The 57,671-nt window shown below is 42.6% G+C and carries 28 protein-coding genes and 1 pseudogene (1 of these 29 running past the window's edge); 8 read left to right on the top strand and 21 right to left on the bottom strand.

Annotation, left to right across the window (positions count from 1 at the left end; translation table 11 throughout):
- The 5 genes and pseudogenes from DWZ47_RS01680 to DWZ47_RS01660 form a co-directional block, all read right to left on the bottom strand.
- Positions 1-1,314 carry the 5' portion of a cellulase family glycosylhydrolase gene (locus tag DWZ47_RS01680; protein ID WP_117512237.1) on the bottom strand. 396 nt of this gene lie to the left of the window's left edge, so the window shows 1,314 of its 1,710 coding nt (coding positions 1-1,314); it begins with the start codon at positions 1,312-1,314; its stop codon lies beyond the left edge, outside the window.
- Between the two features lie 10 nt (positions 1,315-1,324).
- Positions 1,325-3,124, bottom strand: a complete 1,800-nt coding sequence (locus DWZ47_RS01675) for a hypothetical protein (protein ID WP_229097354.1) — start codon at positions 3,122-3,124, stop codon at positions 1,325-1,327.
- Positions 3,125-3,136: 12 nt separating this feature from the next.
- Positions 3,137-4,870 (bottom strand): RagB/SusD family nutrient uptake outer membrane protein, encoded by a 1,734-nt coding sequence (locus tag DWZ47_RS01670; protein WP_117512160.1) that lies wholly within the window; start codon positions 4,868-4,870, stop codon positions 3,137-3,139.
- 29 nt (positions 4,871-4,899) lie between these two features.
- The gene (locus DWZ47_RS01665; RefSeq protein WP_374938661.1) at positions 4,900-7,992 is read right to left on the bottom strand and encodes a SusC/RagA family TonB-linked outer membrane protein; all 3,093 of its coding nucleotides are present in this window, start codon (positions 7,990-7,992) and stop codon (positions 4,900-4,902) included.
- 241 nt (positions 7,993-8,233) lie between these two features.
- Positions 8,234-9,799 (bottom strand): annotated as a pseudogene (locus tag DWZ47_RS01660) (glycoside hydrolase family 43 protein).
- Between the two features lie 238 nt (positions 9,800-10,037).
- Here DWZ47_RS01660 and DWZ47_RS01655 point away from each other — a divergent pair.
- Positions 10,038-12,398 (top strand): glycoside hydrolase family 3 protein, encoded by a 2,361-nt coding sequence (locus DWZ47_RS01655; RefSeq protein WP_117512158.1) that lies wholly within the window; start codon positions 10,038-10,040, stop codon positions 12,396-12,398.
- A 180-nt stretch (positions 12,399-12,578) separates the two neighbouring features.
- Here the strand turns inward: DWZ47_RS01655 and DWZ47_RS01650 are convergent, their stop codons facing one another.
- Positions 12,579-12,923, bottom strand: a complete 345-nt coding sequence (locus tag DWZ47_RS01650; protein WP_117512157.1) for a hypothetical protein — start codon at positions 12,921-12,923, stop codon at positions 12,579-12,581.
- Positions 12,924-13,687: 764 nt separating this feature from the next.
- On the opposite strand from DWZ47_RS01650, the gene DWZ47_RS01645 reads away from it, so the two are divergent.
- Positions 13,688-14,350, top strand: a complete 663-nt coding sequence (locus DWZ47_RS01645) for an HU family DNA-binding protein (protein WP_117512156.1) — start codon at positions 13,688-13,690, stop codon at positions 14,348-14,350.
- A gap of 104 nt (positions 14,351-14,454) precedes the next feature.
- Here DWZ47_RS01645 and DWZ47_RS01640 read toward each other — a convergent pair whose 3' ends face one another.
- The 14 genes from DWZ47_RS01640 to DWZ47_RS01570 all read right to left on the bottom strand — a co-directional run bounded on the left by DWZ47_RS01640 (position 14,455) and on the right by DWZ47_RS01570 (position 45,144).
- A complete protein-coding gene (locus DWZ47_RS01640; protein WP_117512155.1) occupies positions 14,455-16,797 on the bottom strand; it encodes a hypothetical protein in 2,343 nt (780 codons plus the stop codon).
- 94 nt (positions 16,798-16,891) lie between these two features.
- Entirely contained in the window at positions 16,892-18,859 is a 1,968-nt protein-coding gene (locus tag DWZ47_RS01635; RefSeq protein ID WP_004323994.1) for a hypothetical protein, read from the bottom strand.
- Between the two features lie 19 nt (positions 18,860-18,878).
- Positions 18,879-20,147, bottom strand: a complete 1,269-nt coding sequence (locus DWZ47_RS01630) for a DUF4861 domain-containing protein (RefSeq protein ID WP_117512154.1) — start codon at positions 20,145-20,147, stop codon at positions 18,879-18,881.
- Between the two features lie 60 nt (positions 20,148-20,207).
- Positions 20,208-24,317 (bottom strand): hypothetical protein, encoded by a 4,110-nt coding sequence (locus tag DWZ47_RS01625; protein ID WP_117512153.1) that lies wholly within the window; start codon positions 24,315-24,317, stop codon positions 20,208-20,210.
- 12 nt (positions 24,318-24,329) lie between these two features.
- Entirely contained in the window at positions 24,330-25,502 is a 1,173-nt protein-coding gene (locus DWZ47_RS01620) for a glycoside hydrolase family 105 protein (RefSeq protein ID WP_004302643.1), read from the bottom strand.
- Positions 25,503-25,541: 39 nt separating this feature from the next.
- Positions 25,542-26,591 carry a formylglycine-generating enzyme family protein gene (locus DWZ47_RS01615; protein WP_229036826.1) on the bottom strand — a complete coding sequence of 350 codons (1,050 nt, stop codon included), beginning with the start codon at positions 26,589-26,591 and terminating at the stop codon, positions 25,542-25,544.
- A 27-nt stretch (positions 26,592-26,618) separates the two neighbouring features.
- On the bottom strand, positions 26,619-28,148 hold the full coding sequence (locus DWZ47_RS01610) for a RagB/SusD family nutrient uptake outer membrane protein (protein WP_004323997.1): 1,530 nt from the start codon (positions 28,146-28,148) through the stop codon (positions 26,619-26,621).
- Positions 28,149-28,160: 12 nt separating this feature from the next.
- The gene (locus tag DWZ47_RS01605) at positions 28,161-31,361 is read right to left on the bottom strand and encodes a SusC/RagA family TonB-linked outer membrane protein (protein ID WP_117512152.1); all 3,201 of its coding nucleotides are present in this window, start codon (positions 31,359-31,361) and stop codon (positions 28,161-28,163) included.
- Positions 31,362-31,517: 156 nt separating this feature from the next.
- Positions 31,518-35,585: a two-component regulator propeller domain-containing protein gene (locus DWZ47_RS01600; protein WP_117512151.1), complete on the bottom strand. Its 4,068-nt coding sequence runs from the start codon at positions 35,583-35,585 to the stop codon at positions 31,518-31,520.
- A 221-nt stretch (positions 35,586-35,806) separates the two neighbouring features.
- Positions 35,807-37,393, bottom strand: a complete 1,587-nt coding sequence (locus DWZ47_RS01590) for a glycoside hydrolase family 30 protein (protein WP_117512150.1) — start codon at positions 37,391-37,393, stop codon at positions 35,807-35,809.
- A 30-nt stretch (positions 37,394-37,423) separates the two neighbouring features.
- On the bottom strand, positions 37,424-39,049 hold the full coding sequence (locus DWZ47_RS01585) for a glycoside hydrolase (protein WP_117512236.1): 1,626 nt from the start codon (positions 39,047-39,049) through the stop codon (positions 37,424-37,426).
- A 10-nt stretch (positions 39,050-39,059) separates the two neighbouring features.
- Positions 39,060-40,667, bottom strand: coding sequence for a RagB/SusD family nutrient uptake outer membrane protein (locus tag DWZ47_RS01580; protein ID WP_117512149.1), 1,608 nt, complete (start codon positions 40,665-40,667; stop codon positions 39,060-39,062).
- 22 nt (positions 40,668-40,689) lie between these two features.
- Positions 40,690-43,719: a SusC/RagA family TonB-linked outer membrane protein gene (locus DWZ47_RS01575; RefSeq protein WP_117512148.1), complete on the bottom strand. Its 3,030-nt coding sequence runs from the start codon at positions 43,717-43,719 to the stop codon at positions 40,690-40,692.
- Positions 43,720-43,740: 21 nt separating this feature from the next.
- Entirely contained in the window at positions 43,741-45,144 is a 1,404-nt protein-coding gene (locus DWZ47_RS01570; RefSeq protein WP_117512147.1) for a hypothetical protein, read from the bottom strand.
- Between the two features lie 219 nt (positions 45,145-45,363).
- On the opposite strand from DWZ47_RS01570, the gene DWZ47_RS01565 reads away from it, so the two are divergent.
- A complete protein-coding gene (locus tag DWZ47_RS01565; protein WP_117512146.1) occupies positions 45,364-49,482 on the top strand; it encodes a hybrid sensor histidine kinase/response regulator transcription factor in 4,119 nt (1,372 codons plus the stop codon).
- Between the two features lie 211 nt (positions 49,483-49,693).
- Here the strand turns inward: DWZ47_RS01565 and DWZ47_RS01560 are convergent, their stop codons facing one another.
- Positions 49,694-50,656 (bottom strand): glycosyl hydrolase family 18 protein, encoded by a 963-nt coding sequence (locus DWZ47_RS01560; RefSeq protein WP_117512145.1) that lies wholly within the window; start codon positions 50,654-50,656, stop codon positions 49,694-49,696.
- Between the two features lie 251 nt (positions 50,657-50,907).
- On the opposite strand from DWZ47_RS01560, the gene DWZ47_RS01555 reads away from it, so the two are divergent.
- The 5 genes from DWZ47_RS01555 (at position 50,908) to DWZ47_RS01535 (ending at position 57,379) form a co-directional block, all read left to right on the top strand.
- Positions 50,908-52,500 carry a sulfatase gene (locus DWZ47_RS01555; RefSeq protein WP_117512144.1) on the top strand — a complete coding sequence of 531 codons (1,593 nt, stop codon included), beginning with the start codon at positions 50,908-50,910 and terminating at the stop codon, positions 52,498-52,500.
- A gap of 284 nt (positions 52,501-52,784) precedes the next feature.
- Positions 52,785-53,654: a helix-turn-helix domain-containing protein gene (locus DWZ47_RS01550; protein ID WP_117512143.1), complete on the top strand. Its 870-nt coding sequence runs from the start codon at positions 52,785-52,787 to the stop codon at positions 53,652-53,654.
- A gap of 211 nt (positions 53,655-53,865) precedes the next feature.
- Complete coding sequence (locus tag DWZ47_RS01545) at positions 53,866-54,570, top strand: succinate dehydrogenase/fumarate reductase cytochrome b subunit (protein ID WP_004324017.1); 705 nt, start codon at positions 53,866-53,868, stop codon at positions 54,568-54,570.
- 37 nt (positions 54,571-54,607) lie between these two features.
- A complete protein-coding gene (locus DWZ47_RS01540) occupies positions 54,608-56,587 on the top strand; it encodes a fumarate reductase/succinate dehydrogenase flavoprotein subunit (protein WP_004298483.1) in 1,980 nt (659 codons plus the stop codon).
- A 36-nt stretch (positions 56,588-56,623) separates the two neighbouring features.
- Positions 56,624-57,379: a succinate dehydrogenase/fumarate reductase iron-sulfur subunit gene (locus DWZ47_RS01535; RefSeq protein WP_004298485.1), complete on the top strand. Its 756-nt coding sequence runs from the start codon at positions 56,624-56,626 to the stop codon at positions 57,377-57,379.
- The last annotated feature ends 292 nt before the right edge of the window (positions 57,380-57,671 follow it).

Here is a 57,671-nt window from a genome sequence, read left to right as displayed (position 1 = left end):
CTCCATTCCGCAGAATTGCCACGAACTGTAATAATGCACTTCAACAATCATACGCCCTTCCGTCGGGTCTTCGGGTAACCGGTCCATCCATTGGATAGTCTTGTCAATATCCGTAGCAGGTCCCTGTACTATGAGATTACGATACACATTTTTCCCTCCCGTAGCGCGAACAGCATCTACAAATGTCTGTTCATACTGTAGCAGTACTGCCATATCATCGGCATCCTCAACATTCGGTTCGTTGCAGCCAGCAAAAATCAGACGCTCGTCACAATTTCTAAAGAAAGTGGCAATCTGCTGCCACAAAGCCCGTTGCTTTTGGTCTACAGCTTTATTATAGCCGTTTGGAATATCATTCTCCAACCACCCACCATCCCAATGGATATTAAGAATAACATACAGTTCGTTATCCACACAATAGTCTACTACTTCTTTCACACGGTTGAGCCACGACGCCTGTATCTCATAGCTTCCATCACTTGCCAGATAATCATTCCAAGCACAAGGAATGCGTACCGCACTAAATCCAAGTTCCTTTATTTTGGTAATCATGGCTTTGGTAGTAGCCGGATTTCCCCAAGCGGTTTCTCCACCGGTAGCTTCCAGCGAATTACCCAGATTCCATCCAATCGCAATTTCTTTCATCAATTCCATCGCATTCTTCTCCACGCCTGTCATATCTGCTTCCGGTATCGAAGAAACATTTTGAATCACGGTAACCGATTCTATAAGGTCATTCAGCATGAATGTGATGACGGCTGTACGAACTTCATTACCAACGTTGGGATCGGCGGTAAATGTCTCCACCTTTTCAGTCAGAGCACGTGAGGAGTTATGATGAAGCCATCCGGCATCGATCGTTATCTCATAATCTCCGGATGCCTGCATCTTAATAGAAAAGTTTTCTCCTTCACCGGCAACTGTCACTTCGTGTGTTTCCCCCACTAAAAGGTCACTAGCAAGCTGATTCACCTGTACCACCTCATTCATTTCACTTCCTGTCACCTTAATCGTAGTCGAACGGGATTCCGTATCAGGATTAGCAGTTACACTAACCAAATACTTGCCAGTCTTTTTTGAGTCCGATTCCTGCCGGGTGATGCTGCACCACTCCGGCGAATCCGACACTACTTCATAAGACACATTTGATTGTATATAGAGTAAAGTCTCGCTTCCACTCTTACCGAAAGTCAGTTCTTGCTTTGAGACTGTGATGAAAGGAGTTCCCGCTACTTCATCTTCTGTACAGGAAATAAGCAAAACACCTGCCAAACAGAAAATATAATAAGTCCAAAGGCTACAAATCTTATTCATACTCATTCAATTACAAGATTCTTAAAGTATCTATAGTAACGTTCACTTTATCCGGTTCTGCAATGTCACTGAACATATCAATGATATCAATCACAAATACGATTACACCGTTATATGCCGCTTCTGGTTTAATGTTGATAGTATAAGTACCGTTGCCTTTCACTTTTACATCACTCGTGCCCGAATAACTAGGCCACCAACCACTTGCCGTACACATCAGACCTGCATTATATTCCTTGGTGGCCGCATCGCCACTCAGTCCGCTAATAGTGAAAGTCAGTTCCATTGAATAGTCGAACACAATGCTTGCCGGATCAACCGGAGATGCAGACGCTGTCTGACCATATTGATTGTACAGTTCGATACGGAAATTATTCTTATCGTTCTCCAGATGTCCCCACACCAATTTATTGTTGTCAACAGTAATAGTGGTTGCCTCCGGTTCTGTGCTTCCCCCGGCATTGGGCACAAAATGATAAGCCTGGTATTCATCCTTTTCAGAGCTGCGTGCACCAAGCCACATACCCATCACCGATCCTCCTACACTCTCAATACTTAAGATACGGAGTTGGTTGTTAGCATCAGCTCCAAACATAATATCACCACCTCCGATGTGATAGGCAGGCAAAGGTGAGCTGAAGGTGTAAACACCTTTTTTATCCAAACTGTAGGTTCCATCCGAAGAAGTACCATCGGGCAAAATAAGGGAATATGTCATCGTACTTGAATTCAAAGTCAAAGCAAGTTTCTCCAATCCGCTGACCGGAGCTGCCCAATCAGGATAGTTACCGGCCGTAAAGTTATTCATCAGGCTACCATCCAGATTTGCCCAGTCGAACGGAACATCAGGCGACATCGTCCATTTGATCTCGGTGGTCACGACTTCTGATACCATGTCTTCCCATCCGTCAGGCAATGCCGGTTCCGGATCGGGTTTATCTTCAGGCACATAATTGTCGGCATATTCTTTCGAAACAAAGTTCCATATCAACCACCAGGGTCCTTCACTATTGTCACGCATCACCCCGATTCTCAGATGATTTTCATCCAGTTCGAGCAACTTCAGATTCCGGTTCCAATTCGTACTTCTGTCCGACCATGAAGGCGTGTGCAACAGTTCACAGTCAGTAAACGTGATGGTATGATCGTCCACATTGAGCATAAATGTACCTACGGTTGTGCTCTGTGAAGAAGAATTATAAACTGTCACATTCGCTCCGCCAGTCAGACCGAAAGTCATCGTACTCTCCCAGATGGCATCATCTCCCGAATGACCGACGCCCGGATCCCAGTTGGCACTCCAGTTGTTCCACTCTACGGTCGTGCTCGGATCAGCATAAGTCACTTCACCCGCAGCAAAGCCATACGAGCCGTTATCGAAAATCCAAACCTTCTCATTGTTGACTCCTCCCGACAAATAAGTCCATAAAGCATCATTCACAAATTCAGCACAGAAGCTGTCGATGGAAAACTTTGCCGCGGGACCATACACAATTCCGGCTCGTGTCTGTACACCGAACTTCACGCTATACTCTCCCTCAAACGGCATCTGCAACTTAACTTCCGCACTCTGACTCCGTCCTTGCGGATGTTCCCAACATACCTGATAATTTGAAGGCATCAGACTTTTCAGATAAACAATATTCGGATTCACCGCATCATGCGTGATCGAAAAAGCAATTCCTTCAGCCAGATCATCCGAAACGATATCTTGGCTTCCCAATTCATAAGTTTCGGGAGTACATGCCGACAACAATGTGACAAGCGTTGCCAGCAATGCTATATATAACTTTGATACAATCTTATTCATAACTTCCATTTTTTAATACCAACCTACGTTCTGTTTCAAAACGCCATTCGAAAGTGTAATCTGATTATTCGGAATCTGAGAAAAACCTCGCTTACCGGTAATATTCGAAGCTGTAATGCTTACATCCTCAGGATTTCCCCCGCTGACAACCGACGTAGTGCCTGCAATCTGCGAAGCGGCATAATCCACACCCTGACGCAGCAGATCCCAGTAACGCTGTCCCTCAAAAGCAAACTCCAGCATACGCTCCTTTATTATATTTTCTTTTGTGACCGCAACTTCCCGATAATCACCTGAAACCGACAAGTTTCCCTTACCATCATTCACCGTATAAGCACGCTGGCGTACCTGATTGAGATATGCCTGTGCATTCGGACTTCCTAATTCAGCAGCCATCAACAACACATCAGCATAGCGCATCACAATGAAATCCTGATATTGTGAAATCTGGAAATCGCCTTTGCCTAAACCGGAAACTTCATCAACAAGCGACCATGCACCGGACTTTTCATCTTTGACCCATTTCGACATCGGAGTATATTTCTTTACCGTATATCCGGTGTATTCACGTTGGTCAGCATATGATTTTGCATATTCCGAATCATCGGCGATACCTTCACTATCCAGATTGATGATAGAAGCTTCACGACGTGCATCACCTGCACCATAGACAGTCCACATTTTGGGATTGACCGTACATCCCCCCCATCCTTTTCCGTAAGGAGCATGATTCAAATAACTACGTATTCCCATATAGACCAGCCAGCGGTTTCCATCATTATTTCCGTCATAATCTTGAGTATAATTAAATTTCTGTGCCAATACCACCTCCTTATTACCTTTTCCGGCATAGGTTATAGTCTGTGTATAATCACCTGTCGCCGCATTTCGGCTCCATGAAGTGGAAGCAGCCGGCCACAAGTTTTTGAATTCTTCAACTAGCCCGTAACCTTCAGTTTCCGCTACAGAGATAAAATCTTCCAATCCCTGCAATACCGAAGCTTTGGTGACACCTTCTACCTGCGGTTCTTTGCCGTAATAGCCTGTATAAAACAAGTAAACGCGAGCTAACAGCGCTTCAGCAGCAAACTTGGTTATATGACCGTCGTTCGAAGCAGCTGCACTTTTAGGGTATGCACCTGTCGGAATATTATCCGCAGCAAACTTAAGATCGCTGAAGATAAGATTGTACACCTCTTCCGGGTTGGCCTGTGCACGGTTCTCGTTCACAGGTTCAGTGAATAAGGGAATATTTTCCCAAAGGCGGACCATATCGAAATAACACAAGGCACGTAAGGCACGACATTCACCCATATAAGTATTTCTCGTCTGGTCACTTGTCCAAGATATCTGACCTTCATGCGCCAGAAGTTCATTGCATCGATACACTGCCGCATAATAGTTGGTCCACTCCGTTTCCAGCAAGTTCATATCGGAAGGAGATTGCGTGGCATCGAAGCGATCTATCACCTGATAGTTACGGGCGTCAGTATTTCCCATACCGGCAAAGCACTCGTCCGCCATGATTTGCGAAGCAAAATAAAAAGCACATGCCTGACTCGACGTAGTACACTGCCAGCCATCATAACACCCTATCAATGCTCGCCACGCATCACTCTCAGTCCGGTAGAAGTTACCGGTAGTAGATTCTCTCTTTGATTCCACATCCAGAAAGCCTGCCGTACATCCCGTAAGTGACATCACGGCTAGTCCTATTCCCACTATATATAATTTCATATTATGCATATTCTCTGTTTTTTTTAAGGTTATATAAATTAGAACTTCAGATTGACACCAGCGAGGAATGTACGCGGACGAGGATAATACCCCAGGTCGATACCCGATACCCAGTCGGAGGTTCCGTAACCAATTTCAGGATCCATGCCATCATATTTGGTGAAAGTAAACGCATTCTGTACCTGAATATACAAACGGGCCTGACTGATAGCTTTGAGTTTAATCAGCTTGGCAAAGTCGTAACCCAAGGTAATGTTACTAATACGCAGGTAATCACCATCTTGCAGATAAAGATCAGAGAACTGCCAGTTGATATTAGTATCCGTCACACGAGGCATCCGGTTAGAGGTTCCTTCTCCAGTCCAGCGGTTCAGGATGGCAGTCGTATAGTTAGCCTTACTATTGGCATGATTACGGTACGATTGTACAATCTGATTGCCAGCGGCTCCATAAGCAACCAATGAGAAATCAAAGTTCTTGTAGTTAAATCCGACATTGAATCCGTAGGTAAAATCGGGAGTGCCATTGCCCAAATCCACCTTATCATTATCGTCGATAATTCCATCCTGATTCTGGTCTACGTAGATAACGTCACCCGCTTGTGCGTCGGCCTGCAGGATGCCATGCTTCCCATCGGCATTCCAGTTAGCAATCTGTTCTTTATTCTGAAAGATACCGGCAGTTTCGTATCCCCAGAAGTAACCGATAGCATGACCATTCTGTGCACGGTAGAACTCCGGTGTATTATCATACAACATATTGATTTTGCCGTGAATGATACCATCTTCAGTAGGAATATTCCCTACCTTATTCTTGTTATATGCACCGTTCACACCAATATTATAATTGAAATCTTTACCTGCTTGGTCATTCCAGGTTAAAGCCAGTTCAAAACCTGTATTCTTCACATCGCCGCCGTTGATAAAAGGTGCACCCGTTCCTGCCGTAGCCAGAATAGGAGCTTCCACCAGCCAATCTTTAGTTGTCTTGATATAGAAATCGGCGGTCAGACTCAAACGGCTTTTTAAAAAACGTGCATCAATACCTATATTGGTCTGTTCCGAGGTTTCCCAAGTTACGTTCTCATTGGCCAGACGGCTAGGATATGCCCCCCAGTAACCGGACTGTGCCGGAGCACCATCGGTTGTTCCGAAGATGTAATGGGTATTGGAAGAGGTGATAGGAGCCGTATACTGGTAATTATCAATGTTCTGATTGCCGACTTGCCCCCAACTTGCACGCAACTTCAGATAATCAAGCCAATTCTGAGTATTCTGCATGAACTTTTCATTTGAGAGGGTCCATCCCGCAGATATAGATGGAAATACACCATAACGGTTGCCACGTGCAAACTTCGATGAGCCATCAGCACGCAAGGTAGCATTCAGCATATAGGTTTCCTTCCAGTTCCATCCGAAACGTCCAAAGTAAGAAACAGAGCGACTTTCATCATGCGGATATCCATCGACAGACATCCCGTCATCGGCGCTCGAAGCTGTACCATTACCTACATAGGCATGATCCCAATCGTCAAAGCCTTCTCTCAATGCTCCGGTTTTGGCCTGCAGATAAGTACCAGAATAGCGATATACTTCCATTCCGACTAAAGCATTGAATGCATGTTTGCCGCATGTCCAGTCATAAGCAGCCGTATTAGTCCAGGTCATTCCTAAAGAATGATTCATATTTTGGGTGGCTGATGTACGGGTCGTATTATAAGTATAAATTGAGAATTGATAAAGCGGATTGAAACTACGGTATTCCGAAGAACCGTACACTGCTCCGAATACGCTTCTCAACTTCAAGTTCCTGACTGGTTGCAGTTCGGCATATACATTGCCGGAGAATGTTGCCGTCTTGTTCTCGTTGTTGCTGTTGGTCATCATTGAACCATAAGGATTGCCGTCACCGTTATACCAATCGGAGTTCGATGTATCGTTATAAGAAGAATCATAAGCATTGTTATCGCTATAGATTGGAGCAAGCGGCGAAGTGGCAAATGCACCGCGCAAAGTATTGTTATATTGGTCGGATACTGAAATGCCATTGTTCATTTTGTAGACGAAGCTGACCTGCTCGCCCACTTTCAGCAAATCCGAATCCTTGAATATCTTATGCTCGGAATTGATGCGGAAGTTGTAACGTTCATAGTTCGAAACGTCCTTACCGCCCACTACCCCTTCCTGACTCATATACCCCAACGATAAGGCATAAGTGGAAGTCTGCGAACCTCCGGTGATACCCAATGTATAACTCTGCGTTCTGGCATTATCTTTAAACATCGAGTCTATCCAGTCCGTGTCGTGTACATTCCCATTAGCATCATAAATACTCCGAAATGAACTCCAATCATAAGGCGCATTTCCGGAATTAACTGCCTGCTCGTCCATAATGGTCATGTATTCCTTCGCGTTCAGCATATTTATCTTACGTGCCACAGTCTGCACACCGTAATAGGCATCAAAGGAAATTTGCGCCTTTCCTTCCTTGCCCGATTTTGTGGTAATCAACACTACACCATTGGCTGCCTGCGCACCATAAATAGCTGCCGAAGCTGCATCCTTTAATATATCAATACTTTCTATATCAGCAGGATTCAAAGTGGAAATATCGCCGCCCACACCATCAATAAGATACAGCGGACTGGAATTTCCGACAGTACCCAGACCACGAATACTGACTTTCATGTCCGAACCCGGCTGACCGGAAGTGGAAGAGATGTTCACTCCAGGTGTCTGTCCTTGCATACCTTGCAAAGGGCTATTGGTGTTCATCTTGGCAAGACTCTCACCCTTCACCTGTACCGTTGCACCGGTTACCAGTTTCTTTTTCTGCACACCATAACCCACCACCACTACTTCATCAAGGATTTCGGTATCTTCCTTTAATATTACATTGAGCGATTTCTGACCCGTCACAACGATTTCCTGCGTAACGTACCCTATATAAGAGAAGACTAAAGTCTGGCCGGATACCACATTCAGCTTGAAATTTCCGTCCATATCGGTTATCGTTCCATTGGCTGTCTCCTTCACCAAGACACTGACCCCCACCAGAGGCAACTCATCAGTAGCCGAGGTAACTACACCACTGACAGTTGAAGTTTGTGAAGGAGCAGCCTTCACAGCCATTATCGGCAAACATAATAGAATGATTACCGAAAAGCTAAAGAGATGCACAAATGTGCATTTTCTAAAAAAGTGTTTACTCATGGTTATTGTTTAATAGTTAATTTAAAAACATATTGTTTTCTACACTACAAAATTATATATTCAGCATATAACTTCGCTTCTGTAATGTTATTCATATAGGGAGCGTTTTGGAAACGATGGGGTGAATTTGTTTTATAAAGGGGATTCATTTGTTTTCTCCCTAGTTTCCTTTATACTTAAAGCACTCAAAATCAGCATACATCTTTGATTCTTTAGAAGCTGATACAGCATAAAGTCCCAAGACGACTCCGGTAAACCCACCTGCTGTTTCAGTGCTTAGATAACGAGTATTCATCTTACCCAAATCATGATATATTCCATTCACTTTATAACCGAAATAATAGTAATCGATATCCGACTTCACCACCAGTTCCACTTCACCACTGGTTGGCAAGGAAACCTCTTTGGCATAATGAGTAATCTCTCCCAGTTTATACCGCAAACCAACAGAACGTTTCTGATCCTTATCCTGACGGACAAATAAATCATAGTGAGAATGAAACTCCATAAAAACGGAAAGTCCCGCTTCATCATTTACTCCCGCTTTCTGCAAGACTACTGGAGCGGATGCTTCCATATCAAAGTGTTCCTGTCGCAAGGCGACAAAGGTAGGACTTTTCCAGTCACTTAGCGTAACTGGAGTTGCTATCAAACGAAGTTTGCCATCTTTGGTAAAAGTATAATTCTTTGCTTCCGGATTTTGCAAATGAATCCATTCGGGAGAAAGTTTTCCTTCTTTAAAGTCTATCCGTTCCGGTCTGCCTTTCATTTCCTGTTGAGGCAGAGTGGTTACATCCATCTCCAAAGAAATAGTTCCGTTGGCATTGACCACAGGCCAGGCAGCCTTATCCCAACGCACCGGAGCCAGATACGTTTCACGTCCCAATGTATGATGAGTTCCCGGCATAATTCTGTATGCCAGGCACACCATCCACCAAGAACCATCGGTGCCTTCCACTAGGTCAGCATGCCCTGTTCCCTGAATCGGACTGGATTGTCCCGACTCATTGGCATGGGTCAGAATAGGATTTGCCGGATTTCCCTGATAAGGACCGTCTATGTAACGACTGCGGGCAATGGTTACTTTATGTCCCAATTCCGTACCGCCCTCTGAAATCAGCAGATAGTACCAGCCGTCTTTCTTATAAATGTGTGGACCTTCGGCATATCTGCCTCCGGTACCGTTCCATATTCATTTGGAAGAAGAAAGCTGTTTGCCTGTCATGGGGTCAATCTCACACAGGTTGATGTATCCATCCGGATTACTGACCATAAAACATTTGCCATCTTCAAAATAAAGCGAAGGATCGATGCCTCCTTGTTCGAGCCAGACAGGTTCCGACCATTCACTACGGGGATCAGTAGTATGTACCAGGAAATTCCCCTTACCGGAAACGTTAGTCGTAATCATGTAAAACACTCCATCATTGTAACGAATGGTAGGAGCAAAAATACCGCTTCCCGAATTGGCATTAGTCAGATCAAGCTGGGACGGACGAGTCAGACAGTTTCCTATCTGCTCCCAATGCACAAGGTCTTTACTATGAAACAAAGGCACTCCGGGGAAATATTGAAAGCTGCTGTTGACTAAATAATAATCATCCCCTGCCTTGCAAACACTTGGATCGGGATGGAAACCGGGAATTACAGGATTACTGTAACCTTGAGCCGATGATTTGCATACAAAACAAAGCGAGATGAAAATAAGAAATAAAGCGTTTCGCATATTATATAATTTAAGAGTTAAACATCTTTTGCCGGCCGACGATACAAAAGTAGATGTTTTTCCCCAAGAAGACATGGTATTTCGTTCACACCCAGTCTGCCAAATGTTTTACCCATACGCACAAAATGTATCTTATTGGGGCATCATATGTATTCAATTGCATTTCGCCCTTTCGAGTGACTGCAAATCTTTCTACATTTGTGGTAGATTTTAAGTCTCACTCTAAAAATATCAACTCATGAAAAGCATTAAGAAAATGGTATTAGTATCAGCCTTTGCCGGTACCTGCCTTACAACTCACGCGCAGGCTACCCCTCCCGCCATCCCAGCCGATCCGGCTATTGAAGCTAACATCTGGAAATGGCTTCAAAAAATGACTCTCGAACAGAAGATCGGTCAGATGTGTGAAATCACCATTGATGTGGTGTCTGACCTTGAAACCAGCCGTGAGAAAGGATTCTGTCTAAGCGAGACGATGCTCGACACGGTTATCGGTAAATATAAGGTAGGCTCACTACTGAATGTCCCTCTGGGAGTAGCACAGAAAAAGGAGAAGTGGGCGGAAGCCATCAAGCAGATACAGGAGAAATCAATGAAAGAAATCGGTATCCCGTGCATCTATGGAGTAGACCAGATTCATGGAACGACCTACACGCTGGACGGAACGATGTTTCCGCAAGGCATCAACATGGGAGCCACTTTCAACCGGGAACTGACAAGGAAAAGTGCCGAAATATCTGCCTATGAAACCAAAGCAGGATGCATCCCCTGGACGTTTGCCCCCGTTGTCGATTTAGGTCGCGACCCGCGCTGGGCACGTATGTGGGAGAACTATGGAGAAGATTGTTATGTAAATGCAGAAATGGGCGTGTCGGCCGTAAAGGGATTTCAGGGAGAAGATCCGAACCGCATCGGAGCATACCATGTAGCTGCCTGTATGAAGCATTATATGGGTTACGGTGTACCCGTTTCCGGGAAAGACCGTACTCCTTCTTCCATCTCACGCAGCGATATGCGTGAAAAACACTTCGCTCCTTTCCTGGCGGCCGTGCGTCATGGTGCATTGAGCGTGATGGTGAATTCTGGCGTTGACAACGGCCTGCCTTTTCATGCCAACCGTGAATTACTGACCGAATGGCTGAAAGAAGACTTGAACTGGGACGGTCTGATTGTAACAGACTGGGCGGACATAAACAATCTCTGCACACGGGATCATATTGCTGCCACCAAGAAAGAAGCTATCAAGATTGCCATCAATGCCGGAATCGACATGTCAATGGTTCCTTACGAAGTGAGTTTCTGCGATTATCTGAAAGAGTTGGTTGAAGAAGGAGAAGTATCTATGGAACGCATCGACGATGCAGTAGCCCGTGTGTTGCGTTTGAAATATCGTCTGGGATTATTCGACAATCCGTATTGGGACATTAAGAAGTATGACAAGTTCGGTTCTAAGGAATTTGCGGCCGTTGCCCTCCAGGCTGCCGAAGAATCGGAAGTGTTATTGAAGAATGACGCACATACCCTGCCGATAGCGAAAGGCAAAAAGATTCTGCTGACCGGGCCGAACGCAAACTCCATGCGTTGCCTGAATGGCGGATGGTCGTATAGCTGGCAGGGACACGTTGCCGATGATTACACGCAGGCATATCATACAATCTACGAGGCTTTGTGTGAGAAATACGGAAAAGAGAATATTATCTACGAACCGGGAGTCACCTATGCTCCTTACAAAAACGATAACTGGTGGGAAGAAAACAAACCGGAAATTGAAAAACCGGTAGCAGCGGCAGCACAGGCAGATATTATCATCGCCTGCATTGGCGAAAACTCTTATTGCGAAACTCCCGGCAACCTGACGGATCTTACCTTATCGGAAAATCAGCGCAATCTGGTTAAGGCTCTGGCCGCTACGGGTAAACCTATCGTTTTGGTTCTGAACCAGGGACGTCCGCGTATTATCAATGACATAGAGCCTTTGGCAAAAGCTGTCGTCAACATCATGCTGCCAAGCAATTACGGTGGCGATGCACTTGCTAACTTATTGGCCGGTGATGCCAACTTCAGTGGAAAAATGCCGTTTACTTATCCCCGCCTAATCAACGCTTTGGCGACTTATGACTACAAGCCTTGTGAAAATATGGGGCAAATGGGAGGTAACTACAATTATGATTCGGTGATGGATATTCAATGGCCGTTCGGCTTCGGATTAAGCTATACCAATTATAAATATAATAACCTAAAAGTAAACAAACCGACTTTCAATGCCGATGATGAACTGATATTCACGATTGATGTAACCAATACGGGCAAAGTTGCCGGAAAAGAAAGTGTGTTGTTATTCTCTAAAGATCTGGTGGCAAGCAGTACACCGGACAATATCCGCCTGCGGAACTTTGAAAAGATCTCTTTGAAACCGGGAGAAACAAAGACTGTTACGTTGAAACTAAAAGGAAGCGATTTGGCATTTGTCGGGTATGACGGTAAATGGAGACTAGAAAAAGGAGATTTCAAGATCAAATGCGGTGACCAATGGATTGATATTGTATGCGATCAGACGAAAGTGTGGAATACTCCGAATAAAAATACTCTTCGCAAATAAGCTTCTTCTCATATATAAAAAATCACTTTTCTCTATCACCTATCACCAACGGCAATCAAATACCTTATTCATCGAGGTTTCCGGCGGTGATAGGTTGTTTTTCAACCTATCACCACATCTGTCACCTATCACCGCAAAAGCACTACTTTCATCACATTTTTGCAAAGACAACCTGAATAACTATGACTTAGAGAGCCATTTTTTTCTTTTCTTCACAGGAGCCATCACCAATTTAGTATGCAGTTCTTTGATTTCACATAAATCGAACTTTTCCTGTATATACACATACATGATGACCAAATGGATAAGTTCTTTATTCGGACATGAGAATTCATCTTTAGACAGCCCGTCTATCACTATATTCAATAAACAGAGAGAACACTGCAATTCAGCTTTTGACAATTGGTCTACGCTTTCAATATTTGCAAAGCTAGGCCAGTTTTCTTTCATAAAACTAAGCTTGTCGACGGAGCGTTCTAAATCGTGCTTCATCAGGCAGGAACAGGAACAAGTAAGGTCACTCATAACTATCATTTTTTAATTATGTGTTCCCGTTTGCCAATAAAAAGGCGCGGAAACTATTACTGTACTATCCCCTAGAAGGCTCTGGTAAGCCCGTAATCGAATAATAAGCAATAGCTCCACGCCCGTTGGGGTATATAACAAATATATATACGACATGGACGTGGAGACCAGTTACTTATTATCTGCGATTACCAAATTTACCAGATTTTCTAAGGCAGATAATAAAAACACTTTCTCCAATTCAAAAGTAAACGTATCTTCTCTCTGAAGACACGCTACAAATATAACTATATTTTTCAGACAATGCCACTGTTATCACAGTAAAATAGTTTAATTCTCCCTTGCCCTATATCTATCAAATAGAACAAGGCATATAAATACCTACAACAAGTAGGAATACTTTGCTTTTCTCCCTGATATAGTTTATCTTTGCTACCGATATAGTTACTTCGTCACAGCCGTGACGAATTCCTCCCACGGCCGTGGAAAGATCCTACCACAGCCATGAAGAGATCTCACCACGGCCGTGGGAGATTAATGATAAAGGCACTGTAAAGCAACTATACCTACACTTTAATCCAAGAATAAAGGCAGGACACTTATATAAAGCCGCTTGATAACAAACAAACAACAGCTATATAACAACAAATCCCCCCTAAGTCCAAAGATTGATTAGTTTTACAACAAAGAAAAACAACGCCCTTATAGGACTAACAACAGCAAATTATAAATACGTAGTCATATAAGGCAAAAACAAGTAAATAATGGCAATACAATTTGAATTGTACAAGACTCCCCGTCCCAAAGATGAGGAAAGCAAGGAAGTGTATCACGCACGTGTAATCAACTTCCAACACATTGACACAGACTATCTAGCCAAAGAAATCCAGATAGCCACTTCTCTAACTGAAGGGGATGTAAAGTCTGTTCTCGAATCTCTAAGTCATTTTATGGGGGATCGTCTTCGGGAAGGACAAAGCGTCCATCTGGATGGCATCGGTTATTTCCAGATAAAGCTGAATAGTCAAGAGCCTATCACTTCGCCCAAACTAAAAGCGAATCAGATAAAACTCAAAGCCAACATCAGCTTTAAAGCGGATGCCAAACTGAAAAGGTCAGTCAGTGTTGTTCATGTGGAGCGAAGTAAACTGAAACCCCATTCGGCTGTCCTTTCAAATGACGAGATAGACAAATTGCTGACAAACTACTTCAAGAGCAACCCTGTATTAACCCGTCGCGACTTTCAAGGATTGTGTGGCTTTACCCCTACCACTGCCGCACGGCAAATCAAACGGCTGAAAGAGGAGGAGAAGAAGTTGAAGAATATCAATACTTATTATAATCCGATTTATGTGCCGATGCTGGGATATTACGGTAAGGCGGAAATAAACACGAATCAAGAATACAATATAGAAAAGGAAAATTAAAAGGAGCGAGCATTCAGTTGTTGCAAAATTTGCAACAACTGAATGCTCTTACTATTTCTACCTAACTGATCCAGAAATTGCACAAATTGGTTATTATCCCCGTTTCATTCATTCCTTTCCACTTTCCAATTTCCTTCCTTTGTTATTTCAATCTTCAAATTATTCTTATTGGCAAGAGTAATCCAAACATTACTTTGATGAGTAGCATCCGTTTGAGCAGAAATAGCTTTCACTATGTCTTCAGCTTTCCATAAAGCAGTGTGAGGAACAATAATAGTTACGAACGTAACAGCAGAACCGGGGATTACCTTTTGTTTGGCAAAAGTTGTAACAGGCTTGACTGTATACTCCTGTTGTTGCGCTCCAAAATGACGCCCCTTCTGTTCCTCAAAGTAAACTAATAGTTGATTTGTTTCAATATCTTTCCCCGAACGATCTTTCCACTTTTTATTCTCTCCTGTGGAATTGAACCAATTCTTACCGCTTTTATCCAACGAATAAAGTTGCCATAAACTGCCGGCGGTATAACCTTCCGTTCCTGCCCCAGGCAATAAATGATCCTGTATAACAAGTATTCCTTCTTTTGTGAGCACCATATTCCGTTGTAGGACAGATCCATCCACACATTGGTCATCCAACACAATTCGTCCATAAGAATCTCCCTCCCGCGTTTCTGCCATAGCTTCTCTTACTGTGTTCGGATTAAACAATGTTCCTACTTTCTCGTGAATATATTCCTCACCCGGATGAGAAACCTTATTATAGGCGCGTATCATAAAATCTAATACCGATTTCTTCGCTCCGCTTTTTGCCGTATGCTTCCAATCACAACCAATATACCGATAATCATTCAGACTAAAATCTGCGGCTACATCCAGATTCACAAAACAGACATTCTTGTCCGGAAGAACAACTTTCACAGCTTTTCCTTCTTTACCCAAGTCAACCAAAGTCACGTTTTTACTCCAGTTCTCTAACGTGCTACAGTCATGCAGCAACCTGTTTCCTGCCTTTCCAATCAACCGGACATTCTTAATATAAATCTCTTCACCCGGTTCTCCCTGAAAGCGGAATGTCATCTTTCTCATCCCCCGCATTGCAGTATCACCGGAAATCTCCGTAGACTGACTGAAATCAACACAATCTGTAAACCAGCTATTAGTGAACAACCGGCTGCCCTTCTCATCAAACGGGAATCCACTCCCGTTCTCTTTCATCAGAACGACAGTATTGCCATGACGCACATCGGTAGCATGCCTCTGTACACCATGAAACAGAGGGTTATCATCCACTTCAAAGTAATTAATCGTACCACGCAGATTTGGATGCTGATGAGTGCCGGATGCATACAAGTCACTCATTATAAACGGGGTTCCCGCTTCAGAAGAGGCTCGCAATAGCAGCTGGTCGGGTATATCCGTTTTTCCCTTCCGGTTTGTACGGGTGGTGACCAGAGAAGTACGAACAGGAGAATCTGATTTTTCAAAAAAGGTAGGCAACAGGGCTACCTCTGCAAGAGCAGCCCAATCACAGGCCTGCCGAAGATTCCATCCCGGTTTGAAGTACTTAATATCTAAATTAGGGTATCCGATAGTAAATAACTTCCAGGCAGCTTTTCGAAAAGAAGCATCACCGGTCAGGCGTGCCATCTTTTCAAATACCAGTATCCAGTTGTTATAGGCAAAGAAATAATCATCTCCATATTCGGGCATATAACCGCTGGGAGCCTGTTGGTCACGATAGCGTTCGAACCACCGTCTTATTTCCGGAGTCTTCAACAACGCCACTTTATCACTCTCAATGGCAATATTGATGATGTCATTCAAATGAATGGAAGCATAGAGAGTCGCAGTTTCATCTACGTCTTTATTACGATACCAAAAGTGCCACATCTTATCAACATACTCTTTCCAATGGGAAACGCCCGGAGCATCGGGGAACAAATTACACATCCGTACAAACCCCAATGCACGTTCCTGTCCCTGATTATTATCAATTACAAAATCAGGATCAAAGTGAAGATCGGCAAAACGAATCATCACTTCATCAGCTCCCATTGGCAGACGGTCATTGTCCTGCAATATTTCATAGGCCAGCGCCAAGTTCTGCAATGCAAAGAAATCATCCTTGCCGTGCATCAGTTTCTCATTTTTCTTCCATTCACGAATGGCATTCCCAAACACCTGCTCTGACATATCCAGGTAACGCTTCTCGTGCGTTGCCTTATAGAAAACAGCAGATGCCGACATCAGATTAGTCACCCAACGGACATTTTTAGCCCTTATTTCTTTTACGATCCGTTCCTCACTGTATTTCTGCGTCAGCAAATCAAAAGCTGCAGAAGCCTTAGGGAGAAAATCCGCCCGGCATAACTCCTGTGCATAAACATTACATACCAGCAATAATCCGATAAGCAAAAAACAAGATTTCAGTTTCATAGCCTTCATAGCCGATCTATTAATTATTCACGAATTTATAAACTCTCCATTCCGAAAGACCGCACACAGCAAAGATGTCCGTGCAGCAAAGAATAGATTAAAACTATTCTAACTGTAAGTTTTCTGTTCCTGTTGCCGTATGGAATTGCACACTATTACTACCCGCCTTTTGTTGCATATAATCACTTTTGGATATGTATTCAGTATTTAAATCCACAGCCTTGCCGTTGACCTTATATTGTCCGTTATATGACATTTCCGGTGAAAAGAAAGTCAGCTCCAATACATCCCCTTGAATATTGGTGTAAGATATGGACGGGGTATCACTCGTTTCATAGTCAGCAGAAAGCTGAAGTTTTACTTTTGCAGCAATGTCACCGGCAAACTTTTTCAATTCAGCATCCATATCACCTTGAGCATCTTTGTATCGTTCAGTAATCTCTGTTGTTTCCAACACCCAAGAGCCCCTACGGCGGTTAACATCTTTAAGCGTCAGTATATGGTGATCTTTGATACCATACTTATTATCTTGCAAGCCGAAATCCCAGTCTTCAGGAGTAGCAAAGGCAAACATCATCGAACCGGTATGGCATAACACCCACCGCATACCATTAATTTCTCTAATCATTTTCGTTTTAATCCCTTTACGAGTGAAAGGCACATACATCTGATAGAACTTAGGTTGGTCCATATAATCCTCCGCCACATTATACACCCCGATAGCACTTCTTTCATACCCTAACACCCTGTGATAAGGATTTTCCCCATATCCCGGTTTATTTGATACCGTCTGATAGCTTTGCGGACGTTCGGGATTATCATGGCACACACTGAATACGGAGGCTTCAGACAGATCAGACTGCCACACCAAATGCAGATTTTTAGTTTCCTTAAAAGCATAAGTATACTGGAAACCTTTCAACTTATTAGAAAAAGCCTCTATCGTTTGTGTGGATAAGCCATAGTTTTTACTTTGATACGTATATCTGCAACAAAAATGATCGTCGTTTATACGCAAAGCCTCAAAATGATAGGGGTATTGCTTACCGGCATTGAGCGACTGAAGGTAAGGGAGAGGTTTGACATTACGTTGGTAAGCCATCCAGAAATTGAAACAGGCAAAATTATCTTTACCGGCATCCAAACGAATCTTACGCTCATTCTGTCCTCCGTAAAACAGCCAGGCCAACTGCCCAATCTGCACGTCTACACTCAAATTTCCGGTACATAAATTCGCCCAGCCTTTACAACGGGAAGGATTGGCACAATAAAGTCCCTGATTCCAAGGTAACAGCAGCTGTGCCACCATGTGTTGATAAATCGTCGCAGCGGTTTTTCGAATTTCTTCATCCCGGCTAAATTCTGCAAGCATCCTCACATACTGAAGATTTATTCCCAAATAAGTAAAAGCGTCGGCTTCAGGGCAGTTGTCTGTGAAGAAAGATTTCAAGGTTTTCAGTATTCTGCCATGCAAATAGCTTTTTAGCTGGGAAGAAGTTTGCCCGTCCGCATCCACAAAATCAGACCATTCTTCAGCACAAAGGAAACCACTTGCCTGTCGCATCATCCTCATATTCAGCGTACCTTTATCAGTTGCATACTTCCCTAATTTCATGAAATCCTTTATCTTCTTCTGCAACTGTTCCGACATCCGGGTCTTCGTAAGCATATATCCATGCATAGTAGCATGCACAAAGAACTCCAAATCGGAATCTGAATGATAAACCTCATCGATATGTTCCAACTGATATTGATAGATTTCAATCAGTTTGGCCGTTGCTTCCGCCGTTTCATGATTACTCCACAGTCTGGCATAATAGAACGGAGCCAGATACTTGATACTGTAACCTTTACCCGGAGACACCCGGAGCATACAGTCGATAAGCGACTTTCCCCTTTCTTCATAAGTAGTCCCCCGCATAAAAGGACCAGCCTCTTCTACCTGCCCTTCCTCCGGAGTTGAAGGCAAAGGCTGATTACTGTTTTCCCTGGCATCGCTATCATTACAAGCCGAAGTGCAGAAGAACAACAACAGAGAGAGAACTATATATTGAAAAACTTTCGGTTTCATCTATTCTTTTATTATCAGGTTAATTAATATGTATACTAACAGGATGATTTAAATAATCGGCATACGTATCGACCAGACGAATAAATTCCTCACGTTTAGAGAAATCATCCACTCCTAGTTCCCAGCCGGCATACACCTGATAACGATATCCATTATTACCCGGTTTCAGTTTGGCACACCATGTTTTAAGAATTCCGTTTCCTTCATCGGGTGCATGGAACGTTTCCACTAATTGATCCTTAGGGATTAGCAATGCCATACCCAATTCGTAATCCTTATTCACCGTCTGTTTATCATGTGTAATCATGGAAACCCATTTTCCTGCATACTGCTTCTCTACAAATTCCTTCGTATTGTTATTGGCAACAAGTCCTGTTACCAATACCGCATTCTCCGGAAGCGGCGAAGTACGTATTTCTTCCTCATATCCGTTTTTACCTGCCCAGATAGTGACCGTTTCATGAACATCGACTTTTGTTCCCAACACATCCCATCTCGTAAAATCCAACCGGAAGACGGAACGTACAGGTCCTTCCGCTATCACCTCAAAATGAGAAGAATCAATGATGTCCACTGTATCTTTTTGCTCCACTCCCATCCGCAACAGCGTATCCTGCAACTGGATAGCAATTCCTCCCAGTCCGAAAGAATTCGCCACACTTAAAATATCACATCCCCATTCTCTCAACACCTGATAGGTATTGTCAGGATATCCATCTGCACGGAGACCTACCGTATCAAGTACCATTTCAGAAACTCTCTTACCAAATAAATCGCGACAGTTCCTACCGTCAAAATAATGGCGGAATCCCACTTTGTCATTCTCCCATGCCGGTCCATCCATCTGATAAGGATAATTGACCGAACGGGGCAGATTCTGCTTTCCATGCGTATCGGAGGATAATTCTTCCACCTGTCCCGGAGAAGTCATCTTCCCATAGCGGATATTGGTACGTCGTTCAAAAACCGGATAATCGGCAGCCGACATCCAGTCCAGCGACAGCTCTACCGTTTCATGACCGCCCAAGGTATATACAAAAGCCAGCTCATCCCATAAACCATCCTGATCCATATCGTCCACCTGACAAGGAATATATGTTCCATCCGCTTTCTTCACCACAGGAAGTAATTCGTCTCCAACTGCCCTCAACTCCATACGCGAAAGTCTGAAGCTTTCATCCACACGCTCTTCATTTATAGGATTCTTCAACACAATAGAGGTAGAGGGCTTCTCCTTGCAAGAAGAAAGAACGAACACCAACGCCCATAAAAAATATATTATTCTCATTTTATTTCTGTTATTTTAGACCCTACCGGGCATTTTAACCGGACATAAACCGGCACGTTATTAATCAGGATAATACTTCTCCGGCGACATATTCGCAGACATATATGGAGGCATCCAGAAAGCTGATTGACGTTTGAACTTCAATGTAACAGCCGGATACCAATTCTTCCACGAAGCGGGATCTGTATTTTCAACAGGCGACAAGGCTCCTTCGCCATTTCCGTTGACAGAGGCCACTGCATATTCATACACCTTCAAACCGTGCCTGTCCTGCAAGCGATTATCCAATGAACCGGGCATTGCAAATGCCTTACAAACTCCTGCTGCTGTCTTATCAACAAAACAATTTGCTTTGCCTTCATATATCAGACGAAATTCCTGTTCCCCCTTTACTCTCCGATACAAACGGTATTTCTGTACTCCGAGCACTTTTCCCCATGATATTTCCACCTGGTTATCATCCAGTTTCATCCAGATTCCTTCCGGATAATGAGGAGCCTCACCGGTAACATAAACCGGATATTCCTTAGCGGATGAAGCTGCTCTTTTGCCATTCATAGCAACAGCACGGATATGTATTTTATCTTTATATCCATCTTTAGACAGCTTATAAGGAGAATGAAGAGTTGTCGTCACTGTTTCCCAATGTTTTCCACCATCCACAGAAACTTCCAGCCGGACGCTCTTCAACCGGTTCGGATTCTGCCAGTAAATCAAGAAATGATTCTTCTCATATTCCACATCTGTGATTTCAGCAGGCAATGGCATTGCTTTTCCGGCTGTGTATTCCAGACTATGTTGTCCCGCCGGAAGGGTTAGCACTGCCTGACCGGCTTTCACACGGACAGGTTGAGCCACTCCATCTATATAAAAAGTCCCTTTGGGCGTCACTCCGGTAAGAGTGACCTTTGTTACTTTCAGAGCCTTAAACGTACCGAATAAAGTTTCGTCAACGGCACGAGTCAAAGCAATCGCTGCCTCATCCCCGGCTTCCATCGACAGACCTAACCCGTCTGCAGCAATCTTAGTACCTCGAATCAAAGCCAACTGCAGACTCCCGTCTTTCATCCGTCGAATGACTCCTGCTTTGCCTTCAAAATCTTCCTGTTCCGTACGATATTCCAAGGTTTTTCCTGCACGAAATACCAAATCCTCACTTTGGGGAGCACGAATACCGATGACTCCTTCAGGATAAGCCCCTTCCTTTGCCGGAATAAAATCAGCTACCTCTTCAGTTCCCAATAAAGGAATATTTTTCAATTTTCCACGCAACGGAACCACTTCTCCCTTTTTATGCGAAACCAACGTAAGCAGCGAACCAAACGCATCCCGATAGAAGCCTCTGGAAGTAGCAGTTTCTGCCACAGTCCAATGGTCATCACGTGCTTTTTTAGATAGGAAAGTAATTTGGGGATATTCAAATCCTTTCCCGGTGAACCAGGAAAAACGATGTGCCGCTCTCCAATTAGTTCCTGTTTCATCAAAAATCAAATAGTAGTCCGTACCTACCAGCAAAATGCTACGCGACTGATATTCAGGCCAACTATATAAATCTTTTCCGGTGGCAGGCAGTAACTCCGCAAACTGTGCGACACCCAAGTCATACAAGGGAGCAGTCAACTCATTCATGCCGATGGTACGGAATTCCCCGTTCTTCATGACACCGAAGTTAGTGACACCATCCAGATTATTGGTGATGTGATCTCCGGCATTCTCATTCTCATGCCCTGTAAAAATCTGTCCCTGCGCATAAAAGTAAATACCACCGGAATTTCCCTGTGCCTGATTTCCCCAACGATAATTGGGTCCCTTGTCCACCTGCTCCAAATGAATGGATAATTCTTCCGGCGTATCGACTCCCGCACGAAGCACAATGCCGTGTCCCACGTATTTACAGCTTTTCAGATGAGGATTTGTACCCCGGTTATCTACTGTATGAATTCGCTTATACACTTCAGCCCAGTCAGAGTCTTTCAGTTTATGCTCTAACTCTTTGCCAAATGTTCCTGCCCAGAATATATTCTCTGCTACTATCGGATCATAATTAAACAACCATTCACCCAATTCGAACAATGAACTGGGACGATCTACGGTTGTTCCCCCACCATGCGCACCATGAGCGGGATATTGACGGGTGAAAGATTTTTCATCCAAGGCATCTCCCGGCCTCCATCCTTCCGGATAGCCCGGCTGTGCTCCTTCCACATTTCTATAATTATACACGGGAGCGGTCAGCATATCCACCAGCCATTTTCCCCTCTCCGCCATATACGAACTGGCAAAACGGTTTTTCCCGTCATATAATTCACCTGCAATGTTGGAATGCCCTGTCGGACGAAGATAAGCCCAATTATAAACACCCAGGCTTTCTACCCAACGTCCGCCTTTACCTTCGAAAGTCCTTACTTCGGGACGTGTATAAAACACTCCGTATATCTCCAGACATTTCTCGAAAAAGTCCCCCCATTCTTTTGCCATCGGATGCTCCGGAAACAAATAGGCTGTCTGCATCGGGACACACCAACCATCAGCGGCCATATTAGCGGTACCTGCCAATGAATTCCGGATGGCATTCATCTCTTCAAGCATATTCACGTAGCCACCGAGAATAAACAAAGCGTTCACTGTTTTCCGTTGCTTTTCCGTCAAACTCCGGGCATGAAACAAGTATCCTTCTACCAACTTGGAATATACCGGACGATGTTCTATCGAATGAATCCCCGGATAAAAATTCAGTCCCATCGGATAATAAGCAAAAGCGGACGAAATCATATTCTGATAGAAACTTTCCGCTGTCTGTCCGGTATGATCCTTTGTAAACAGGTTCTCCGGTTGTTTTTTGTCATTAGCATATTCAAGTTCCCAATCTTTTATCCTATCCAGGCTTAAAGAAGCATATTGCTGATGAAGCATCTGTGTATACCGATACGACAAAAACTCTGATTTATGCGCGCCTCCGGCTTTGGCTATCTCATCGATACGTTTATTAAAACCGACCACTGCTTTCCGTCCCTGTTCTTCGGAGAAAAAGGCGATTGCCGTAGAGCGGCTTCCATCGACAAGCGGATATTTAAAGTATAGTTTGTTATCATCATACCGGAAATAAATACTCAAATCAGGAGTAGGCTGCCAGATACCATACTGCCGGTCATCCCACTTTTGATGATCGTAAACAAAGACGCCCAATTCATCCGCATTCTTTCCCTCTTCCCAAAAAGACATGACAGGAGGCTGTTCCCTGACCGAATTTCCACCAAACGGGGAAATGCGGAAGATCATCTCTTTAGAAGGATCTTCGATCCATCCCATTCCTGTCCAGTGCGGGTCTTCCTGAGAATAGCTGGTATGTACAGGCGTATCAATACCTATCCATTGTGAAGCCTTGTCGAACACGCGGTCCCATTGTGTACCGAAGCGTTTGACCGGAGCAAAATTGTCCCAACACATATCCAGATATACCCGGTCTTCTTTTGATAATCCGTTCATCTCTTCTTCCAATATGACAAACGGATATCCTTGTACCACCTTTATCCATGCAGTATACGTAGCGTTTCCTGCCAGATAGTACTTCATCTGATATTTCACAAACAGTTCACCGACCTCCACCGGAAGCGTTTCAATCCGTTCTACATTCTTACGGTGGGCATACAACCTATTATTCCCTATCTTCCGGTCGCCTTTCTGCACAGACAACACCGGAGCCGGAGCTTTTCCGGCTTTTACAGACTGTGACGCGGGAATGTACACAGTCATATCTTTATTACCTATTGAAAACTGTCCATCTTCTGATACCACTGCTAAAGGGTTGTCAACAGTAACCGGCTTCCGCCCGGTTGCGACCAGTTCATACGCATATTCCCCCCCCTGTGGCAATGCGGCAAAGAAACTGACTCTGGCGCGTTGCAGGAATCCGTTTTTTACCACTTTCTCCGATAACTGAAAAGGAACAGGTACACCCTGGCTCTTATCCGTTAACGATAGCATTTCTTCTTTTACTCCTCCATCAAATACCACTACATAACTTATCAATGTACGCGGCCAGTTATATGTAGCAAGATCAATCACATCCTGTTTTTCGAACAAGACTGGTTGCCCGGCGACCATGCGGACCTGTGCCTGTATGCACGAAGCAACTATTATCAGGAAAAAGAATATGATACGTGTTTTCATGGATTTTTTTGTTTACTTATTTGTTTTAAAATCTGTCACCAGAGCATAAGCACACCAAAGTACGGGTGCCTGTCCGTGAAGATCACCTGTCAATGCCAAACGATTGATATAGTGCTCACGACTGTTTTTTATCATCGTGCCTTCGCATACCGCCTTCACATCACCCGCTTTATCAATATAGCTACATAAAGCAATCCATCCTTTGCGGGCAACTTCGCCATACTCTTTCGCATCCAGCCAACCTTTTTTTACTCCTACAATCATGGCATACGTAAACATTGCACTTCCTGATGTTTCTTCCCACAACTCCGGATCGTCTACCAGCTGTCTCCACATTCCTTTTTCATTCTGTGTCTCTTTCAGCGTTTTCATCATTTTCAGATAAGCAGCCATTATTTCCGCATAATCCGGATTCGTTTCCGGCAAGATACGTAACAATTCTGCCATACCCACAGCCATCCAGCCGTTGGCTCTTCCCCAACAATAAGGAGCAGAAGGAGCATGATAGAACAAACCGTTGTCCAACTGGAGGGAGTCCAGATACACTACCATTTCACGGGCAGCACGGGTAATATATTTCATATCCTGCGTAACCCGGTAGGCTTGCGCCTGAACGGCTGTTATCATAAACATATCATCCATCCACAAACGGGTTTGCCAGGAATATCCTTTGTCGGCCCATGCTTTTTCTTCTTCGGTTAGTTCTTGCGTTGCAGGTGCATCCCACTGTGTATCTGCATATTTCATACCCATTGCCAGATACTTTTCATCTTTAGTCTGCATATATAATTCCAGAGGAACAGCACCAAACACATTATTATCCACATGATTGGCTTGCGGTTGCAGATAAGCCTCTGTCGTGAAGAGAGGTTGGAAGCGCGCTTCCAAGCGTTCCTCCAAGCCTCTGTTTTTTGTTGCCTGCGCGAACCACAATCCACCCAACCAAGTGCATACATCCGGATAAGTGATTTGTGTACGCGGTTCGTCTACACGTAGCGGACTGCCATACTGCGAATGCCATTGCTCCAGAAAACGATCGGCTATCTTGTTTCCAACCGTCACCGGATCAGCTTCTGCCGGAAAATCCGTCAACAAATAGTCAGCCTCTTTATGCCCTCTAAATGTGAAAGCACAAATCACCGCTACCCCGACAAACACGATCCCTATTATACCATACTTCTTCATTACTCTACCTATTAATATTCAATACCTTAAAACAAACACTTATTGTACATTCTCCAATTTAGGATGTACTAACCTGAAACCAATCAACTTATTACGTTTATCTACGGGAAAGGCAGCACGGGCAGAAACCCGGCAAGCACTCGTATTTGTATTCCATCCTCCACCACGACAGATTCGTTTTTGAGGCACATCCGACGGCAATGCGTCCGGACCTACCGGATCTACCTGATCTTCACCACTATATTCGTCGTACCAGTCGAGGCAGACTTCCGCTACATTGCCGGACATATCATAAAGTCCTAATTCGTTTGGTAATTTTTTTCCTACTTCTTCCGGCCAGAACTGCATACCAGTCTGTCCTTCCGGCAAACGGTAACAATTGGAAAGATTGTAGCCCACTTCATCAAAATTATTACTTCCGGCATAAACCGTTGAAGTTCTTTTCCTGCCTCCACGAGCCGCAAACTCCCATTGCGCCTCCGTAGGTAAGGTAAAATGTAATCCTGTTATCTCATTCAATTTATTACAGAATGTCTGCATTTCAGAGAAAAGACGATTATCCATCGGCAACCGGGTAGTAGCAAGATCTTTCCATGAGAAATTCTCCCATTTACCCATTACGTATGAATACATTTCCTGTGTTACCTCAAACCTGCAAATATAGAAATCGCTCACAGTTACTTTATGTACCGGAAGTTCGTCAATATGCACACCTTCTCCCTGTTCTGCCGTAGCTCCCATCAGGAACGTACCCCCATTGACAAATATCATATCTTCTTTCAGGAATTTCTCAAAAAACTTCACACGTTCCGGACGAATAACCGACGCCCATGTATCTCCCGGATCTAACGGATAGTATTCATCCAGGCCAGTATTCTTGTTCGAAGTGACCCGGGGAATCTTACTGGTATTTATGGTTGCGGCATCAAAGAGGGAAGGACCTTCTTCAACCGGTTCCGAACTGAAGTAGGAATCACCCGGCTCTACCGGACGTGAAGGATTGTCATATTCATCATTATCACTGCAAGAGGTCCCTGCCATAACCAGCACAGCACCCAACATCATATATCTCAATGTTTTTATCATCATAGCTTTCTTTTTTGTGTTAACCAACGATTAATAACCATCATTCTGCCACATAATATCCTTATTTCCATAAGCTAATATATCCGACAGAGGAATAGGCGCCAATTTATTATATGACTTCATTGCATACGTAGGCTGTTCGGTCGTTTCATTATAACCTTCGTCTACCAGGGCAAAGTGTGTTGCCATCGCCTCTTCTGCTAAATCCCAACGAATCAAGTCCGGCCAGCGGATTCCTTCGAAAGAGAATTCTACAAAACGCTCTTTAACGAGATAGTCTAATACCGCTTGTTTATCGGCAAAATCACTTGACAATTTAGCAGACAGACCTGCTCTCTTTCTTACGTCATTGATAATTGGCAATATATCGGTAGATAGATAAGTAGCATAATCCAATTCGTTCAGTGCTTCCGCATACATCAACTTAACATCCGTATAACGCAGGATAGGAATATTATTTCCCCATTCGTCAACTGCCGTCGGCGCATTCTTAGCGGCTCTTAAGAACTTCCGCACCACATATACATCGGCCTGCGGAGCGCTCTTGTCAAGATACAGGTTATTGACTATTGTCAAGTCTCTTCTCTTATCTCCTGTTTCATACACTCCGTCGCCCGCAATGGACATGGAAGCACGGATGGAGCTGGAAGCACCATTGAACGTAATGCCGTTCAACTTAGCATAGTCCCCTTTCTCTTTATTCAGCGTAGAAGGAATGAACCAACCACTAAAACTTTGACTTAATCCCAAAGCCTTACCAGTAGTACCACCCAGATATTGAACTTCCCAAACCCGTTCTTTACCATTATTATATTCGTCACTGAAACAATCTTCATATTTACCAGCCAGTTCATAAAGAGTGCCTTCCTGTTCAATGACTTTTCCCAAATATTCTGCCGCCTTCGTGTAATTATGCATATACATATAAGTACGTCCCAGCATACCGGCAGCAGCATATTTCGTCACCCGGCCTGCCTCACTGCTTGCCCAACTGTCAGGCAGCCTGTTAAACGCATCTTCAAAATCAGAAATCGCCTGTTTGTAAGTATCCTCCTGACTGGAACGTGCTACCTTATACACTTCTTCACGAGAAATTTCCTTAGTAATCAACGGAGCACCACCCCAACACCAGGCAAACTGAAGATAAGCCAGTCCGCGCAATGCATAAGCCTCTCCGGTAATATATGCTTTACGATCTTCATCGGTAAAAACCACTGCATCTATCCTGCTTAATAATTGATTGCAACGAAACACCAGTGTCCACCAAGCCGACCAGGGCTTTGACCATTTGCTCTCCATCGGGGTATCCATGAAACGTCCTATCGGGGTAGAGTTACGAACCTCGTCGGCACGAGTGACAATTGCTTCCATATAATTCTTATTATAGATAGTCTGCAATTGTGCATAACAACCATTAATCGCCGTTTCAAAATCCTGCGGCGTTTTATAATAGTTCTGGTCAGTATAAATAGAGGGTTGCTCCACATCCAGATATCCTTCACAGGAAGATAGTGCGAACAGACAACTTATACTTACTATTAATTTATAAAATGATTTCATAATGGCAATAGATTAAAATGTTAAGTTAACTCCGAATATATACTTTCTCGACTGCGGATAAGTGGTATAATCCGCACCACGCACCATCGGATTATCGGGCGAATAGCTATTTACATCCGGATTACCGATATAATCTGTAAACGTATACAGGTTTTCTGCCGTCACATAGACTTTAGCTGCCTGAATATGAGATTTTCTCAACCATCTCTTAGGCAATTTATAAGTCAGGCTGATGTTCTGTATCCGCAAGAAAGAAGCATTATAAATAGCCATGTCTGTCATGTGCATTTGACCGTCCTTATTAAGAGGAGAGTTGTTGCCAAGTCCGTAAGGTAATGGAGTCTTACCATCCCAGGACATGTCTACTCCCAGACTTGTCGGTATCGGATTTCCTCCGGCATATTCTTCTTTATAAGCATGTAGCCATCTTTTCAATCCATTGTAATTTCCACGTCCCGTATCCAAACTACGACCAGCCAGATAAAGCACCTTACCACCGATTTGTCCACGAAGGAATACACTTAATTCCAAGTTCTTATAAGAGAAACGATTGGTGAATCCGTATGTCAGATCCGGATCATTCGATCCATAAGGAACCATATCGTCGGAATTGATTTCCCCATTACCGTCCATATCTACATATTTCACATTTCCGGGAATCTGGTTGGTCAGGACAGGAACACGAGGACGGGATTTGTCATACTTACCATCAGGACCAAGTTCAAAGTCGTCGTTTGTTAACAAACCATCCGTACGGTAAACATAGAATTGTGAAATCGGACCTCCCACCTTTGTAATAAAACGAGCATCATAGGCTTCTGTAATTACATTATCATTTCCTCCCATATCAAGCACCTTATTCTTATTGGTTGCCAGATTGAGCGAGCTTGACCATTTAAATGCTTTAGTATGTACATTGACTGTCGTCAGGTCTATCTCCCATCCTTTGTTTTCAATAGATGCAAGATTGGTTTTTACTGTACTGAAACCGGTCGCAGCAGGCAACTTCGTAGAATAAAGCAAATCATCTGTCTTATTTATATAATAGTCTACATTCAACTGTACACGATTATTGAATAAAGAGAGGTCAAAACCAATATCAAATGCTTTGGTTGTCTCCCATTTAAGTTTGTCATTGGCTATATTCTTTGCATACACACCCACTTGTGAAGTTCCTCCATACACGGTGTTAGTCACATCATAATTAGGAATATAATCGGCAGTACCAATACGGTCGTTACCGGACATACCCCAGGAAGCACGTAGTTTCAACAGGTTGATAACTTTGATATCTTTCATAAATTCCTCACCACTGATCTTCCATCCGGCTGATACGGACGGGAAAACAGCCCAACGATTTCCCGGACCGAAACGAGAAGAACCATCACGGCGCACTGATGCTGAAGCCAGATATTTATCTGCATAATTATAGTTCACACGTCCGAAAAGCGATGAAGTACGAACAATGGTTCTTGAACTGCTGGCTTCCGTAGGGGTAGCACCCATATTGAGGGTCGGTACACTTTCCAGCGGATAGTCCATTGCTCCCAAACTTGTCCTGAATTCATTACGTTCGTCAATACTTTGCCCCAACAGAATCTCTAAAGCATGCTTCTTATTCAGTGTTGTGTTATAAGTCAACGTATTCTGAATACCGGTACGGCTTATGCTAAGAGTAGAGGTAGTTCCTTGCGTAGTCGAGCCATTATTGGGCTGTACATTTGCCGGAAGGAAGTACTCATCAATTCTCATGTCCGAGTTATAGCTGAACAATGTTTTGAAAGTCAATCCTTTTATGATTTTTGCCTCCGCCCACAAAGAGGTATTGAAGGTTTTCTTTTCCCTCTTATCTACTACTGACATCAATCTTTCGTAAGGGTTCACGTTATTACGATAGCTTGCATTGAATCCATATTCACGGGTATTTTCATCCAAGCCAATGATAGGAGGCATGAGCAATGCATTCATTATCTGTTTATCCTTTCCTTCAGACTCTCCTTTATCCTGGTGAGAAATAGTAGGGGCAAACGTAGCGCCAGCCTTGATATATCTATTCAGATCTACCGAAGCATTCAAACGGAAGTTGAAACGTTCGAAACCTGTATTTTTAACAATACCTTCCTGATTCAGATAACCGGCAGAAAGATAGATAGAATATTTCTTTCCTTTACTGGAAACAGATACCTGGTGATTATGAGTCAGAGCATTTTGCATAATCTGATCAATCCAGTCGGTAGTCGGAATGTCATTTCTAAACGTCCAGTCGGCTACATCTGAATTAGGATTCACCAACCATTGTTCGTTGATCTGATCGCCGGAGGATCTTTTCTTATTAGGAACATACATACTATTCGTTCCTCCTTTATTCAAATACTTGGCATTGGTATACCATATATTATATGCCAGCCATTCTTTTGCTGTCATCATTTCGGGTAATCCCACCGCATTTTGTGTACCAATGTAGGATTCCCAGGTAATCACCGGTTTAGACCCACTTGCCTGCTTGGTTTCAATCAGCACAACTCCCGCCGAACCTCTGGCTCCATAAATAGAGGTAGCGGCAGCATCCTTCAATACCTGAATAGAAGCTACATCTGACGGATTTACATCACTCATGGATTCTGTAATTACACCGTCCACCACAATTAGCGGAGAAGAGGAACCATTAATGGAGCTTGCTCCTCTGACGAGAATCTGCATCTCTTCACCCGGAATACCACTTGATGTCTGTGTCTGTACACCTGCCAACTGGCCGGAAAGTGCGTCACTTAGGCTGGTAATGGGGCGTCCATCAATCGCATCGGAGGAAATTTTAGCAACTGAAGTAGTCAGATTCGACTTTTTCACTGAACCGTATCCTACCACGATCACTTCATCCAACGTTTTAGAATCTTCTTCCAGTTTAATGGTAAGCTGTGACCTGCCGTTCACTTTTACTCTTTTCTCTGTAAAACCTACATAAGTAATGACCAACGTTGCTTCTTTACTTACATTCAGGGTAAACTTACCATCGAGGTCGGTAATTGTACCTACAGTTTTATTCCCACTTTCCACCACATTGGCGCCAATAATGGGTTCCCCCATCATATCGACCACTGTCCCGGTGACTTTCATCTGCGCCCAAGCCATCGTGCTCAAGCATAACACAAAAAGAGTCGCCAGAAACCTTAGTTTTTCATAAGAACTCTTTTCTTGATTTTCTTTGTCGTTCATAAACTAAATTTTACAAGGTTAATAAATCATTTACTATTCCTTAGCGGTGCAAACATAGAGAATGTTCACCCGCTCGACTTGGAAAATAGTATCAAAGACCTGTAAAATAAGCCCAGAACACTCCGTCTGGGACATTTTTACCAGAGAAACACGATTTTACATCCGTTGCTTCAGGTAATTGGCAGGTGCGATGTTATACGTAGATTTAAAAACTTTACTAAAATAAGAAGGGTCAGAATATCCGACATCATAAGCTACTTCAGAAACAGTATATTTACCTGTGGCCAAATTCTCGGCAGCCAGCTTCATGCGGACATTCAAAATAAGTTTATTAGGTGATACATCGGAAACAGCCTTTATTTTCCGGAAGAACTGCGAACGGCTCATGCCCAATTCTTCATGCAGATCGTTAACGGACAAGTTAGGATCATGTACTCTTTCACGGATTAGCTCCATCAGTTGTTGCATGAAACTATCCTGAGCACTAAGTTCAGCTACGGGAACTTCAATAGCATCCAGCTTTTCACAGAAAATCCGGCGAAGACGATTCCGATTTTTGATGAGACTATCCAGTTTTGCCAATAATACTTTCGGAGCAAATGGCTTTAATACATAATCATCTGCCATCACACTATAGCCCTCTTCAATATGCTCATTCAAGGCCTTTGCTGTCAACAAGACAACAGGTATATGGGCCGTAATCATCTCTTCTTTAATAGCCTTACATAACTCAAGCCCATCCATAACCGGCATCATCACGTCACTGACTATCAAATCGGGAATCTGTTCAACCGCTTCTTTCAATCCTTCCTTTCCATTGGAAGCTTCGTACACAATATACTGTTGGGATAGCAAAGACACAATATACTGGCGCATATCGTCATCATCTTCTACAACAAGTACACGATAACGGTTGTCATCTTCTACTGAAGCCGGTTTCTCTTCTTCGATAGGAGCAATACACTCCCTCCTTACTTTTTCCAGATAGGTATCTTCACGATTTTCAACAAACTCTACATTCGCCCCGGCAAAACACTCTTTTCCCAAGTTCAATTCCACCAAAAACTCGGCTCCATGTCCGGGTGTGCTTTCCACTGATATTTTCCCTTTATGCAGTCTCACTACATATTGCACCATATTCAACCCGATGCCACTACCAAACAGATCTGACTTGCTACCTTGCTCTACCTGGAAAAACGGATCGAATATCTTCGACAAATTCTCCTCCGAGATTCCTTCCCCACAATCTTTCACCGAAATCACAACACTGCCAACTTTCTCCACCGAACGAACTTTTATCTGCGTGCCTTTGGGAGAGTGTTTCACAGCATTCGATAACAGATTGAAAATAACTTTTTCCATCAGGTCTGTATCCATCCAAAGATTATCCCCATAATAATCATTGTCATATCCGATTGTCAGCTCCTTCTTATGTAATAAATCCGAGAAACTATCAATCTGGCTGGTAAGGAAAGTCCCTATATTGACACGACTCAACTTTAATGTCATAGCTCCATACTCTAACTTTCGGAAATCCATTAGTTGGTTGACAAGCAAAAGCAGGCGATTCGAATTTTTATAAATCTGCTTCATCGGGAAAAGGAATTTATGAGGCAGCGTCTCATCCTGCAAAATATCTTCCGCCGGGCCGGTAATCAAAGTCAGCGGAGTACGTAATTCATGTGAGAAGTTGGTGAAAAGTTCTATCTTCATCCGATAATTACGTTCAATATTCTCTTTTTCTATTTCTTCTATCCTCCGCTGATATTTATCCGATTTCCGCTTGTAGAAATAATACAACACGCCTCCTACCAGCATCAGTGCCAGAAGCACATAGATCACTTTAGCCCATCCGGTGAGCCAGACAGGAGGATGAACCACGACATCGATACCTGTCGCATCCCCCCAAATGCCATCGCTGTTACATGCTTTTATATAAAAGGTATATTCCCCGGCTGGCAAATGCGAATAAATGACTTCATTACGTTCAATATAATTCCAATTCTGGTCAAGTCCCTCCATCCGGTAAGCATATTTATATCCTTTCGGAAAGATATAATCCAAAGGGGAATACTTGATGAGTACGGCGGCATTCTTATAGGATAATTCCACATGTTCCAAACTGCGTGCATTATCGTATTGTACCCGGTCGGCTCCTTCGTCGGAGTCGAGGCTATTTACGGAAGATACATGTACTACAGGTAATAGTCTCTCTTGACCGGCGATAATTTCCCGGGGAGCAAACTCTGCTATACCATTGTTGCCACCTACATAAATCCTCCCATCCTCTACCTGTAACAGAGTATTCCGGGAAACCTCATTCAAAGGGAACCCCGTATCTTTGGTATAATTGACAATTCTGGAATCTTTCATTGACAGTTTGGAAAGTCCGATCACAGTAGATATCCAAAAATCTCCGGTTTCTTTATCTTCGAGTACACCGCAGACAGAATTGTGTATAAGCCCTTGTTCTATGCCGAAATGGTCGATAGTTCCTCTCTCCAAATGGCAACGATATACACCCATATTATATGTTCCCACCCAAAGGTAGTGCTGGCTATCCAAATAAAGCAGACTCACATTTTTATTTTTCAGTTCATCAAAATCAAGTTGGTTGCCTTTAAAGTAATGGGCTGCATTATTGGGATGATAAGGAAAACTCCACACTCCACTCGTACGCCCGCCTACCAACATACTGGAGCCATACGCTAACAAGTCCTGTGTCAGCATAAAACGCGTGTTTCCATCTTGATTTGTCGAAAAAGAACGGCTAAGTTTTTTTGTCTTGGGATTGTAGCAAGACAGTTCATCCTCTGCAATCCAGATATTTCCCTGTACATCTTTCGCCATAGCCCGTATCTGTGCATCCGGGGGGAACATATCCATCATTTCCTTACTAATAGAAAGATCTCGAAGATTCAGCGAGTATACTCCTTTATTGAGTACATAGAAAAGTATCTCATTCTCATTATTCTGAAACATATAGTATACTTCATCTTCACTAGCTCCTACTTTTCCTATTGGTAACCGGACTTCCTCCACTTTACCGTTAGCCAGGTTTAAAGTACATATCCCTCTATTATGTCCGATCCATAATTTCCCCTGCGCCTCTATTAGTTTTCCGGTCACCCGTATCGGCTGATTTATATTCAAAGTCAGCGGATGATAACGGAATAGATATTGTCTGGCATTATAAAACAGAGCACCTTCATTGAAGGTCCCCAACCATAACGATCCCTGTTTGTCTTTGTAAAGACTCATCAAACGACGGTTAGCAAGCAGTCCGGAAGGAATACATTCTTCAAATGTCCGGCTAATAACATGTGTATGTTCATTCATCACAGCTAACCCATTATCTGTAGCTAATAGTAAAAGAGAATCGTTATACACCTTTATATCATGCACCTGTCCTTTCCATACACTCATATCAGCCGGGAAATTCACTTCAATTTTTGTTGCTGTACTGGTAACCGGATTATAAAGTTGTAAATTATCCAGAGAAGAGGCCAACCAGGTACGTTCTTTTTCGTCCTGAAAGATTTTCAGAAATGCCGGATAATCCGGGCCTTTCAGAATATACGAGAAACGGGAAGTTCGTGTATCCAGTCTAAGGATACCTTTGTTTGCTACATTCAAGAGAAGAGAATTATCTGCACTGGGTGCCATACTGTTTATATAAAGTCCTCTTAACGCTTCCAAACAAGTACATTTTCCATTCCGAAGGATATATACCCCCATTTTGGTAACCACCCATACTGCTCCGTCTGATGCTATCGACAGACCAACCACCACCCCACGAGGCAATTCGCAACCTTTATATAAAGTGGCTAAATCTATATATTTCTCCTCAAAGGGATCGAAAAGTGTAATTCCATTAAAAGTTCCAATCCACATTCTGCCTTGCCTGTCTCCTATGATACTGACAATATCATTGGATTGTCTGACGGTCTCATCGGATTCATAAAAGAAATTTTTAATTTCATAACCATCCAAACGATTCAACCCGTCCTTTGTCCCTAACCATATATATCCCATCTCGTCCTGATAGATAGCTTTTACCGTACTGTTGGACAGTCCGTCTGCTACAGTATACGAACGGTAGGGATTATCGGCTAAAAGAATCAGGGTACTACTGAACAATGTAATCAACAAGAACGTAAACTTTTTCATCACCATGGTACAGACATATTCATATATGCAGGCAAAGATAATATGTCTTTTCATAAAATAATAGTCCGCATGAGGGTTTTAACTAAACTGATATATGGCATTTTCAGCTTTAACCCCTGTAACCCGAAGAAAGGATATAGAGACCAAAAAATTCCTCTATTGTCTATGAAAGACCTCTTCTTATACACTATGCCCGCCTATTACTTTTACAGCAATAGACGGGCACATAGATGTATTATTCTCCTCAAAAAAATAAAGAAAATAAAGTTGTTTTATTAGTAACTCTGAAGCGTTATAATAGAACGTGCCGGAATCTGAATGGTCTTTCCACTTTTCACTTTTTCTACTGGTAGCAAATTCTCCCCTTCTTTATCCGAAGTACGATAAACCTGCCATTGTGCATTCCCTACTTTTTCTTTATCAATAGAAAACTCTTTTTCTTCATTAGCATAGTTAATCACTACCATCACATACGTTCCGTCCACGTTTTTATAAGCAGAACACATCAATCCTTGCTGATCGGTGTCGCCATCAGGAATCAAAGCGCCTGTTTGATCGAAAGCCGAAACGGACAATCGGACTGCTCCCGGACGGATAAAACGACTATAATTACCTAAAGCCCACATCAGTTTGGAGTCTTCTACTCTGCCATCTAAGAAATTATTGTCCGTAGTATATTCGCGAATCAATCCATCTTTATAATCGCCGCCAATAGCACGCCACCACTGCCAGCTTTCAGCTCTGGCATACACAATATCGTGATGAATGATACGTGCCACATAGAGCGCTGTCTTCATCGTATGATCGAAACCATTTCCACCACCGATTTCTTCATCATTACCCATGATGCAAGTCTCCGTCTGCCAGAAACCAACTTGATGTTTATCTAATGTGTCCCGCAGTTGACAGCGAATATTACGCAATTCGCTTAACGGAGTTGTTGTCCAATAGCTATGACCGAGCATCAAACGGGGAACATTCGGAGTATCTCCCAAATATGTGTCCACACTATCCGGACAGAAGAAAGCCTGAATCTGATACCCCCGTTGCCAGTCCGTTTCGTGGGTACGGAACATACAACGATAATCGGAAGACTCATTAACCAAAATCTGTGTATCCATGTCCCGGTCTACAAACTCTTTGCTTAACAGACGAACCGTGCGGGCCACTTCCCTGTTTGTTGCCGGACAGCCTTCCTGCTTCGGACCGACCCAGTTCCAGTGTCCATCCGGTTCATTGAAAGGACAGATATAGTTGAACTTGATGCCATCATGTTCTTCTACGCCTTGTACTACATCTGCCAGAAAACGAACGTACTTTTCATAACAATCCGGTTTCAAGTTCGCTGTCCCTCCACGTCCGGTGTTTGTAGCCAATCCGTTCTGCGTATAATATACGGGAGGCGAATTCAGAAAAGCCAGAAATTTGTTGACTCCCCGTTCTTTGGCCAGTTTCAGAAAGTTGCGTTGGCCCTGTTGCTTGTTCCAGTCGTATGTTCCGTCGGGATTCAGGAAACACTCGGCACGCATCCAGGGAGAAGCAATCTGACTGTTCTCTCCTTGTTCCGTACTACCTGCTCCAACGTTAAAACGCCAAAGTGACAAGCCGATACCTTTCGGCTGTCCGTTGGCGTTATTCTCCGTGCTGAACAGCCAGTCAGCCACCTGGTTTTGTTTCTCCTGCGGCCAAAGCCCGATGAATTGCATACTCCAGGCATCGGAAGCACTGAAGTATGCCATCGTCTGACAGGGTTGGTCTGTTTCTATCTGATAACGTATATAGGGGGCAGGTTGGGAACATCCCCCTGCCACACCGGCTATTGAGAAGAAGCCTAAAGCGGCTAAAATCTTTTTACCTTTCATTGTCTAGTCTAATACCTGTTGAAAACTGTTTTATTGAAGAGTATAAATAAAAGTGGATATACCTTTAGCAGGAACAACACCTTTATTATAGCTGGGTTCACGTTTCAAATCCTTTGCTTCAGAAGTAGTATACTGTTCAAATTCACCTACTTCTTTGCCCAATCCTTCAAATGTATTATTTATTTCCGCACGTTTATCAGTCATGTTAGTGTACACCACTACCAATTTATCTTTCTCCGGTGAAATATAGGCAGTAGCAAAGAAATCCTTTGTCTCTTCCTCCAGTTTCAAATCAACACGCTGATAACCCGGACGTACAAATGCACTATAATTACCCAGTACCCAAAGGTTCTTACTAGCTTTATAAGTGCCATTAGTAGCTAAATCCGCATAACTTTCGCCATCATTGCTATCAGGAGAAAGACGAATCAGATAAAAACGGCTTTTCTGACTCCAACGTTCACGGCTACAAGTAGTCCAGTATGACCAAGAACTTACATTAGCTGTTGCCAAATCCTGATGAATCACTTTTGCCATACTCAAAGCCAAGTCCATATAAGAAGCATCACCATAGCTTGCATAATCTTCATAGTTCTCACTCAACATACTCCACTCCGTCTGGTATACCTTCAAACCATATTGGTTTGCTTTGGACTTAACTGAAGAACGGACAGAGTACATATTGCTCCAGTTCGTATCCAGATAATAGCTATGCCCGCAAATCAATTTAGGCAAATGCGTAAGATTACCAATATAAGTACTTGTATTATTGGGATTGAAAAAAGCCTCTATTACATTGCCACGGGCACTTCCCGCATCACCGTTTCCATATAGATAGTCCCACTTTCCTGCTTCAGCCAATAACATCTGGGTATTGGAAAGCCCTTTGGCTGTCAAACTCGCATCCAATGCTTTTGCTAACGTTGCCACTTCTGTATTCTGCCAGGCCGAACCTTCTTGTTCATTACCATTCCAGTTGTACTGCGGTTCGTTAACCGGACTAATATAACTAATATTATAGCCTTCATCAACAAAATGCTTGGCACAAGTAGCCAGGAAATCAGCAAAGTCACCATAATGTTCTGTCTTCAAATTACTGGATGCCCCTTTATCCGAACGTGCTTGTCCGTTATAAGTATAGTATACAGGAGGTGTATTACTGAATAGTACGAATGACTCACAGCCATACTCTTTAGCCTTTTCCATAAAATATCTCCGACCCGCAGATTTGGACCAATCATAACTTCCATTTGCACTTGTCAAAAAACAGTCAACGCGCCGTTCCTTCTTATCTGAAACAATGCCACTCGCATCTCCTTGTTCTTCCGAACCTCCTCCCAGATTGAACCGCCACATCGATAAACCGATGCCCTGCGAGTTCCCTTTTTCATCAACTTCGCGGGAAAATAACAATTTTGCAATGGCTTCTTTATTGGAAGTACTCCAGTATTTGCCTACATATTCCATATCCCATGCATCGGAAGATGCAAAGCCATCGATAGTCTGATATACAGTCGAGGCATCAATCGTAACATTGATAGTGGTATCGGTCGGTAGTTTAACTTCATATTCCGGCACGAATGTATATTCATCATTACATGCGCAAAGCCCTGCCGCCATGCATGAAAGTCCTATAAATAAATTTCTGTGTTTCATAATCATTTAATTAATTATATCCGGGATTCTGTACTATACTACCATTACTCTGACTAATCTCTGTGGTCGGAATCGGGTATACCAAGTCACGCTCTTCTTTGAAATCACGTCCCTTAGAGCTACTTTCCTTCTGATTTCCAAGCTCATACGTATCGGTAGATTCTTTTGTATTGTATATCACAAATGAACCGTTTGGTCCCATAATATCACTCATAACAGACTTTCCACTATCATTTTTCCAGCGACGGATATCAAACAGACGTTGGTTTTCCAATGCCAGTTCAAGACGACGTTCCTGACGTATCGCATCGCGAAGTTCAGTGCCACTGGATTCTACCGGATCTAAATCTACACGTTCTCTGACTTTATTTAAAGCCCAGCGAGCTTGTCCGTCATCTTTCAACACATTTTCAACTTCGGCATACATCAACAATACATCCGCATAACGTAGAATACGATAGTTCAAGGGATTATGAGAAGCATCGTATGGTTCAGGACGTTGGTCATAAGGAATGTATACTTTACGAGTCACACGACCTGACTTATGTGAATCGGTAGAAACTGAATAAGGTACGGTAGAAGACCAATGGCTATCACCCGGCACACTAGTTGCCTTGTCTTTAATAATAGTCCATTTCAAACGTATCTCATCTCCCGCTGTTTTGAAAGCCGTCTCCAAATTACTCGTCGGCAAGCCCCATGCCCAACCGCCGTCATCACGGGAACCACATACAACAGGCATTCTAAGTCCTAAACTATAGGCTATATCATTGTTGGTCTGTACTTCAAACAGTGATTCAACACTATTATTATGGGAAATACTCCACACATCTCCAAAATCATCCAACAAATCATACCCTTGTGACGCATGCCCATTCAACCCCATCACTTGTTCCAGCATATCCTCCGCTTCTTCATATTTTTCTTGATAAAGATAAGCCTTTGCCAATAGCCCTTGTGCTGCCCCTTTAGTGGCACGCCCTAAGTCGGCACTGGAATATTCACCTTTAACAGGTAATACATTAGCAGCATCTTTCAGGTCATTCTCAATCTGTGTGTACACCTCTGCAGTGGAAGCACGCTGAATCCCTTCTACCTCTGAAGGCATCTTCATCCCCAGGACCAACGGTACACCACCAAAGTATCTCACCAGATCAAAATATTGATAAGCACGTAAGAATTTAGCTTCAGCCACATAACGGTCTCTCAACGATTCGTCCTCAAACTCTACATCTGGTATTCTCTCAATTGCAATGTTACACCGCAATATACCCTTGTAGCGATACTGCCAGAAATTCTGACAACATTCTCCTCCACCATATGCATCGCCTGTAAAAAATGCCAGATCTTCATAAGCTCCCTGATCTTCACCAGTATTACCGATCCACATATCATCCGTACACATATCACCGCACAAATAAAATTTCTGTATCTGCCACCAGTCATCCCAGAATATAGATTGATAACATCCTGTAATCTGCTGCTTGCACTGATCTTCATTCACAAAATATTCACTCAAGTCCTGCTGACCGAGTACTGGCGTATCCAGAAAATCCGAACAACCGGCTAATGACAATGTAGAAGCGGCTATAGTCAAGCCTAAAATATATTTTTTCATATTCTTATTTCTGTTAATAGCATTAGAAATTCATATTGATTCCAAAAAGGTATGTACGCGGGTTAGGATATCCTGCCCAATCAATACCCGATTCTGTTACTTTTCCTTCAGTACCTAAGGCAGCTGCTTCAGGGTCCATTCCTGAATATCCGGTAATAGTGAACGGATTCTGTGCCGAGAAAGACAGGCGCAATGAAATTTTCTTCGTCCATTTCTTTGGCAATGTATATCCTATCTGCAACTGCTTGCAACGTAAATAAGAACCATCTTCCACATAGAAAGAAGAAACACGTGTCCAGTTCTGATTAGCATCATTGTACGACAGGCGGGGTAAATCATAACTTGTTCCCTCACCGTGCCAAGAAGCATTGTAGGTTCCGGCATATACATTCTCACCAGACACACCCGAATAGCGCCCCTTAGTCGTGTTGTAGACATCATTTCCTATCGTGCCATAGAAATTGGCTGCAAAGTCAATATTCTTCCATGCTAAACGGGCATTAATACCAACCATAAGATCAGGAAATGCATTTCCAATGAAAGTCTTATCATTATCATCCAGCTTACCATCATGGTTTAAATCCTTGAAACGAATATCTCCCGGTTGAGCATTGGGTTGAATGACTGTTCCATATTCATCGGTATGTGCATTTACTTCGGTCTGATTCTGGAAAATACCATCAGCCACATATCCATAGAAACGGCTGATCTCACCACCTTCCTCATTGCGTATGATGTAATCTCCATTAAAATTTCCGGCATTAATCGGAGTAGACCCCAACAGTTTGATAGCTTTATTTTTAACTGATGACAGGTTCAAGCCAATTCCATAATCAAAATCACCTTTACGATCTTCCCAGTTAATAGAAAGTTCCCAACCCGTAGCTCTCATTTTACCTACATTCTCCCACATCTGTCCATTCCACATCGGGAACCCTAAAATCAGCATATTATCTTTTTTCAGCAGCATATCATGGGATTCTTTACGGAACCATTCTGCAGTCACCGACAAACGGTTTTTCAAAAATGCCATATCAATACCGATATTATAATCTTCTACAGTTTCCCATCGAATCAATGAGTTACCAATTGAACCTACCGCTGTACCAATCTCACGATTGCCACCAAATACATAATCGGCAGATCCAATAGTAGACTGATAAGCCGAATTGTCAATATTCTGATTACCCACACGTCCCCATCCTGCATGAATCTTCAAGTTATCAAAGATATGCTGTTTTTTCATGAATGGCTCCTCTGAAATACGCCATGCCGCAGATACTGCCGGAAAAGTAGCGTATTGATTATCTTTCATGAATTTAGAAGAACCATCTACACGGATAGAAGCAGTCAAATAGTAACGGTCGTTGTAATTATACATCACACGTCCCAGATAAGAGATCAATGAAGAATAGGCATTCACGCCTGCCGTCTGCGGATTCTGCGTACCGGCTGAAACATAGTGCAGGTTCTCTTCATTGGTAGGAGTACGTTCTTTTGACCCTTCCAACCAATATTCCTGGAAACGTTCCATCGTATAACCAGCCATCACATTCAAATTGTGTTTATGATTAAAACTCTTAATCCAGTTTATTGTATTTGTCCAGTTCCAGTCCACCCAATTATCGGTTTTACGATATGCTTTGCTGTAATCGGATTTCTCTAATGTATCGATATTGAAAGAAGGAGTAAACTCATCTGAAATACGGAAACGGGCATTGACACCAAACTGTGAACGAATAACCAAACCTTTAATCGGTTCAATATTTACATACGGATTGGCTAATAAACCATATTCATCACTATGTTTATCCATACGAGCTAATTGTGCAACCGGATTCCACACCAAGTTGTTGCTGGAACGGGCATAGTTGTCGTATTTATTTGTCGTCCATTCACTTTGAGGACGCATGATCGGAGTTGTGGGGTCCATAGCCATTATATTACCCAATAAATTGGGAGTATCTGTCCAATTTTCATATTTCGGGGTAAAGTCAATACCTGCTTTTACTATACTATTAAAAGTATATTCCATACTGAAACGAGCTGTCAGCTTTTGCCAGTTACCTACAGTGTATTGTGAGTCTTGTCCGAAATAACCAATATTAGCAGAGTAAAGCAACTTATCCGTACCTCCGGAGAAATTAAAATTATAGTTATGAATCAGTGCTGTCTTTTTCATGCTTTCATCCCACCAGTCAGTACCTTCCGCATCTGTTATATTCTCCTTGCTGTTATAACGTGGCTCTGCATTATCATTAATATAACGCGCTTTGAATACATATTCATATTCGGAAGCTTTTGCCATCTCCGGTTTCTTCAACGTCTGAAAACCGGCAGAAGCTGAGAAACCGAATTGGGTAGCTCCCTTTTTACCTTTCTTAGTAGTAATAAGAACAACGCCGTTAGAACCACGTGTACCATAAATAGCTGCTGCAGAAGCATCTTTCAGCACTTGCATGGATTCAATATCGTTCTGGTCAAGAAAATTGATATTGGTTCCCACCGGCATTCCATCAACAACATACAACGGGTCAGAACCATTGACAGTAGATACCCCCCGAATAATAACACGAGGCGAAGTACCCGGACCGCCGCCACCGGTAATCTGCACACCATTAATCTTTCCCTGCAAAGCATTCATGGCATTGCCGCCAGTCAGTTTTTTCAGTTCATCTCCTTTGATAGCAGATATAGAGCTTGTCAAGTCATTCTTCTTCACTGCACCATAACCGATAACAACTACTTCATCCAAAGCTTGTGTATCATCTTCCATGACTACATTAATGACATTCTTTCCATTGACTTTGACTTCTTGTGTCTTATATCCAATCATGGAAAATACAATAGTCGCATCTTTAGGAACATTAGTCAATGTGTAGTTTCCATCCAAATCTGTGACAGTACCATTTGTAGTACCCTTCACCAGAACGGTCAAACCAATCATTGGTTCTTTATCACTAGCTGCAATAGCAGTACCAGTCAGATTTCCCTGCTGAGCATAAAGGTTCAGCGCAAAGAACGATAATAATAAAAATAGATATCGTTTCATGTTTTTATGGTATTATTTTAATTATTTCTTCAGTAATTTAGACTGAACAAGATGTGTATCAAATATAAAGGTGTATTTACCTGCGGGTACCTTTTTAGATGAATCATTAGTATTAGTAGCAAATGATTCGTTTTTACCGTCAAAACGCCAACCGGGTTCCAACCAAGCACCATTTGCATCATAAGGAGTGATTGTCACGTCAAAAGAATCTTGTTTACTCCAAGTCAATTCTGCTGTGAGACAATGCGGATTATCCGGATCTTGAGTCAATTCATAGACATTCTTAGGTCCGTCCCAGCCTTTGGCACCATCAAACCATCCGCCAACGAATCCCATTTTAAGTCCGTCAATAATTGGTGTTCCCGGAGAATAAGCTTCTACTGTATAGGTTCCTTCTTCTGTATTAAAGTTTATTTCATAATAGCTCTTTTCAGGTAGAATAATCGGCTGTACATCTTCAGAAATGCCAGTTAGTTTTCCCGGATTATTTTTGTCATCACCAAAACAGATGCTAAAACTATATTTGCTTGTAATGAAACGGATCGGGGTATTTGGAGCAGGTGAATAACAACGAGCCTTATAGGTGAAATTCGTTACTCGTTCTATAGGCATTGGAACTCCCCATACGTCATTACCTGTTAGCAATTTGCTGTCTGTTCCTTCAAAATCAACCAGATACATATTCTCATAATCTTTCACTCTGGAAACGAGTACTGAATAGTTCTTTTCCGCAACATTGCCAAAAGTATCAACAGCGCGTATAACCAACGTATAGGTCCCAGTCTTATCAGAAGGAAATACAACAGTAGTATTCAATGTTCCTTTTTTCTCTCCTTCTTCAATATCCAGACGTTCCAAGATTTCCAAATCAGGAACAGCCAATTCCAGATAATCCAATTCCTTATTATCTTGTGCAGTGAACCGGAATGTTTTAGAAGTGCCTTCAGACAACACTATATTAATATTATCACTTAAAAGACCAATAGACGGAGTCAAGACTGGTTCTGTATAATCACCATCCATCGTAATCAGGACATCGCTTGTTGCTGTACGCCCACCTAAATCTGTAACTGTTACCTTTATAGTAAAACTGTCACCTTTTGTTTTTTCAGGAATAGTGAAACCATAATTCAGATTATACTCATACAATGATTCTGAATAAAGAGTTAACAATTCAATTGTCTTGTCCAAGTAAAGCTCTGCACATTGTAGATTAATAGAACGAATACCATCTTTATCCACAATTTTACCTGCAATTTTGAATTCATAGCCTGTCAATGTACGGATATGATCAGATGTTAATTCAAGAGTTGGAGATTGTCCGTCTACATCTCTATAATCCTCATCGTCACTACATCCAACCAACAAGGTCGCTACTGAAAGGAAAGTCCACAAAACCGTGCTTTGCAACAATTTAGCTTTCATAATAATTAGTATTTAATGATTAATATTATCTCGGTACGACTTCTCAATATATAAAATATCGGCAAATCGACATCACAAATGTAGACGATTCCAACTATATAAACCGACAAAAATCATGCAGAGAAGCTACATAAATCGTGCAATGCACGATTTACATACTCTAAATAAAATATTTATTCCTATTTTTGAGCTTGTAAATGAAACGAATAAGTACGAGTTATGAAGAAACACATTACTTCTATTTTCTTTCTGTGTCTGCTATCAGTTTCTCAATTGATAGCTCAATCCCATTCTATCAAACGATTGGGTATTGAGCAGGGATTATCTAATAATTATGTGATTAGTATCGCACAAGATAAACAAGGCTTCTTATGGTTTGCTACGGAAGAAGGACTTAATAAATTCGACGGGACCCGTTTCATGACCTATTATAAGAATGACTTATCGCAAAGTAGCCAGGGAATCACTGGCAATGAACTCAATCGGGTATATGCTGACAATAAACGTCCCATTATATGGATAGCGACTCAACGGGACGGATTAAATGCATATAATTACAACAAACAGGTATTTACAGCTTATTCACATAATCCGGATGACCCTCATAGCCTAATTACGAATGACGTAACGGACATCGCTCCTTCTGCTCAACATGAAGATGGCTTGTGGATCAGTACTTACTATAGAGGTATAGAATATCTCGACATTAACAGTGGGCAGTTCACTCATTATAACAAGAATACAGTGCCCGCCTTATCTTGTGAACAAACATGGACTGTGTTGGACGGAGGAGACGGGAATCTATACATCGGCCATGTCGGCCACGGATTCAGTATTCTTTCTCTCAAAGATAAAAGTGTAAAAAACTTCCAGAATCATTCGGACGACCCGAAGAGCCTGCCCGGTAATGATGTACGATGTCTCACTAAAGACACAAACGGTAATATATGGCTAGGGACAGATAAAGGCCTGGCTCTTTTCAATGCTACCGATCAAAGCTTTATCACTTTTAAGAATAACAAAAATGATAAATATGCTGCTTTATGCAATCGGATATTGGCTATTAAACAATTAAACGACGGTAAACTTTGGATTGCTTCCGAACTTAATGGCATTACTATACTGGATCTCAAACAAAGTATGTTTCTCTCACCCGAACAGATTTCCCTCGAATATATTCAGGAAGGTGATGATAGTCGAAGCCTTTCCAATGCAAGTGCCCGGTGTATATTCCAAGATTCTTTTGACAATATCTGGATAGGTACATGGGGAGGAGGAATCAACTTTATCAGCAGAAAGCCACCCTTATTCACAACATTAAGTTATTCTCCGATTCCCAACAATGAAAACAGTCTGAACAATAAAGTTGCAAGCAGTCTCTGTACCGACAGACAAGGACGTATATGGATTGGAACAGACGGAGGTGGTATCAATGTATTTGAAGGGGACAAGCGTATTGCTATTTATAAAAAAGAGACTGGAGACATCCCTTCCAATTTCATATTGACCTCTTTACAGGATTCAAAAGGAAATCTATGGTTCGGTTCTTTTCAAGGAGGAATCAGTTATTATGACACTCGGAATAAAAGGTTTCGTTCCATCTCCCTCATGGGACAGTACAATCAGGATGTCCGTACGATCTACGAAGATACTCAACATAATATCTGGGTAGGATATAGCGGAGGAATCATTGTATTGAATCCCCTCAACATGGAAATTATCCGACACTACAACACTGAAAACAGCGAACTACACAGTGATTTTGTACGTTCTATAGCTCAAGATGAGAAAGGGCGTTTCTGGATTGGGACCTTCGGAGACGGACTTGGCGTATACACGCCCGATCTACAACAAATCAAGACCTTTGTCCAAAGGGAGGGCTTCTGTTCCAATACCGTCAATCAGATCATACAGGATAAACACAAAAGAATGTGGATAGGGACAGGAGAAGGACTAGTCTGTTTTCCTTCAACCAATGTATTAACCTACAAAACATATCAACGAAAAGATGGTTTAACCAATACAAATATCTGTGCAATAACAGAAGACAAGAAAGGTAATATATGGTTTAGCAATAATAAAGGTGTCAGCTGCTACGTGACAGCCAAAGATTGTTTCTATCACTATGGTCATTCTGACGATGTTCCGGCGGGAAGTTTCTCAAGCGGTTGTGTAACGCAAAACAAGAACGGATGGATTTATTTCGGTTCTATCAATGGAGTATGTTGTTTTAATCCTGATATTACAATGAATGAACAACCTACTCCGGTAGCAGTTATCACGGAAATGAAAATACTGGGACGATTGAGCAATCTGGAAAATAACGACATGATTATCAACTTGTCCAAAGGACAGAATGTAGAATTAAGTCATGCGCAAAATAGCTTTGGACTTACATTTAATGTGCAAAACTACTCACTTGTCAACCAAGTGGAGTATGTTTATATGCTGAAAGGGCTTGAGAACTCATGGTACACCGTCAATGAGAACAACAGTGTCACTTTCCGAAACATTCCTCCGGGAAAATATGAGTTCCTCATCAAAGCACGAGTACATAACCAAGAATGGCCGGAAGAAGCTACTTCACTTACCATCCGTGTCAATCCCCCTCTTTGGCTGACGTGGTGGGCAAAGCTTATCTATATTTTAGTATCTATCAGCATCATTTATCTTATCTTGCATGCATATAAAAAGAAGCTGGATTTAGAAAGCCTCTATATTTTGGAAAAGAAAAACCATGAGCAGGAACAGGAATTGAATCAGGAACGTCTGCGGTTCTACACCAATATCACCCATGAACTACGTACACCGTTGACCTTAATCCTCGGTCCCTTGGAAGATATGCAAAAAGAAACCTCACTTCCGGCAAAACAAGCCCAGAAGTTATCTGTCATCCATCAAAGTGCGCTACGGCTGCTCAACTTGATTAACCAAATACTGGAATTCCGAAAGACAGAGACGCAAAATAAGAAATTGTGCGTCAGCAAAGGCAATATCGCTCCTTTGATTTATGAGATAGGACTTAAATACAAAGAACTAAATCAAAAGACCAAGATTGACTTCCAGATTCAAATAGAGAAAGAAGAAATGTTTCTTTTTTTCGATAAGGAAATCATTACCATTGTTTTGGATAATCTTATTTCCAACGCAATCAAATATACGGAACAAGGGCGCGTCACTCTAAGTTTGTATCAGACAATGCGTAATGAAGTAGCTTATACAGAGATAAAAGTAAGTGATACGGGATATGGAATTTCTGCTGAAGCCCTGCCACATATTTTTGACCGTTATTATCAGGAAAGCGGCAAGCATCAGGCATCCGGCACAGGCATTGGTTTGGCTTTGGTGAAGAATCTGGTCACCCTGCATGAAGGAGAAATCCGGGCAGAAAGCATACAAAACGAAGGAAGCTCATTCTATATCAGCTTATTGACGGATAATATCTATCCCAATGCCTTACACGCAGATTCTACAGAACCGGTTCAAGAGGAGACGAACCCGGAAGCAAGCCTTGAATATCCACAAGAAACCACACTGGATACCGGCAAACCAATCCTGTTGATTGTAGAAGACAATGAAGAGATACAGAAATATATCGCCGAGTCCTTTGTCGATTCGTTCGAAGTACTCACCGCCTACAATGGAGAAGAAGGGAAGCAACAAGCTCTTAGCCGCATCCCAGATATTGTAGTCAGCGATATTATGATGCCTGTCATAGACGGTATCACTCTCTGCCGGCAATTGAAAGAAGACGTACGAACCAGTCATATCCCTGTCATCCTATTGACAGCCAAAGATTCTCTGCAAGATAAAGAAGAAGGATACGAGGTAGGAGCCGATTCTTATCTGACAAAGCCTTTCAGTGCTTCTCTGCTACGCAGCCGTATCAATAATCTGCTGGAATCAAGAAAGAAACTGATAGCTCAATTCCAGACACAATCCGTTCCGGGCAATCAGGCAGATTTAAAAGAAAAACGTATCGTAATCGCCGAAGCTCTAAGCAAGCTGGATAATGAATTTATTGAAAAAATCACCCTTTTAATCGAAGAAAACCTCTCTTCGGAGAAGATTGATATTACCTATCTTTCAGACAAAATGTGTATGAGCGGCTCCACTCTCTACCGGAAAATGAAAGCACTAACGGGATTATCGACTAACGAATATATCCGGAAAGTGAAAATGCAGAATGCCGAACGTTTACTGCTTGAAGGAAAGTTCAATATCTCTGAAATCGCCTATAAAGTAGGAATGAACAGTACGGGATATTTCCGCCAATGCTTTAAAGAAGAATTCGGCGTCTCGCCTTCGGATTACCTGAAGCAGATTATACAATCATAAAAAGAGGGAAGCCGCTTACGTTTCATACGTTTTAAAAAACGAATTTTGCTCCTGCCCAAAAAGAAGTACCTCTTAAAAGTTTAATACAAAACTTTTAGGAGGCATTTTATAAATCTGATTTATATAAAGGAGAGGGGAATCTATTAAAACTGAATCCGTTAAATAGCATCTACAAAAAGAAAAGGTACAACCTGTGTCCGTGAGAGCTAAGTCATTTCCTCAATTCTTCAGTCATTGTTTTTAGTAATGACTTGCTGTCATTTAACGGCAAATCCGTAGCCAAATCCCAACTCATCATGCCTTTCAATTTTTGTTCTTTTGCATAACGGGTTTTGATACGAATGTTATCCTGACCATCAAACACATAAGTATCTCCCTGATATATCACCTCATTCTGTGAAGGACTCGTAATCAGTCCATCCTGTACAAAATTGAAATAGGCCTCCGTCTTCTTTGAATTATCTTTAGTCACACCATAAAAAGGAACCCCGGCTACCAGTTTTTCCTTCGGAATACCATACTCCAATACCATCTGTATATCCGAACAATATTTCTCTATTGGAAAGCGAACCGGTGAAGGGCCATAGCACTGAAGTGAAATAAAATCAACAGCTTCAATAGCTTTCTTACTAATCTTATAGCAAACAGGATGCAGAGATACACTGAAAAGATACTTATCTCCCAAGACTTCCCGCATCTTCAGGATAGCCAAACTATAGTCTTCATACTCTTTCTCATTCTCCGCCCATTCAAAGTCAAGGTCAATACCATCCAAATTATTCTTTTCCAGCACTTTCTTGATATTCTTCGCAAATGTAGTACGAGCAGCCTCATCAGCCACCATTGCTTTCCATTCACCACTGGAAGCACCCAAGCGTATTTTCGCTTTTGTCCCTTTTACTTTTCCACGAACCGACTTAATCAACCCTTCCCAAGTTGTCTCACCTTTTCCCTGAAAAGCACGGGGATTCTCAAATAAAAGCGATCCGTCTTTATTAGGGTGAACACTCAAAAAGATTAGATCGTCACTTGCCCGCAGGCTTTCTGTAGAAATACGCCCTCGATTGTAAAAATTACCCCGCACATAAGAACTGATCATATAGTCTTGTTGTGCAAATAATGATAATCCGACAAACAAAAAAAGGAAGAATACAATTTTTCTTAGCATTAGCATAATGATTGATAATTAATAAGTTTAGATCGCAAAAATACGCATGTCAAACGGAAATAGATGTTCAAAAACAACTATAATACTTCCAGAAATCAACATAAAGTCTTCCATTCAGACACAAAAACAGACAAATCTTGAAAAAAGAGTTAGGAAAAATAAAATAAAGTACGTTTCTTTGTAATTTCAGCTACTCAATTGGTAGCTGAAATATTGTCACAAACTCACGTTCAAAGAAATACAACAAATCTATATTTATGAATAAATTACTATTAACCGGATTTTTAACTGCCGGAGCAGCCATCCACAATTTAAGTGCCCAAACTACTGCCGGGCAAGGAAACCAACAAAAGGACGAACAGCGTCCCAATATCCTCTTTATCCTAAGTGACGACCACACCTCACAAGCATGGGGCATTTATGGTGGAGTGCTGGCAGATTATGCCTATAATAACAATATTCGCCGACTTGCCAATGAAGGCGTAGTCCTCGATAATTGTTTCTGTACTAATTCCATCTCCGCACCCAGCCGTGCCAGTATCCTTACAGGATTATATAGCCACCGGAACGGACTTTACACACTAGCCGATTCTTTGAACACTTCAATCCCCACCCTGGCTACCGTTCTACAATCACATGGATATAACACAGGGCTTGTCGGGAAATGGCATATCAAGTCACAGCCACAGGGCTTCAATTATTACTCTATCTTCTACGACCAGGGAGAATATCGTGATCCCACTTTTATCGAAAGTAGTGATCCCTGGCCGGGTAACCGACGATTTGGAGAACGCATACTTGGCTTTTCTACCGATCTCGTCACAGAAAAAGCAATCAACTGGATCAAGCAACAGGACGGCAAGCAACCTTTCCTGATGTGCTGCCACTTCAAAGCCACTCACGAACCCTACGATTATCCGATTCGTATGGAACATCTTTACGACGGTGTCACCTTCCCCGAACCGGAAAATCTTCTGGACTGGGGACCGGAAACCAACGGGCGTTCTTTCAAAGGGCAACCCTTAGAAGAGTTGGTACGCCGCTGGAAAATCGCCTCAAAAGATCCGGATAAGTGGTGGTGTCGTTATCCCGGTCTGCCGTTCAGTACGGAAGGAATGCAACGAACCACCGCCAGACGCGCAGCCTATCAAAAACTAATCCGCGATTATATGCGTTGCGGAGCCACTGTTGACGACAATATCGGCAAGCTCCTGAAAACTCTCGATGAAATGGGTATTGCTGATAATACAATAGTTGTCTACGTCTCCGATCAGGGATATTTCCTGGGCGAACATGGCTTCTTCGACAAACGTATGTTTTATGAAGAATCAGCCCGTATGCCTTTCGTTATCCGCTATCCCAAAAAGATCCCTGCTGGAGAACGCCTGAAAGACCTGATACTCAACGTCGATTTCGCACCAACTCTAGCCGAATTTGCCGGAGTAAAAATGGAGAATGTGCAAGGAACCAGTTTCGTCAACAACCTCGAAGGAAAGACTCCACCCGACTGGAGAAAGGAAATCTATTACCGATACTGGACCAATCATGCCATACGCCCGGCACATTTCGCCATCCGGTCCGATCGATACAAACTGATCTTCTATTACGCTCAAAATCTGGATATGACCGATACAGGAAACTTTGAATTCACTCCGTCATGGGACTTCTATGATTTACAAAACGACCCGCATGAAAATCATAATGCATACAATGATCCGAAGTACGCCCCTGTCATCAAACAGATGAAAAAGCAATTATTAAATCTCCGCAAGGAAGTAGGTGATACAGACGAGAAATATCCGGAGATGCAGGAATTACTCGAAAAGTATTATAATAAGGACATGCGGTAATCATACCGCCATACTCTCCTTGAAAACTTTCTATGTTGCTTTTCCATTCCTTATTTTCTCAAATAATTCTCACCGTGATGAGAAAAAATACTCATCATGGTGAGAATTATCTACTATCTGAATAGGCTGGAACGATACAATATATTAGTTATAAATTCATTCCACTACATCAAAGATAATCATACAAAGATTTCTACTAAAACATAAATAAAAGAAAGAATTCCATTTTCCACAAAAAAAGTCTATCTTTGTTCCGTCAAGATAATAAATCATGAATAAAACTCATGCCAGGAGATTCATTTTGCATACAATATACCAACTGTACGGGATGCCCCAAAGCCACTGAGAATATCCTTGTATATAGAAATTTACCCAAAGGAGAGCATATCCCCAAGGATAAGTGTACGCAGAATTGTATGCTTTTTATGATAAAGGGTGAATTACTGATCAACAGCGAAGAATATCCCGGAAATACACTGCGCGAAAAGCAGTTTATCCTGCAAGCTATCGGTTCCAAGGTTGAAATATTGGCACTGACAGATGTTGAATATGTTGTCTATTGGTTCAACGAACTACCTCTGCTCTGCGAAGAACGGTACAAAGAAATGATGGAACAGGCAGGAGCCCCATTGACCTACACTCCGCTTGTCATGAGTGAAAGACTGTACCATCTTGTCACCAGTATGCCCGAATTCCTCGGTGAGGAAACCCCTTGCAGCAAGTATATCGACTTAAAATGCAAGGAATTAGTTTTCTTGATTACCAATTTCTACCCGCTACCCCAGCTAAGCTCATTCTTCTATCCAATCAGCACATATACGGAAAGTTTCCACTACTTCGTCATGCAAAACTACAGCAACGTGAAGAACGTAGAAGAATTTGCACACTTGGGAGGATATACGACCACTACTTTCCGCCGCCTTTTCAAAAACCTCTATGGTGTGCCCGTATACGAATGGATACTGGAAAAGAAACGGGAAGGAATCCTGGAAGACCTGCAGCACACCAAAATGCGAATCACTGAAATCTGTAACAGATACGGATTCGACTCCCTGTCGCATTTCGCCCACTTTTGTAAAGACTCTTTCGGAGATACCCCACGCGCTTTACGCAAGAAAGCAGCCGGCGGTGAGAAAATCGGAAAGGTACAATAAACAGTCCCATCCTACGAATGTGCCAATCAGTTGCACCATGCGCGCATACTGGCTGGCATATTGACACATTGGCGTATTGATCCATTATTAAAGAATTATTTCTTTAATTCCTTGCTCAATCAATCTATTTCCCCTATTTTTGCAGTCCGTAAGAGGTGTAAAACGTCGAAATTTTAGTTCTAACAATTAAATAATTTAAATTCAATCATTTATGTGGTTAAGTAATTCATCTGTAGGAAGGAAAGTGGTGATGAGCGTTACCGGTATCGCCCTTGTCCTGTTTCTAACATTTCACATGGCGATGAACTTGGTTGCGATCATCTCGGCTGATGGTTACAACATGATTTGTGAGTTCCTGGGAGCAAACTGGTATGCATTAGTGGCTACCGCAGGACTGGCTGCTCTTTTCGTAATTCACATTATCTACGCATTCTGGCTGACAATGCAGAATCGCAAAGCGCGTGGTAGCGAACGCTATGCAGTGACAGACAAACCGAAAACTGTAGAATGGGCATCTCAAAACATGTTGGTGCTGGGTCTTATCGTTATCGTAGGTCTTGGTTTGCACCTCTTCAACTTCTGGGCAAAAATGCAGTTGCCGGAACTGATGCACAACATGGGCATGCACGCTGATACATTGACATTGGCTTATGCTGCTAACGGTGCATATCACATTCAGCAGACTTTCTCTTGTCCGGTTTACGTAGTTCTTTACCTTGTTTGGCTGTTTGCTTTGTGGTTCCACCTGACTCACGGTTTCTGGAGTTCAATGCAATCACTGGGATGGAACAACAAAGTATGGATTGATCGTTGGAAATGTATTTCTAACATCTATTCTACAATCGTTGTACTCGGTTTCGCACTGGTAGTAGTGGTATTCTTTGTGAAAACACTTATATGTGGTGGTGCTTGCTAAATAGTAAATTGTAAATGATTAAATTGTAAATAATATTATGATCAAGATAGATTCAAAAATTCCAGAAGGCCCGGTGGCTGAGAAATGGACCAACTATAAAGCTCACCAGAAATTGGTGAATCCCGCTAATAAACGTCGTTTGGACATCATCGTTGTGGGTACAGGTCTGGCAGGTGCTTCTGCCGCTGCTTCACTCGGTGAAATGGGTTTCAGAGTATTCAATTTCTGTATTCAGGATTCCCCCCGTCGTGCACACTCTATCGCTGCACAGGGTGGTATCAATGCTGCAAAGAATTATCAAAATGATGGTGACTCGGTTTACCGTCTGTTCTACGATACTGTAAAAGGTGGCGACTATCGTGCCCGTGAAGCAAACGTATATCGTTTGGCTGAAGTGTCTAACGCTATCATCGACCAATGTGTAGCGCAAGGTGTTCCTTTCGCTCGCGAATATGGTGGTACACTAGATAACCGTTCTTTCGGTGGCGCACAGGTATCCCGTACTTTCTACGCTAAAGGCCAGACTGGTCAGCAGTTGCTGCTGGGTGCTTACTCTGCATTGAGCCGTCAGGTAAACGTAGGTACTGTTAAACTGTACACCCGCTACGAAATGCAGGATGTTGTCATCGTTGACGGACGTGCCCGCGGTATCATCGCTAAAAATCTTGTAACAGGCGAATTGGAACGTTTCGCCGCTCACGCTGTAGTAATCGCTACTGGTGGTTATGGTAACGCTTACTTCCTGTCTACTAACGCTATGGGTTGTAACTGTACAGCTGCTATCTCTTGCTACCGCAAGGGTGCTGTATTCGCAAATCCTGCATACGTTCAGATTCACCCGACTTGTATTCCGGTACATGGTGACAAGCAGTCTAAGCTGACTTTGATGTCTGAATCTCTCCGTAACGACGGTCGTATCTGGGTTCCGAAGAAAAAAGAAGATGCTGTGAAACTTCAGAAAGGCGAAATCAAAGGAAGTGATATTCCTGAAGAAGACCGCGACTATTACTTGGAACGCCGCTATCCGGCATTCGGTAACCTGGTTCCGCGTGACGTTGCCAGCCGTGCCGCTAAAGAACGTTGCGACGCAGGTTTCGGTGTAAACAACACAGGTTTGGCCGTATTCCTCGACTTCTCTGAAGCTATCAACCGTTTGGGTATCGACGTTGTTCTTCAACGTTATGGTAACCTCTTCGATATGTACGAAGAAATCACTGACGTTAATCCGGGCGAACTGGCTAAAGAAATCAGTGGTGTGAAATATTATAACCCGATGATGATTTATCCGGCTATCCACTATACAATGGGTGGTATCTGGGTAGACTACGAACTGCAAACCACTATCAAGGGTCTGTTCGCTATCGGTGAATGTAACTTCTCCGACCACGGTGCAAACCGCCTCGGTGCTTCTGCATTGATGCAAGGTTTGGCTGACGGTTACTTCGTATTGCCTTACACCATCCAGAACTATCTGGCAGACCAGATCACTGTTCCTCGTTTCTCTACCGATCTTCCTGAATTCGCTGAAGCTGAAAAAGCTGTTCAAGCTAAGATCGACAAGTTCATGAGCATCCAAGGTAAAGAATCTGTTGATTCTATCCACAAGAAACTGGGTCATGTCATGTGGGAATATGTAGGTATGGGACGTACGGCAGAAGGCCTGAAGAAAGGTATCGCCGAACTGAAAGAAATCCGCAAGGAATTCGAAACGAACTTGTTTATCCCCGGTTCTAAGGAAGGTATGAACGTAGAGCTTGACAAAGCAATCCGTCTGTACGACTTCATCACTATGGGTGAGCTTGTTGCTTACGATGCATTGAACCGTAACGAAAGTTGTGGTGGTCACTTCCGTGAAGAATACCAGACTGAAGAAGGAGAAGCAAAACGTGATGACGAGAACTTCTTCTATGTAGCATGCTGGGAATATCAAGGTGATGATGAAAAGGCTCCGGTATTGCACAAAGAACCGCTGGTATACGAAGCCATCAAGGTTCAGACTCGTAACTACAAGAGCTAATCGGTGAAGTTAAACATTTAAAAGAATTAGAAGAAAATGGATAAAAATATATCATTTACACTGAAGGTATGGCGCCAAGCTGGTCCGAAAGCTAAAGGTGCTTTTGAAACCTACCAAATGAAAGATATCCCCGGTGATACTTCCTTCCTCGAAATGCTGGATATTCTGAACGAACAGCTCATCAGCGAAAGAAAAGAACCGGTAGTATTCGATCATGACTGCCGCGAAGGTATCTGCGGTATGTGTTCTCTTTACATCAACGGACACCCGCACGGTCCTGCAACAGGTGCTACTACTTGCCAAATCTATATGCGTCGTTTCAACGACGGTGATACCATCACTGTTGAACCTTGGCGTTCGGCTGGTTTCCCTGTCATCAAAGACTTGATGGTAGACCGTACTGCATACGACAAGATTATGCAAGCTGGTGGTTATGTAAGCGTACGCACAGGTGCTCCGCAGGATGCTAACGCTATCCTGATCGCGAAACCTATCGCTGACGAAGCTATGGATGCTGCTTCTTGTATCGGTTGCGGTGCTTGTGTAGCTGCATGTAAGAATGGTTCTGCTATGTTGTTCGTTTCTGCCAAAGTCAGCCAGTTGAACTTGCTGCCGCAAGGTAAACCGGAAGCTTTGCGTCGGGCAAAAGCTATGTTGTCAAAGATGGACGAACTGGGATTCGGTAACTGTACAAACACTCGTGCTTGTGAAGCTGAATGTCCGAAGAATATTTCTATCAGCAACATCGCTCGCTTGAACCGCGACTTCATCATCGCAAAATTAAAAGACTAGAAATTGCTAGATTTCAATAGCGAGAGCTTAATTTGATTAATGACAGAATCCCCTGCCGGCTAGTTCGACAGGGGATTTCTTTATATATGAGTAGATCACAATTATTATTAATACGGATCAGTAACATGAACTTTTAATTCATAAGTTTCACCGATTTCACCTTATAGCCAAAACTGTTATGAATGAGAGAATTACGGGTGAAAGCGAAGATTGAAATAAGGTAAAATCATTCGTTACCGGTAAGCGTCTCCGCGATTCTATATAGTGTATTAAAATAAAAAGGCTAATGATC

Source organism: Bacteroides sp. AF32-8BH (assembly GCF_003435205.1).
Taxonomy (GTDB): domain Bacteria; phylum Bacteroidota; class Bacteroidia; order Bacteroidales; family Bacteroidaceae; genus Bacteroides; species Bacteroides ovatus.
The sequence above is the reverse complement of the archived record's forward strand: the minus strand, read 5'-3'. Positions and strand labels throughout refer to the sequence as shown.

What these genes read in the sequence shown, in the direction of transcription:
- DWZ47_RS01675 (WP_229097354.1), bottom strand. Translation starts at nt 3,124, where the DNA reads ATGAATAAGATTGTATCAAAGTTATATATAGCATTGCTGGCAACGCTT.
- DWZ47_RS01670 (WP_117512160.1), bottom strand. Translation starts at nt 4,870, where the DNA reads ATGCATAATATGAAATTATATATAGTGGGAATAGGACTAGCCGTGATG.
- DWZ47_RS01665 (WP_374938661.1), bottom strand. Translation starts at nt 7,992, where the DNA reads ATGGCTGTGAAGGCTGCTCCTTCACAAACTTCAACTGTCAGTGGTGTA.
- DWZ47_RS01655 (WP_117512158.1), top strand. Translation starts at nt 10,038, where the DNA reads ATGAAAAGCATTAAGAAAATGGTATTAGTATCAGCCTTTGCCGGTACC.
- DWZ47_RS01650 (WP_117512157.1), bottom strand. Translation starts at nt 12,923, where the DNA reads ATGAGTGACCTTACTTGTTCCTGTTCCTGCCTGATGAAGCACGATTTA.
- DWZ47_RS01645 (WP_117512156.1), top strand. Translation starts at nt 13,688, where the DNA reads ATGGCAATACAATTTGAATTGTACAAGACTCCCCGTCCCAAAGATGAG.
- DWZ47_RS01640 (WP_117512155.1), bottom strand. Translation starts at nt 16,797, where the DNA reads ATGAAGGCTATGAAACTGAAATCTTGTTTTTTGCTTATCGGATTATTG.
- DWZ47_RS01635 (WP_004323994.1), bottom strand. Translation starts at nt 18,859, where the DNA reads ATGAAACCGAAAGTTTTTCAATATATAGTTCTCTCTCTGTTGTTGTTC.
- DWZ47_RS01630 (WP_117512154.1), bottom strand. Translation starts at nt 20,147, where the DNA reads ATGAGAATAATATATTTTTTATGGGCGTTGGTGTTCGTTCTTTCTTCT.
- DWZ47_RS01625 (WP_117512153.1), bottom strand. Translation starts at nt 24,317, where the DNA reads ATGAAAACACGTATCATATTCTTTTTCCTGATAATAGTTGCTTCGTGC.
- DWZ47_RS01620 (WP_004302643.1), bottom strand. Translation starts at nt 25,502, where the DNA reads ATGAAGAAGTATGGTATAATAGGGATCGTGTTTGTCGGGGTAGCGGTG.
- DWZ47_RS01615 (WP_229036826.1), bottom strand. Translation starts at nt 26,591, where the DNA reads ATGATGATAAAAACATTGAGATATATGATGTTGGGTGCTGTGCTGGTT.
- DWZ47_RS01610 (WP_004323997.1), bottom strand. Translation starts at nt 28,148, where the DNA reads ATGAAATCATTTTATAAATTAATAGTAAGTATAAGTTGTCTGTTCGCA.
- DWZ47_RS01605 (WP_117512152.1), bottom strand. Translation starts at nt 31,361, where the DNA reads ATGAACGACAAAGAAAATCAAGAAAAGAGTTCTTATGAAAAACTAAGG.
- DWZ47_RS01600 (WP_117512151.1), bottom strand. Translation starts at nt 35,585, where the DNA reads ATGAAAAGACATATTATCTTTGCCTGCATATATGAATATGTCTGTACC.
- DWZ47_RS01590 (WP_117512150.1), bottom strand. Translation starts at nt 37,393, where the DNA reads ATGAAAGGTAAAAAGATTTTAGCCGCTTTAGGCTTCTTCTCAATAGCC.
- DWZ47_RS01585 (WP_117512236.1), bottom strand. Translation starts at nt 39,049, where the DNA reads ATGAAACACAGAAATTTATTTATAGGACTTTCATGCATGGCGGCAGGG.
- DWZ47_RS01580 (WP_117512149.1), bottom strand. Translation starts at nt 40,667, where the DNA reads ATGAAAAAATATATTTTAGGCTTGACTATAGCCGCTTCTACATTGTCA.
- DWZ47_RS01575 (WP_117512148.1), bottom strand. Translation starts at nt 43,719, where the DNA reads ATGAAACGATATCTATTTTTATTATTATCGTTCTTTGCGCTGAACCTT.
- DWZ47_RS01570 (WP_117512147.1), bottom strand. Translation starts at nt 45,144, where the DNA reads ATGAAAGCTAAATTGTTGCAAAGCACGGTTTTGTGGACTTTCCTTTCA.
- DWZ47_RS01565 (WP_117512146.1), top strand. Translation starts at nt 45,364, where the DNA reads ATGAAGAAACACATTACTTCTATTTTCTTTCTGTGTCTGCTATCAGTT.
- DWZ47_RS01560 (WP_117512145.1), bottom strand. Translation starts at nt 50,656, where the DNA reads ATGCTAATGCTAAGAAAAATTGTATTCTTCCTTTTTTTGTTTGTCGGA.
- DWZ47_RS01555 (WP_117512144.1), top strand. Translation starts at nt 50,908, where the DNA reads ATGAATAAATTACTATTAACCGGATTTTTAACTGCCGGAGCAGCCATC.
- DWZ47_RS01550 (WP_117512143.1), top strand. Translation starts at nt 52,785, where the DNA reads ATGCCAGGAGATTCATTTTGCATACAATATACCAACTGTACGGGATGC.
- DWZ47_RS01545 (WP_004324017.1), top strand. Translation starts at nt 53,866, where the DNA reads ATGTGGTTAAGTAATTCATCTGTAGGAAGGAAAGTGGTGATGAGCGTT.
- DWZ47_RS01540 (WP_004298483.1), top strand. Translation starts at nt 54,608, where the DNA reads ATGATCAAGATAGATTCAAAAATTCCAGAAGGCCCGGTGGCTGAGAAA.
- DWZ47_RS01535 (WP_004298485.1), top strand. Translation starts at nt 56,624, where the DNA reads ATGGATAAAAATATATCATTTACACTGAAGGTATGGCGCCAAGCTGGT.